General features: G+C 64.1%; 52 protein-coding genes (2 of these 52 only partly in view). 23 read left to right on the top strand and 29 right to left on the bottom strand.

All coding sequences use genetic code 11. From position 1 onward, the window contains the following. From VRZ08_RS08735 to VRZ08_RS08715, 5 genes are all read right to left on the bottom strand, one after another. A protein-coding gene (locus VRZ08_RS08735) for an ABC transporter ATP-binding protein (RefSeq protein WP_107345717.1) crosses the window boundary here: on the bottom strand, positions 1–99 show its 5' end (the start). The gene continues 651 nt to the left of window position 1, outside the view; the window shows 99 of its 750 coding nt (coding positions 1–99); its start codon is at positions 97–99; the stop codon falls past the left edge of the window. After that, the gene (locus VRZ08_RS08730) at positions 96–1,397 is read right to left on the bottom strand and encodes a branched-chain amino acid ABC transporter permease (RefSeq protein WP_414532311.1); all 1,302 of its coding nucleotides are present in this window, start codon (positions 1,395–1,397) and stop codon (positions 96–98) included. The genes VRZ08_RS08735 and VRZ08_RS08730 overlap by 4 nt, the downstream gene beginning before the upstream one ends. Continuing rightward, complete coding sequence (locus VRZ08_RS08725) at positions 1,394–2,341, bottom strand: branched-chain amino acid ABC transporter permease (RefSeq protein WP_107345715.1); 948 nt, start codon at positions 2,339–2,341, stop codon at positions 1,394–1,396. The genes VRZ08_RS08730 and VRZ08_RS08725 overlap by 4 nt, the downstream gene beginning before the upstream one ends. 128 nt (positions 2,342–2,469) lie before the next feature. Continuing rightward, a complete protein-coding gene (locus tag VRZ08_RS08720; RefSeq protein WP_414532310.1) occupies positions 2,470–3,702 on the bottom strand; it encodes a branched-chain amino acid ABC transporter substrate-binding protein in 1,233 nt (410 codons plus the stop codon). 242 nt (positions 3,703–3,944) lie between these two features. Continuing rightward, the gene (locus VRZ08_RS08715) at positions 3,945–4,790 is read right to left on the bottom strand and encodes a uroporphyrinogen-III synthase (protein WP_414532309.1); all 846 of its coding nucleotides are present in this window, start codon (positions 4,788–4,790) and stop codon (positions 3,945–3,947) included. Positions 4,791–4,921: 131 nt separating this feature from the next. Between VRZ08_RS08715 and purU the strand changes: the two genes are divergently transcribed. After that, positions 4,922–5,785, top strand: a complete 864-nt coding sequence (gene purU, locus VRZ08_RS08710) for a formyltetrahydrofolate deformylase (RefSeq protein ID WP_107346704.1) — start codon at positions 4,922–4,924, stop codon at positions 5,783–5,785. A 3-nt stretch (positions 5,786–5,788) separates the two neighbouring features. On the opposite strand, the gene VRZ08_RS08705 is transcribed toward purU, so the two are convergent. After that, positions 5,789–6,376 carry a DUF2939 domain-containing protein gene (locus tag VRZ08_RS08705; RefSeq protein ID WP_414532308.1) on the bottom strand — a complete coding sequence of 196 codons (588 nt, stop codon included), beginning with the start codon at positions 6,374–6,376 and terminating at the stop codon, positions 5,789–5,791. 54 nt (positions 6,377–6,430) lie between these two features. Next, positions 6,431–6,727, bottom strand: a complete 297-nt coding sequence (locus tag VRZ08_RS08700; RefSeq protein ID WP_414532449.1) for a hypothetical protein — start codon at positions 6,725–6,727, stop codon at positions 6,431–6,433. Between the two features lie 340 nt (positions 6,728–7,067). Between VRZ08_RS08700 and VRZ08_RS08695 the strand changes: the two genes are divergently transcribed. The 6 genes from VRZ08_RS08695 (at position 7,068) to VRZ08_RS08670 (ending at position 12,932) form a co-directional block, all read left to right on the top strand. After that, a complete protein-coding gene (locus VRZ08_RS08695) occupies positions 7,068–8,246 on the top strand; it encodes an ABC transporter substrate-binding protein (RefSeq protein ID WP_414532307.1) in 1,179 nt (392 codons plus the stop codon). A 150-nt stretch (positions 8,247–8,396) separates the two neighbouring features. Then, positions 8,397–9,263: a branched-chain amino acid ABC transporter permease gene (locus tag VRZ08_RS08690; protein WP_164573241.1), complete on the top strand. Its 867-nt coding sequence runs from the start codon at positions 8,397–8,399 to the stop codon at positions 9,261–9,263. Then, the gene (locus VRZ08_RS08685; RefSeq protein WP_414532306.1) at positions 9,263–10,291 is read left to right on the top strand and encodes a branched-chain amino acid ABC transporter permease; all 1,029 of its coding nucleotides are present in this window, start codon (positions 9,263–9,265) and stop codon (positions 10,289–10,291) included. The genes VRZ08_RS08690 and VRZ08_RS08685 overlap by 1 nt, the downstream gene beginning before the upstream one ends. Then, on the top strand, positions 10,288–11,040 hold the full coding sequence (locus VRZ08_RS08680; RefSeq protein ID WP_414532305.1) for an ABC transporter ATP-binding protein: 753 nt from the start codon (positions 10,288–10,290) through the stop codon (positions 11,038–11,040). The genes VRZ08_RS08685 and VRZ08_RS08680 overlap by 4 nt, the downstream gene beginning before the upstream one ends. A 38-nt stretch (positions 11,041–11,078) precedes the next feature. Further along, on the top strand, positions 11,079–11,795 hold the full coding sequence (locus VRZ08_RS08675) for an ABC transporter ATP-binding protein (RefSeq protein ID WP_264053227.1): 717 nt from the start codon (positions 11,079–11,081) through the stop codon (positions 11,793–11,795). Between the two features lie 15 nt (positions 11,796–11,810). After that, positions 11,811–12,932, top strand: coding sequence for a cobalamin-independent methionine synthase II family protein (locus VRZ08_RS08670; RefSeq protein WP_414532304.1), 1,122 nt, complete (start codon positions 11,811–11,813; stop codon positions 12,930–12,932). Between the two features lie 227 nt (positions 12,933–13,159). Here VRZ08_RS08670 and VRZ08_RS08665 read toward each other — a convergent pair whose 3' ends face one another. From VRZ08_RS08665 to VRZ08_RS08640, 6 genes are all read right to left on the bottom strand, one after another. Continuing rightward, positions 13,160–13,864, bottom strand: coding sequence for an ABC transporter ATP-binding protein (locus VRZ08_RS08665; protein ID WP_414532303.1), 705 nt, complete (start codon positions 13,862–13,864; stop codon positions 13,160–13,162). Further along, a complete protein-coding gene (locus VRZ08_RS08660; protein ID WP_414532302.1) occupies positions 13,857–14,648 on the bottom strand; it encodes an ABC transporter ATP-binding protein in 792 nt (263 codons plus the stop codon). Before VRZ08_RS08660 ends, VRZ08_RS08665 begins: the two co-directional genes overlap by 8 nt. Next, positions 14,645–15,589 (bottom strand): branched-chain amino acid ABC transporter permease, encoded by a 945-nt coding sequence (locus VRZ08_RS08655; RefSeq protein ID WP_107356686.1) that lies wholly within the window; start codon positions 15,587–15,589, stop codon positions 14,645–14,647. Before VRZ08_RS08655 ends, VRZ08_RS08660 begins: the two co-directional genes overlap by 4 nt. A 3-nt stretch (positions 15,590–15,592) precedes the next feature. Then, complete coding sequence (locus VRZ08_RS08650) at positions 15,593–16,465, bottom strand: branched-chain amino acid ABC transporter permease (RefSeq protein WP_414532301.1); 873 nt, start codon at positions 16,463–16,465, stop codon at positions 15,593–15,595. Positions 16,466–16,633: 168 nt separating this feature from the next. Continuing rightward, complete coding sequence (locus VRZ08_RS08645; protein WP_414532300.1) at positions 16,634–17,815, bottom strand: ABC transporter substrate-binding protein; 1,182 nt, start codon at positions 17,813–17,815, stop codon at positions 16,634–16,636. Positions 17,816–18,089: 274 nt separating this feature from the next. Then, positions 18,090–19,400, bottom strand: coding sequence for a UDP-glucose dehydrogenase family protein (locus VRZ08_RS08640; protein ID WP_414532299.1), 1,311 nt, complete (start codon positions 19,398–19,400; stop codon positions 18,090–18,092). Positions 19,401–19,610: 210 nt separating this feature from the next. On the opposite strand from VRZ08_RS08640, the gene VRZ08_RS08635 reads away from it, so the two are divergent. The 4 genes from VRZ08_RS08635 (at position 19,611) to VRZ08_RS08620 (ending at position 24,924) form a co-directional block, all read left to right on the top strand. Then, a complete protein-coding gene (locus VRZ08_RS08635; protein ID WP_164573095.1) occupies positions 19,611–20,963 on the top strand; it encodes a hypothetical protein in 1,353 nt (450 codons plus the stop codon). A gap of 64 nt (positions 20,964–21,027) precedes the next feature. Further along, complete coding sequence (gene metK, locus VRZ08_RS08630; RefSeq protein WP_107345697.1) at positions 21,028–22,224, top strand: methionine adenosyltransferase; 1,197 nt, start codon at positions 21,028–21,030, stop codon at positions 22,222–22,224. Positions 22,225–22,462: 238 nt separating this feature from the next. Next, the gene (ahcY, locus tag VRZ08_RS08625) at positions 22,463–23,872 is read left to right on the top strand and encodes an adenosylhomocysteinase (RefSeq protein ID WP_414532298.1); all 1,410 of its coding nucleotides are present in this window, start codon (positions 22,463–22,465) and stop codon (positions 23,870–23,872) included. A gap of 290 nt (positions 23,873–24,162) precedes the next feature. After that, positions 24,163–24,924, top strand: a complete 762-nt coding sequence (locus VRZ08_RS08620; protein WP_414532297.1) for a sce7726 family protein — start codon at positions 24,163–24,165, stop codon at positions 24,922–24,924. Here VRZ08_RS08620 and VRZ08_RS08615 read toward each other — a convergent pair. The 4 genes from VRZ08_RS08615 to VRZ08_RS08600 form a co-directional block, all read right to left on the bottom strand. Further along, on the bottom strand, positions 24,921–25,979 hold the full coding sequence (locus VRZ08_RS08615; RefSeq protein ID WP_414532296.1) for a beta family protein: 1,059 nt from the start codon (positions 25,977–25,979) through the stop codon (positions 24,921–24,923). The genes VRZ08_RS08620 and VRZ08_RS08615 overlap by 4 nt on opposite strands. A gap of 671 nt (positions 25,980–26,650) precedes the next feature. Further along, on the bottom strand, positions 26,651–26,887 hold the full coding sequence (locus VRZ08_RS08610) for a type II toxin-antitoxin system Phd/YefM family antitoxin (RefSeq protein ID WP_414532295.1): 237 nt from the start codon (positions 26,885–26,887) through the stop codon (positions 26,651–26,653). A 518-nt stretch (positions 26,888–27,405) separates the two neighbouring features. After that, positions 27,406–27,792 carry a hypothetical protein gene (locus VRZ08_RS08605; protein ID WP_414532294.1) on the bottom strand — a complete coding sequence of 129 codons (387 nt, stop codon included), beginning with the start codon at positions 27,790–27,792 and terminating at the stop codon, positions 27,406–27,408. A 154-nt stretch (positions 27,793–27,946) separates the two neighbouring features. Further along, positions 27,947–28,492 (bottom strand): DUF6790 family protein, encoded by a 546-nt coding sequence (locus tag VRZ08_RS08600; RefSeq protein WP_414532293.1) that lies wholly within the window; start codon positions 28,490–28,492, stop codon positions 27,947–27,949. A 338-nt stretch (positions 28,493–28,830) separates the two neighbouring features. On the opposite strand from VRZ08_RS08600, the gene VRZ08_RS08595 reads away from it, so the two are divergent. Then, entirely contained in the window at positions 28,831–30,102 is a 1,272-nt protein-coding gene (locus VRZ08_RS08595) for an acyl-CoA dehydrogenase family protein (protein ID WP_414532292.1), read from the top strand. Between the two features lie 104 nt (positions 30,103–30,206). Here the strand turns inward: VRZ08_RS08595 and VRZ08_RS08590 are convergent, their stop codons facing one another. Both VRZ08_RS08590 and VRZ08_RS08585 read right to left on the bottom strand, forming a co-directional pair. Beyond that, positions 30,207–32,297: a DEAD/DEAH box helicase gene (locus VRZ08_RS08590; RefSeq protein ID WP_414532291.1), complete on the bottom strand. Its 2,091-nt coding sequence runs from the start codon at positions 32,295–32,297 to the stop codon at positions 30,207–30,209. Positions 32,298–32,514: 217 nt separating this feature from the next. Further along, on the bottom strand, positions 32,515–35,832 hold the full coding sequence (locus tag VRZ08_RS08585) for an AAA family ATPase (protein ID WP_414532290.1): 3,318 nt from the start codon (positions 35,830–35,832) through the stop codon (positions 32,515–32,517). Between the two features lie 122 nt (positions 35,833–35,954). Between VRZ08_RS08585 and VRZ08_RS08580 the strand changes: the two genes are divergently transcribed. From VRZ08_RS08580 to VRZ08_RS08565, 4 genes are all read left to right on the top strand, one after another. Then, a complete protein-coding gene (locus VRZ08_RS08580; protein WP_414532289.1) occupies positions 35,955–36,998 on the top strand; it encodes a radical SAM/SPASM domain-containing protein in 1,044 nt (347 codons plus the stop codon). Between the two features lie 4 nt (positions 36,999–37,002). After that, the gene (locus VRZ08_RS08575; RefSeq protein WP_414532288.1) at positions 37,003–37,236 is read left to right on the top strand and encodes a PqqD family protein; all 234 of its coding nucleotides are present in this window, start codon (positions 37,003–37,005) and stop codon (positions 37,234–37,236) included. A gap of 2 nt (positions 37,237–37,238) precedes the next feature. Beyond that, on the top strand, positions 37,239–37,775 hold the full coding sequence (locus VRZ08_RS08570; protein ID WP_414532287.1) for a hypothetical protein: 537 nt from the start codon (positions 37,239–37,241) through the stop codon (positions 37,773–37,775). 141 nt (positions 37,776–37,916) lie between these two features. Next, positions 37,917–38,627: a Crp/Fnr family transcriptional regulator gene (locus VRZ08_RS08565; protein ID WP_414532286.1), complete on the top strand. Its 711-nt coding sequence runs from the start codon at positions 37,917–37,919 to the stop codon at positions 38,625–38,627. Positions 38,628–38,666: 39 nt separating this feature from the next. Here the strand turns inward: VRZ08_RS08565 and VRZ08_RS08560 are convergent, their stop codons facing one another. Continuing rightward, positions 38,667–39,107, bottom strand: a complete 441-nt coding sequence (locus VRZ08_RS08560; RefSeq protein ID WP_414532285.1) for a hypothetical protein — start codon at positions 39,105–39,107, stop codon at positions 38,667–38,669. A gap of 333 nt (positions 39,108–39,440) precedes the next feature. Between VRZ08_RS08560 and VRZ08_RS08555 the strand changes: the two genes are divergently transcribed. Then, on the top strand, positions 39,441–40,478 hold the full coding sequence (locus VRZ08_RS08555) for a diguanylate cyclase (protein ID WP_414532284.1): 1,038 nt from the start codon (positions 39,441–39,443) through the stop codon (positions 40,476–40,478). A gap of 114 nt (positions 40,479–40,592) precedes the next feature. After that, positions 40,593–41,450, top strand: coding sequence for an NAD-dependent epimerase/dehydratase family protein (locus VRZ08_RS08550; protein WP_414532283.1), 858 nt, complete (start codon positions 40,593–40,595; stop codon positions 41,448–41,450). Here VRZ08_RS08550 and VRZ08_RS08545 read toward each other — a convergent pair whose 3' ends face one another. From VRZ08_RS08545 to galE, 4 genes are all read right to left on the bottom strand, one after another. Next, positions 41,451–41,579, bottom strand: a complete 129-nt coding sequence (locus tag VRZ08_RS08545; RefSeq protein WP_263989448.1) for a hypothetical protein — start codon at positions 41,577–41,579, stop codon at positions 41,451–41,453. Between the two features lie 82 nt (positions 41,580–41,661). Further along, positions 41,662–42,363 carry a fumarylacetoacetate hydrolase family protein gene (locus VRZ08_RS08540; protein ID WP_414532282.1) on the bottom strand — a complete coding sequence of 234 codons (702 nt, stop codon included), beginning with the start codon at positions 42,361–42,363 and terminating at the stop codon, positions 41,662–41,664. A 60-nt stretch (positions 42,364–42,423) separates the two neighbouring features. Next, on the bottom strand, positions 42,424–44,226 hold the full coding sequence (locus VRZ08_RS08535) for an ABC transporter ATP-binding protein (RefSeq protein WP_414532281.1): 1,803 nt from the start codon (positions 44,224–44,226) through the stop codon (positions 42,424–42,426). Positions 44,227–44,347: 121 nt separating this feature from the next. Then, positions 44,348–45,361 carry a UDP-glucose 4-epimerase GalE gene (gene galE, locus VRZ08_RS08530; protein WP_414532280.1) on the bottom strand — a complete coding sequence of 338 codons (1,014 nt, stop codon included), beginning with the start codon at positions 45,359–45,361 and terminating at the stop codon, positions 44,348–44,350. Between the two features lie 182 nt (positions 45,362–45,543). Between galE and waaC the strand changes: the two genes are divergently transcribed. Further along, entirely contained in the window at positions 45,544–46,488 is a 945-nt protein-coding gene (gene waaC / locus VRZ08_RS08525) for a lipopolysaccharide heptosyltransferase I (protein WP_414532279.1), read from the top strand. On the opposite strand, the gene VRZ08_RS08520 is transcribed toward waaC, so the two are convergent. From VRZ08_RS08520 to waaF, 3 genes are all read right to left on the bottom strand, one after another. Then, positions 46,485–47,027, bottom strand: a complete 543-nt coding sequence (locus VRZ08_RS08520; protein WP_414532278.1) for an HAD family hydrolase — start codon at positions 47,025–47,027, stop codon at positions 46,485–46,487. The two genes, waaC and VRZ08_RS08520, sit on opposite strands and share 4 nt — an antisense overlap. Then, complete coding sequence (locus VRZ08_RS08515) at positions 47,024–47,611, bottom strand: D-sedoheptulose 7-phosphate isomerase (RefSeq protein WP_414532277.1); 588 nt, start codon at positions 47,609–47,611, stop codon at positions 47,024–47,026. The genes VRZ08_RS08520 and VRZ08_RS08515 overlap by 4 nt, the downstream gene beginning before the upstream one ends. 69 nt (positions 47,612–47,680) lie before the next feature. Further along, complete coding sequence (waaF, locus tag VRZ08_RS08510) at positions 47,681–48,757, bottom strand: lipopolysaccharide heptosyltransferase II (protein ID WP_414532276.1); 1,077 nt, start codon at positions 48,755–48,757, stop codon at positions 47,681–47,683. A gap of 183 nt (positions 48,758–48,940) precedes the next feature. Here waaF and rfaD point away from each other — a divergent pair, with 183 nt between their 5' ends. Genes rfaD through VRZ08_RS08495 form a run of 3 tightly spaced genes read left to right on the top strand, consistent with a single transcriptional unit; the run spans position 48,941 to position 53,373 of the window. Beyond that, the gene (rfaD, locus tag VRZ08_RS08505; RefSeq protein ID WP_408016866.1) at positions 48,941–49,921 is read left to right on the top strand and encodes an ADP-glyceromanno-heptose 6-epimerase; all 981 of its coding nucleotides are present in this window, start codon (positions 48,941–48,943) and stop codon (positions 49,919–49,921) included. Positions 49,922–49,945: 24 nt separating this feature from the next. Next, on the top strand, positions 49,946–51,415 hold the full coding sequence (rfaE1, locus tag VRZ08_RS08500) for a D-glycero-beta-D-manno-heptose-7-phosphate kinase (RefSeq protein WP_414532275.1): 1,470 nt from the start codon (positions 49,946–49,948) through the stop codon (positions 51,413–51,415). Between the two features lie 32 nt (positions 51,416–51,447). Further along, complete coding sequence (locus VRZ08_RS08495) at positions 51,448–53,373, top strand: polysaccharide biosynthesis protein (RefSeq protein ID WP_414532274.1); 1,926 nt, start codon at positions 51,448–51,450, stop codon at positions 53,371–53,373. A 20-nt stretch (positions 53,374–53,393) separates the two neighbouring features. Here the strand turns inward: VRZ08_RS08495 and VRZ08_RS08490 are convergent, their stop codons facing one another. Both VRZ08_RS08490 and VRZ08_RS08485 read right to left on the bottom strand, forming a co-directional pair. Continuing rightward, entirely contained in the window at positions 53,394–54,401 is a 1,008-nt protein-coding gene (locus VRZ08_RS08490) for a glycosyl transferase (RefSeq protein WP_414532273.1), read from the bottom strand. A 57-nt stretch (positions 54,402–54,458) separates the two neighbouring features. Further along, positions 54,459–55,418 carry a lysylphosphatidylglycerol synthase transmembrane domain-containing protein gene (locus VRZ08_RS08485; RefSeq protein ID WP_408016869.1) on the bottom strand — a complete coding sequence of 320 codons (960 nt, stop codon included), beginning with the start codon at positions 55,416–55,418 and terminating at the stop codon, positions 54,459–54,461. Positions 55,419–55,601: 183 nt separating this feature from the next. Here VRZ08_RS08485 and VRZ08_RS08480 point away from each other — a divergent pair, with 183 nt between their 5' ends. Then, positions 55,602–56,440, top strand: partial view of an NAD-dependent epimerase gene (locus VRZ08_RS08480; protein WP_414532272.1) — the 5' portion only. It continues 154 nt past the right edge of the window; 839 of the gene's 993 nt are visible here — the first part of the coding sequence; it begins with the start codon at positions 55,602–55,604; its stop codon lies off the right edge, out of view.

Raw genomic sequence — 56,440 nt, 5'->3', positions numbered from 1 at the left:
GTGGCGTTCGCCCTGGGCGATCGTCAGGTTGATGTTCTGGATCACTTTGGTGACGCCGAAGCTCTTTTCGACGCCGCGGAGTTCGATCGCGGTGCTCATAGGGCATGAACCTTGGCGCGGGCGGCGGTCAGCGTGGTGTCCCAGGTCTGTGTGACCCGGCTCCACGCCATCTTGGCGAGGATGAAGCCGCCGATGATCAGCACGGCCGAAGCCGCCCAGGTCAGCGGGCTTGCGGCATTGAACGGAATGCCGAACGCCACCCGGTTCGGATCTTCGTGCGGATTGACGGTGTAGTGCACGGTGGTCTCGATCATCAGCATCAGCCCGATGCACAGCGCCAGCGTCGGCAGGGCGGCCATCACATAGCTCGGCAGCATCCGCGTCAGCATGCCGGCGCGCAGCAGCGGCCGATGCATCATCAGGACGCCGGTGATGCCGCCCGGTGCGAACAGCACCACGATGATGAAGAACAGGCCGAAATACAGCTGCCAGACCTGGGTCAGGTCGCTCAGCACCAGCGACAGCACGGTGACGAAGATCGCGCCGACGATCGGGCCGATGAAGAAGCCGATGCCGCCGATATAGGCCGCGAACAGCACGGTGCCGGATTGGACCGCGCCGAGATAGGCCGAGTTGGCGATCTCGAAATTGATCGCAGCGAGCGCGCCGGCGATGCCGGCAAAGAAGCCCGAGAAGCAGAACGCCAGATAGCGCACCACGTGGGGATCATAGCCGACGAACTGCACACGCTCCGGATTGTCCCGGACGGCGTTGCACATCCGGCCCAACGGCGTCCGGGTCAGCGCGTACATCGCGATGATGGCGATCAGAGTCCAGGCGGCTACCAGATAATAGATCTGGATCTGCGGACCGAACGACAGGCCGAATACCTTGAACAGCTTGGTACGGTTGGCCGAGATACCAGCCTCGCCGCCGAAGAAGCTGCGCAGGATCAGCGCCGAGGAGGCGACCAGCTCGGCGAGGCCGAGCGAAATCATCGCGAACGCGGTGCCGGAGCGCTGGGTCATCACCCAGCCGATCAGAGCGGCGAAGAACAAGCCGGCGAACCCGCCGATCAGCGGCACAAATGGCAGCGGGATCGGCCATTTGTTGAAGCCGAGGATATTGATGGTGTGGATCGCGAGGAATCCGCCGAGGCCGTAATACACCGCGTGGCCGAACGACAGCATCCCGGTCTGGCCGAGCAGGATGTTGTAGGACAGCGCGAAGATGATCGAGATGCCGACCAGGCTGAAGGTCGTCAGCGAGCCGCCGGAAGCGAACAGCTTCGGCAGCAGCAGCAGCACCAAAGCGGTGGCGATCCAGAGTCCGTAGAACTTGGCACGTTCGGACAGCGTCGGCCGGGGCGGCGCGGCGCTGGAGGCGAGGTCGGTCATGTTTCGCGGGTTCCCAACAGCCCCATCGGCCGGAAGATCAGGATGAGCACGAGCAGCAGATACGGCATGATCGGCGCGATCTGAGCGATGGTCACATTCCAGATGTCGTTGAGCCAGGAGGCCGCGAGATCAGGACCGAGCGGACCGAACAGCGAGGCAGGCGAGGCATTGATCGACACCGCAAAGGTCTGCAGCAGCCCGATCAGCAGCGAGGCGATGAACGCGCCGGGCAGCGAGCCGAGGCCGCCGACCACCACGACGACGAACAGGATCGGACCGAGCAGCGCCGCCATGTTGGATTGCGTCACCAGCGACGGGCCGGCGATCACGCCGGCAACGGCGGCAAGCGCGGTGCCGACGCCAAACACCAGCATGAAGATGCGTTCGACGTTGTGGCCGAGATGCGCGACCATGTGCGGGTGGGTCAGCGCCGCCTGAACGATCAGGCCGATCCGGGTCTTTTTCAGCGCGACCAGGAGGCCGACGAAGATCACCACCGACACCGCCAGCATAAACATCTTGTAGGCGGGATAGTTGGTCGAGAAGATCGTGAAGGCCGGAAAATCCAGCAGCGCCGGGGTGCGGTAGTCGACCGGGACCTTGCCCCAGATGATCGAGACCACTTCCTCGATCGCGAAGGCGAGCCCGAAGGTGAACAGCAGTTCGGCGACATGGCCGTTGCGGTGGACGCGGCGCAGGCCAAAGCGTTCGACCGCGGCGCCGATCGCGCCAGCGAGCAGCGGCGCGATCAGCAGCGCCGGCCAGAATCCGGTCCAGCGGCTGATCTGATAGCCGAAGAACGCGCCGAGCATATAGAAGCTGGCATGAGCGAAGTTCAGCACGCCGAGCATGCTGAAGATGACGGTGAGCCCGCTCGCCATCAAGAACAGCAGCATTCCGTACAGAACGCCATTGAGGGTGGAAATGACGATCAGTTCGAGCATGATGGGGTTAGGCCGCCTGACGATGTGAGGTCGTCATGGCCGGGCTTGTCCCGGCCATCCACGTCTGTTGTGAGTCCACGCCGAAGGCGTGAATGCCCGGCACGAGGCCGGGCATGACGGGGTGAGGCTTACGGCCGGTCCATCTTGCAGGTGGTCGGCAGCATGGTCTGAGCGGTGTCGATCTTGGCGACCTGCTTCCAGCCCCAGCCGGTCTTTTCTTCATCGAACTGGCCGGCCGGAATGTCACCGAACGACGAGATGTAGATCGGCTGGAAGAACTGGTGGTCGTCCTTCCGCATGATGCCTTCGCCGCCGTCCAGCACTTCGAACTTCATGTCTTCGAGAGCCTGGGCGACCTTCACCGGATCCAGCGACTTGGCCTTTTCGGCCGCGGCCGCGAACATCCGCATCTCGTTCACGGCGCGCGGATACCACAGGCTCAGGTCGACCTTGGCGCGGAACGCCTTTTCGAAGTCCTGCGACGGCTTGTGCTCGACGTTGGCGAAGCCTTCGGTGATCTGGAACACCTGATGGTTGAGGCCGGTCTGCTTGATCGCGGTCGGGCCACCGGCGCCGCCGGCGTAGTAGGTGTACCAGCTCACCTTGAGGCCGGCGTCGGCGGCCGCCTTCAGCAGCAGCGCGATGTCCTGGCCCCAGTTGCCGGTGACGACGGTGTCGGCGCCGGACGCCTTGATCTTGGCGACGTAGGGCGCAAAGTCGGAGATCTTGAGCAGCGGATGCAGTTCGTCTCCGACGATCTGGATGTCCGGACGCTTCTTGGCCAGCATCGCCCGGGCCTGGGTCCGTACCGACTGACCGAAGGAGTAATCCTGGTTGATCAAATAGACCTTTTTGATCGCCGGGACGTCCTTCATGTAGTTGGTGAGCGCTTCCATCTTGATGTCGGAGTTGGCGTCCCAGCGGAAGTGCCAGAAGCTGCACTTTTCGTTGGTCAGTACCGGATCGACCGCGGCGTAATTGAAGTACAGAACTTCCTTGCCGGGGTTGCGCTCATTGTACTTGGTGAGGAAGTCGGACAGCGCGCCGGCGACCGACGAGCCGTTGCCCTGGGTCACGTAGCGCACGCCGGCGTCGATCGCCTTCTGCGCCTGGATCAGACTTTCCTGCGGATTGGTCTTGTTGTCGAGCGGAACGATCTCGACCTTCTTGCCGAGGATGCCGCCCTTGGCGTTGAGCTCGTCGGCGAGATATTGGAAGGTCTTGAGGCCGCCTTCGCCGACGCTGGCGCCGCCGCCGGACAACGGATCGATGTAACCGATCTTGACGGTCTCTTGCGCCATCGCAACCGATCCGAACATCGGCAGCGCGATAGCGACGGCTGCAAGCAGAGCTTTACGCATTTAGCAGTCCTCCCTGAAAACTTTGTTCGTTAGATCGTTGTTTCGGTGTTAGCCCAGATCAGTCGTGCGTTTCAACCGCCCTTTGCTGACGATTAGTTAATAAACACCGGCTCAGTCTTTGGTCGGTAGCTAGTTGCCGAGCGCCGCATCATGCCGTCCAAAAGATGGACGACGCCTCCGGTCCAAATTCCGTGCAGTGGAACCGGACGATCGAGTGGGCCGAGTGTGGAAGACGTGGCGCATCAACCTGTCGCGGTGTTGCGAGGCTTGCATCCACCAAGTGCGACGATCATCGCGCTGATCAGCGGTTTCATGAAGAACGCCTCATTGGCAGGGGTGATGGTCGGCGCGAAGCCGTGCGCGGCGAGTTCCTCCGTGACCACCGGGCCGACCGAGGCGATCGGCGTACGGCTCAATCCCTCGCGCAGGCGGTCTTCGCAGGCGTGTGCGCGGGCGACGTCGAACAGCCGCCGCACCTGACCGGAACTGGTCAGCGCCAGCGCGTTGACGCGGCCTTGCGCCATCTCCTCGACGGCCGTGACGACGGTCTGTTCGGCCGCGCGCGCGTCGTAGGCATAAGGCAGCACCGCATCGATGGTCGCCCCTTGCGCCGTGATGGCATCGAGCAGCGCGTCGTGGTCACGTTCGGGATAGAGCTGAACGCCGATCCGGTGGCCCGCGAGATCATAGCGTTTCAGGGTGGCAGCGACGCCTTCGGAGGTCGGCGCTTCGGCGGTCACCTGCGGCTCCAGCCCGATCTCGCGTAGGGCGCGGCCCGGCTTCGGTCCGCGGATGAAGGTTCGCGTCCGGCCCACGGCAGCGACGAAAGACTGTTCGCGGTCGGTCGCGCGGGCAAGCTTGGTCAGGCGCCGCAGCCCTTCGCCGGTCAGCAGCACCAGATCGTCGAACGGCGCGGCGATCATCCGGTCGATCCAGGCCGAGACCGGGGCCGGGTCGGGCGCATCGCGGATTTCGAACATCGGGCACTGCAGGACGTCGGCGCCCTGTTCAGCCAGCAGCCGGGCGAACTGAGCCTCCTCGCGCGTCTCCAGGATCAGGATACGGGTGCCTTGGAGCCGTTCGGCCATGCAGTCTCGCCCTTCGCCCATTGTCGGGGCATCTTGCGCCGGTCTCCGGGATTGGCGCAAGCGATGCGGCGATGCTACAGCAGGGCACCGCAACGAGTTCCAGCGCCGTCGGCGCTGCCGCCCAGATCGCCATGCCCCATCATCAGTATGTCCTGACTCTGTCGTGCCCGGATCGCGCCGGGATCGTCTCCGCGGTGAGCACGTTTCTGTTCGAGAACGGGCAGAACATTCTCGACGCGCAGCAATACAACGATACCGAGAGCGGCCACTTCTTCATGCGGGTGGTGTTCAACGCCGCCGAGAAGGTGATTCCGCTCGCGTCGCTGCGGACCGGCTTCGGCGTGATCGCTGCCAAGTTCACGATGGGCTGGCACATGCGGGACCGGGAGACCCGGCGCAAGGTGATGCTGCTGGTGTCGCAGTCCGACCACTGTCTGGCGGACATTCTGTATCGCTGGCGGGTCGGCGACCTGCACATGATCCCGACCGCGATCGTCTCCAACCACCCGCGCGAGACCTTCAGCGGATTCGATTTCGGCGACATCCCATTCTACCACTTCCCGGTGAACAAGGAGACGCGGCGGCAGCAGGAGGCGGCGATTACCGCGCTGATCGCCCAGACTCACACCGATCTGGTGGTGCTGGCGCGCTACATGCAGATCCTGTCGGACGAGATGTCGGCGCGGCTCGCCGGCCGCTGCATCAACATCCACCACTCGTTCCTGCCCGGCTTCAAGGGTGCGAAGCCGTACCACCAGGCGTTCGACCGCGGCGTCAAGCTGATCGGCGCCACCGCTCATTACGTCACCAGCGCGCTCGACGAGGGCCCGATCATCGATCAGGACGTCGAACGCATCAGCCATCGCGACACCCCGGCCGATCTGGTGCGCAAGGGCCGCGATATCGAGCGCCGGGTGCTGTCCCGAGCATTGCACTACCACCTCGACGACCGTGTGATCCTGAACGGTCGCAAGACGGTGGTGTTCACCGACTGAGGCCTACTTCACCGGCAGCGTCGCGGCGAGCTCGCGGGCGACGCGGCTCGGCAGCACCAGGCCGGCGAGCTGCCAGCCCGAGCCGGCGAAGTGCAGCCGGATTTCGCTGTAGCTATCGGCATCGGTGGTGTCGCTGATCCGTACCGCGAACTCGACCGGCTCGACGAAGCGGAACCGGCCGAGCGTCGCCAGCACGTTCTTGGTGTCGATGGTGCCGAGCTGCGGAAGGCCGGCGATCGGCGGCAGGTCCTGAACGCCGTCCAGCTTTCCGGTCTTCAGCAGCTGCGTCAGATGGTCGGGCGTCAGCATCTTGGCGATCATCGCGTCGGCGATGCCGAGGCCGGCGGCGCGCACCAGCATGCGCTCGGAGGGACGGATCTCGCGGGTCTGCCCGATCCGTTCGAGATAGGCCGCGACGATCTGGTCGGCCAATGACTGCGTCAGCGATTTGACGTCGGTGCGGGCGATCACGCCGGCGCCGTCGCCGCTGCGCACCGCGTCTGCAAGGTTGCCGAGCGAGGCGACTGCGGAGCCGACATAGACGATGACCAGGATGATGAGCGCGGCGAGGCCGCCGAACAACCAGCGCATGATGGTCCAAACTCCGAGAGACGCGGGAGTCGAGGACGACCGCTGGCGTTCGTCCTATCGGGCCGGCGCGCCCGCGGGCGGTTGTCCGGTTTCGGCGGCCTTTGCCGCTTCGAGCTTTTCCCGCTCGGCCGCCGGCATTTTCCGGAGCCGTTCCTGCTCCTTCATATAGGCGTCGTACCTGGCGGTACCAGGGCGCGGCGGGGCGTCCGCCGGCAGTCCGCCGGCCCACTGCGGCACATAGTCCGCCATTCCGGTGGTGAGCGCGCTGTTGATCGAGCCGCAGCCCGTCAGCGCGCCCAGCATCAACACGGCGCACGCTAAGCGCAGTCCCCGAACCAACCCAACTCGCATCGATACATCTCGCTTCGTCGTCACCGGCAGAAGGCGCCGGCCCGGCTGTCTACCGCGTTCGGACGATCGCTCCAAACCCGCACCGCTATTGGATAACAGCATACCTGATATCGCACCATCATTTCAGTTTCCGTGGCAATGATATGGCCAAGCCTGCGGCGGAACCGTGGACGTCGGATCGTCGGCAATCTCGCTGTCGTCGGCCGGTGGGACATCATCCGGCGCCTCGACGTGTCGCCCGCCGACCATCGCGCGCTTCGTGAGACAGCGCGGCGCCGCGTCGGCTAAGGTGGGATGGGCCATAAGCCTCGACAAAGAGGCAAGGGAAAAGGAAACACTCATGCGGATGGGCAGACGAACGCTGTTGCAGGCAGCTTGCATCGCACTGGCAGGCGCCGCGCCGATCGCGGTGGCGCACGCCGAGGACACCGTGAAGATCGGCCTGATCGTGCCGATGACCAGCGGCCAAGCGTCGACCGGCAAGCAGATCGACAACGCCATCAAGCTGTATATCAAGCAGAATGGCGACACCGTCGCCGGCAAGAAGATCGAAGTGATCCTGAAGGACGACGCCGCGGTGCCGGACAACACCAAGCGGCTCGCGCAGGAACTGATCGTCAATGACAAGGTCCACGTCATCGCCGGCTTCGGCATCACCCCCGCTGCATTGGCCGCGGCGCCACTCGCCACTCAGGCGAAGGTGCCCGAAGTGGTGATGGCGGCCGGCACCTCGATCATTACCGAGCGTTCGCCCTACATCGTCCGCACCTCGTTCACGCTGCCGCAGTCCTCGACTGTGATCGGCGACTGGGCGGTGAAGAACGGCATAAAGAAGGTGGTGACGCTGACGTCCGATTACGCGCCCGGCAACGACGCGCTGGCTGCGTTCAAGGAGCGCTTCACCGCCGGCGGCGGCCAGATCGTTGAAGAGGTCAAGGTGCCGCTCGCCAATCCGGACTTCGCGCCGTTCCTGCAGCGCGCCAAGGACTCAAAACCGGACGCGATGTTCGTGTTCGTGCCGGCCGGGCAGGGCGGCAACTTCATGAAGCAGTTCGCCGAGCGCGGCCTCGACAAGTCGGGCATCAAGGTGATCGGTCCCGGCGACGTTATGGATGACGACCTGTTGAACAGCATGGGCGATGCCGCGATCGGCGTGGTCACCGCCCACATCTACTCGGCGGCGCATCCGTCGGAGAAGAACAAGGCGTTCGTCGCGGCTTACAAGAAGGAATTCGGCCAGCGGCCGGGCTTCATGGCGGTCGGCGGCTACGATGGCATCCACTTGATCTACGAAGCGCTGAAGAAGACCGGCGGCAAGGCCGACGGCGACTCGCTGATCGCCGCGATGAAGGGCATGGCCTGGGAGAGCCCGCGCGGCCCGATCTCGATCGATCCCGACACCCGCGACATCGTCCAGAACGTCTACATCCGCAAGGTCGAGAAGGTCGACGGCGAGCTCTACAACGTCGAGTTCGACAAGGTCGACGCGGTCAAGGACCCGGGCAAGACGAAGAAGTAAGCGACCGCGCGCTCCGGATTGAATGTTGTCATTCCGGGGCGCGCGAAGCGCGAACCCGGAATCCATAACCCCTGCAGGGAGTATGGATTCCGGGCCTGCGCCCCAAGAGGGGCGCATCCCGGAATGACGAACGCTGATGATTGAATCGCGATGACCCTGCTCACCATCCTGTTCGACGGCGTTGCTTACGGCATGCTGCTGTTCGTGCTCGCGTGCGGGCTGGCGGTGACGCTGGGCCTCATGAATTTCGTCAATCTCGCGCACGGTGCCTTCGCGATGGCCGGTGGCTATGTCTGCGCGGTGCTGGTCAATCGCGCCGGTTGGCCGTTCTTCGCTGCGCTGCCGCTCGCCTTCCTCGCCAGCGCCGCGATCGGCGCGGTGCTGGAGCGGCTGCTGTACCGGCATCTCTACACCCGCTCCCATCTCGATCAGGTGCTGTTCAGCGTCGGGCTGGTGTTTATGTCGGTCGCCGCAGTCGACTACATCATGGGCTCGTCGCGGGTGTTCATGCAGCTGCCGGAGGCACTGCAGGGGCAGATCGACCTGTTCGGCGTCGGCATCGGCCGCTACCGGCTGATGATCATCGTGATCTGCGGCCTTCTGACCGTCGGCCTGCAACTGACCCTAGCGAAGACACGGTTCGGCAGTCGGCTGCGCGCCGCGGTCGATGATCCGCGCGTCGCATCCGGCCTCGGCATCAACGTGCCGCAGGTGTTCGCGCTGACCTTTGCGTTCGGCTGCGGGCTGGCCGGCTTCGGCGGTGCGCTGAGCGCCGAGATCCTCGGGCTCGATCCGTATTTCCCGCTGAAGTTCATGATCTACTTCCTGATCGTCGTCACCGTCGGCGGCTCCTCTTCGATCACCGGGCCTTTCCTTGCCTCGCTGCTGCTCGGCATCGGCGACGTCGCCGGCAAATACTATCTGCCCAAGCTCGGCCCGTTCGTGATCTACACCATCATGATCGTGATCCTGATCTGGCGTCCCAATGGCCTGTTCGGCCGCACCGCGGCGCGCTGATGAGCATGTCGACTCCTCCCGAAATTGTCGGCTTCCACGCCCGCCGTACCGCGCGATGGCACTGGTCTGAATTGGCGTTCTGGGCCGTGTTGATCGGCTGCGGCCTGCTGTTTCCGTCGCGCTATCTGATCATGACCGAGATTGTGCGGCTCGGCCTGTTCGCACTGTCGTTGGATCTGATCCTCGGCTATGCCGGCATCGTGTCGCTCGGCCACGCAGCATTCTTCGGTGTCGGCGCCTATAGCGCAGGCCTGCTGGCGCTGCACGGCATCGTCGGCGAGCCGGTGCTGGCGCTGCTGGTCGCAGGCCTCGCCGCCGCTGTGCTCGGCTTCGCCACTAGCTTCCTGGTTATTCGCGGCGTCGATCTCACCCGGCTGATGGTGACGCTCGGCATCGCGCTGCTGCTCGAAGCGCTGGCGGAGCGGTTCTCCAACATCACCGGCGGCACCGACGGCCTGCAGGGGATCGTGATGCAGCCGCTGCTCGGCATCTTCGAGTTCGACATCTTCGGCAAGGTCGGGTTCTGGTACACCGTTGCAGTCCTGTTTGTGCTGTTCCTGCTGGCGCGCCGGGTGGTGCATTCGCCTTTCGGCTTGAGCTTGCGCGCGATCCGCAACAACCCGCTGCGCGCCTCGGCGGTGGGCATCCCGGTCAACAGCCGGCTGGTCGCGATCTACACTTTCGCGGCGTTCTACGCGGGGATCGCCGGCGCGCTGTTTACCCAGACCACCCAGCTCGCCTCGCTCGACGTGTTCTCGTTCGAGCGTTCGGCTGATCTGATCCTGGTGCTGGTGCTCGGCGGCACAGGTTATCTGTATGGCGGACTGATCGGCGCGGTGGTGTTCAAGCTACTGCAGGAGACCTTCTCGATCCTTACGCCGCAATACTGGCTGTTCTGGATCGGCCTGGTGCTGGTGGTGATCGTGCTGATCGGCCGCGAGCGGCTGCATCGCTGGGTGCTGTTCCTGCCGCGTGCGATTGCGCGCGCGGTGCGCGGCGGTAAGCCGGCGGCGGGAGGCGCGAAATGACCCTGGCGCTGCAAACCATCGGGCTGGAGAAGCACTTCGGCGGGCTCAACGTCACCCGCAACCTGTCGCTCAGTGTCGAAGCCGGCGCGCGCCATGCCCTGATCGGTCCCAACGGCGCCGGAAAGACCACGGTGATCAATCAGCTCACCGGCGTGCTCAAGCCCAACGGCGGGCGCATCCTGCTCGAGGGCCACGACATCACCCATATGCCCGTACATAAGCGGGTGCTGCGCGGGCTGTCGCGCACCTTCCAGATCAACCAGCTCTATGCCGACCTGACGCCGCTCGAGACCATCGGGCTTGCCGTGTCGGAGCGCTCCGGCCATGGCGGCGACTGGTGGCGGCGGATGGGCACGCGCACCGATATCAACGGCGAGATCGCCGAGAACCTCGAGCGCTTCAAGCTGCTCGACGTGATGAACGAGCCGACCGGCACGCTGCCCTATGGCAAGCAGCGGCTGCTTGAGATCGCGGTAGCGATCGCTACCAAGCCGCGGGTGCTGCTGCTCGACGAGCCTGCCGCGGGTGTGCCGGAGAGCGAGCGCCACGACATTCTCGCCGTGGTCGCCGGCCTGCCGCGCGAGGTGACGGTGCTGCTCATCGAGCACGACATGGACCTGGTGTTTTCCTTCGCCGACCGCATCTCCGTGCTGGTCTCCGGTGCGCTGCTGACCGAAGGCACGCCTGAAGAGGTTGCGCGCGATCCGCAGGTCAAGGCGGTGTATCTCGGCGAGGATGCCCATGTCTGAGCTCGTAATGTCTGGACGCGAAATGCCTGAGCTGGCCAATGTCTGACCTGCTCGCGATCGACAAGCTCCGCGCCGGCTACGGCGAGGCGGTGGTGCTGCCGTCGATGTCGCTGCGTCTTGCCGAAGGCGAAGTGCTCGCGCTGCTCGGCCGCAACGGTACCGGCAAGACCACGCTGATCAACTCCATCGTCGGCGTCACCCGCCGCTTCTCCGGCACCATTGCGGTCGGCGGCGTCGATGTCACCGCGCTGCGCCCGGATCAGCGGGCGCGCGCCGGCATTGGGTGGGTGCCGCAGGAGCGCAACATCTTCAAGTCCCTCACCGTCGAGGAGAACCTCACCGCGGTGGCGCAGCCGGGGCCGTGGACGGTGGCGCGGGTGTACGAGATGTTTCCGCGGCTGGAGGAGCGCCGCAGCAATTTCGGCAATCAGCTCTCGGGCGGCGAACAGCAGATGCTGGCGATCGGCCGTGCGCTGACGCTCAATCCTAAGGTGCTGCTGCTGGACGAGCCGACCGAGGGCCTCGCGCCGATCATCGTTGACGAATTGCTAACCGCGCTCGGCACCATCACCCGCTCCGGCGGCATCTGCTCGATCATCGTCGAGCAGAACGCGCGAAAAATCCTCCAGCTCGCGGATCGGGTTGTGATATTGGAACGCGGCGCGATCGTGCATGATGCGGCGAGCGCGGCGCTGAAGGATGATGCCGCAACGCTGGAACGCTATCTGGGCGTCTCCGGCGGAGCCAAGAGCTGACTTTGGGGAGTGACAATGACGCAAAGAACAAAGCCACCGTTCCGCGCCGACGAGGTCGGCAGCCTGCTGCGGCCGCAGAAGATCAAGGAAGCCCGCGCCAAGCTGGAGAAGGGCGAGATCACCGCCGCCAATCTGCGCGAGATCGAGGATATGGAGATCGAGAAGGTCGTCCATAAGCAGTCGGCGATCGGGCTGAAGCTCGCGACCGACGGCGAGTTCCGCCGCTCATGGTGGCACTTCGACTTCCTGAGCCATCTCACCGGCTGTGAGCTCTACCATCCCGACACCGGCATTCAGTTCGCCGGCGTGCAGACCCGCAACGATTCGATCCGCGTCATCGGCAAGCTCGACTTCCCCGATGACCATCCGATGCTCGATCACTTCCGCTTCCTCAAGAAGCACGCCGACATCGCGCATGTGACGCCGAAGATGACCATTCCGTCGCCGGCCGTGCTGCACTTCCGCGGCGGCCGCAAGGCGATCTCCAGCGAGGTCTATCCGGATCTCGACGGCTTTTTCCAGGATCTCGCCAAGACCTATCGCAAGGCGGTGAAGGCGTTCTACGACGCCGGCTGCCGCTATCTGCAATTCGACGACACCGTGTGGGCGTATCTGTGCTCACAGGACGAATTGCAGAAGGCGCGTGCCCGCGGCGACAATCCGGACAATCTGCAGCAGATCTATGCGCGGGTGATCAACTACGCGATCGCCGATCGGCCGGCCGACATGGTGATCACCACCCACGTTTGCCGCGGCAATTTCCGTTCGACCTGGATTTCGTCCGGCGGCTACGAGCCGGTGGCGGAGACGCTGCTCGGCGGCATCAACTGCGATGGCTACTTCCTGGAATACGATTCCGAGCGCGCCGGCGGGTTCGAGCCGCTGCGTTTCCTGCCCAAGGGCAACAAGGTCGTGGTGGTCGGCGTCATCACCTCGAAGTTCGGCGAGCTGGAGAGCAAGGACGCGATCAAGCGCCGGCTTGAAGAGGCGTCGAAATTCGTGCCGCTCGACCAGCTCGCGCTGTCGCCGCAATGCGGCTTCGCCTCGACCGAAGAGGGCAACATCCTGTCCGAGCAGGAGCAGTGGGACAAGCTCCGCCTCGCGGTGGAAGTGTCCTGGGACGTCTGGGGCAAGTAAGCGTCTCGTTCCAACCTTTGGATCTGCTTGATGGCCGGGCTTGTCCCGGCCATTTGCGTATCTAGGAGACACCGTCATTCCGGGGCGCTCGCGAAGCGAGCGAACCCGGAATCCAGGAGTTATGGTGATGTCGGGGCTCGACAGCTCCAGATTCCGGGTTCGCGCTCCGCGCGCCCCGGAATGACGGTGTGGGGGAGGGAGACTGACGACGCGCCTATCGCCTGCCGTCAATCAATCCCCAGATACGCCGCCTTCACCTTCGGATCGGTGAGCAGCTCCGCGGCGGGGCCGGCGTGAACGATGCGGCCGGTTTCGATCACGTAGCCGCGGTCGGCGATTTCGAGGGCGGCCGCGGCGTTCTGTTCGACCAGCAGGATGGTGATGCCACTGTTGCGCATCGCAACCACGGCGTCGAGGATCTGGTCGACCAGGATCGGCGAAAGCCCGAGCGAGGGCTCATCGAGGAGCAGCAGCTTCGGCTGGCCCATCAGGGCGCGGCCGATCGCCAGCATCTGCTGCTGGCCGCCGGACAGGCCGCTGGCTTGCTGGTCGCGCTTGTCCTTCAGGATCGGAAACATCGAATAGACGCGCTCGCGGTCGGCCTCGATGCCGTCGTCCTTGCGCAAATAAGCGCCGAGCCTGAGATTGTCGGCGACACTGAGCGGGCCGAAGATCTGGCGCCCCTCCGGCGACTGCGTGATGCCGAGGCCGACGCGCTTGTGCGGCGCCAGCTTATCGATGCGTTGGCCGAGAAACCGGATTTCTCCGCCGGACACCGGCTGCACGCCGGACAGCGCCCGCAGCAGCGTTGTCTTGCCGGCGCCGTTGGAGCCGATCAGCGCGACGACTTCGCCGGCACGCACCTCGAGGCCGATGCCTTTGAGGACGTCGATCCGGCCGTAGCCGCTGTGCAGGTCCTTTACCTCAAGCACGCGCCGCCTCCCGCGCCCCGTGGCGTCCGAGATAGGCTTCCGCCACCAGCGGATTGTGCCGCACCTCGTCGGGCGTGCCCTCGACCAGCATCCGGCCCTGATTGAGCACCAGGATGCGATGCGAGATCTTCATCACCAGCTTCATGTCGTGTTCGACCAGCACCACCGCGATGCCCTGGTCGGCGACGCGGCAGATCAGGCGGTCGATTTCCTCGGTCTCGACCGAATTGCACCCGGCTGCCGGCTCGTCGAGCAGCAGCACTCGCGGTTCGGCGGCGAGCGCGCGGGCGATTTCCAGCCGCTTGCTGGCGCCGTAGGACAGCGATCCGGCGGCGACGTCGGCGACGTCGGCGACGTCGCGTAGGCCGACCTGATCGAGGAGCATCAGCGCTGCCGCGCGGGTGGCGCGGTTCTGCCGCGTCACCGAGGGCAGGCGCAGTAGATCGGCAAACAGGCTGCAGCGCTCCTGCAGATGCCGACCGACCATCACGTTTTCGGCGGCGGTCATGCGGTGGAAGATCTGCAGGTTCTGGAAGGTGCGCGATAGCCCGCGGGTGGCGAGTTCGTCCGGCGGCAAGCCGGTGACGTCGCGGCCGTCCAGCTCGATCCGGCCGTGATCGGCGGCGTACATGCCGGAGACGACATTGAACAGCGTGGTCTTGCCGGCGCCGTTCGGGCCGATGATCGACAGGATTTCGCCGGGCGCCACCGTGAAGCCGACGCCGTCGATCGCTTTGACGCCGCCGAATGCGATGCCGACATCGCTGACCTTCAGAAGCGTCATCGCCGCGCCCTCATGGTCAGCTTTGCCAGCATCGGCACCATGCCGTCGCGCATGAAGATCATCGACACGATGATGATCAGGCCGAGCAGGAAATGCTCATAATCCTGAAACACCGTCAGCAGTTGCGGCAGCACCACCAGCACCGCGGCGCCGACGATACTGCCGACGATCGAGCCGAGGCCGCCGAGCACCACCATCGTCACCAGCTCGACCGAATGCAGGAAGCCCGCCTGATCCGGATTGACGAAGCCGTTCATCATCGCCAGCGCCGAGCCGGCGATCGAGGCGTACACCGCCGCGATGACGAAGGCCTGCAGCTTGAAGCGCTCGACGTGCACGCCGGCGGTGCGCGCGGCGATCTCGCTGTCATGCAGCGCCCGGAAGGCACGTCCGGTGGGTGTGTCGTCGAGGTTGAGCGCGAACCAGGTGCCGATCAGCAGCAGCCCCGCCGTGATCCAGTACCAGGTGTTCGAGCCGGAGACGCGCCAGCCGAACAGACTGAGCTTCGGCACCGGCATGCCGTCAGGCCCCCCGGTCCAACCGCTCTCGGTGGTGATCACCATCGCCACCAGCACGCCGAGCCCGAGCGTGGCGATGGCGAGGTAATGCCCCTTCAGCCGCAGGATGGGGCGGCCGACCAGAAAGGCGAGCAGGGCGGAGAGCAGGGCGCCGACCAGCACCGCGAGCAGCGCGTTGAGGCCTAAATGCGCCGGTCCGATCGCCACCGCATAAGCGCCGATGCCGAAGAACCCGGCATGGCCGAGGCTGACTTGGCCGGCCTTGCCCATCAGAATGTTGAGCCCGATCGCCGCAAGCGCCGACACCCAGACCAGCGAGGCGACCCGAAAGTAATAGCTCGATGGAAACAGCAGCGGCAGCACCGCCATCACGACGGCGAGCGTGACCAGAATGACGGACCGGCGTCCGAACAGGTTCAGCATCACTCAAACCCGCTCGACGGTGCGACGGCCGACCAGCCCCTGCGGCGCGACGAACAGCACGGCGAGGATGACGATGAAGGCGATGGCGTCCTTATAGGTCGACGACACGTAGCCGGCGCCGAACGATTCCAACAGGCCCAGCAACAGGCCGCCGATCACGGCGCCGAGCGGATTGCCCATGCCGCCGAGCATCGCGGCGGCAAAGCCTTTCAGCGCCAGCAGCGTGCCGACGTCGTAGCTGGTCAGGGTGATCGGGGTGATCAGGATTCCGGCGATGGCGCCGATCGCGGCCGAGCCGCCGAAGGCGAGCGCCATCACGGTGGCAACGTTGACGCCGACCAGCCGCGCCGCGAGCCGGTTGGCGGCGGTGGCGACCACCGCCTTGCCGATCAGCGTCCGCTCCATCACGTAGTACAGCGTCACCACCACCAGCGCCGCGCCGCCGAGCACCCACAGGCTCTGCGGCTGAATCACCGCGCCGAGCAGGTGGATCGGCATGTCGCCGGAGAAGGCCGGCAGCTTGTGGAATTGCTTGTCGAACACGATCTGGGCCGCGCCGCGCAGCAGGATCGAGGCGCCGATGGTGATGATAATCAGCGATACCGCGGAGGCGCCGCGCGCCGGCGCGATCGCCAGCCAATACAGCAGCAGCCCGACCACCACGGCGACGATCACCGCGACCAGGGCTGCCAGCGGTAGCGGCACGCCAGCCGCGTACGCAAACACGGTGACCATACCGCCGAGCATGACGAATTCGCCCTGGGCGAAATTGACGACATCGGAGGCGTGATAGACCAGCGTGAAGCCGAGCGCGACCAGCGCATACACCGCTCCGACCGTCAGCCCCGAGATCAAGAATTGCAGCAGTTCGGACATGGCGCCGGAGTGACTTTCAGATCGATTGAACGCGCGGCAGATCGCCCAGAGCTCTCGTCATTCCGGGGCGCGCGTGAAACGCGCGAACCCGGAATCCAGAAGTTGTTAGCTCGAGATTCCGGGTTCGCGGGCTGGCGCCCGCGCCCCGGAATGACATCCGAGTTTTGATCAGCTTCCCGGCTGCACCAGCATCCAATCGCCGTTCTTGACCTCGAGCATCCGGAACGCCGACAGGTCGAGGCCGAGGTGGTCGGTCGGCGACATGGTGACGATGCCGCCGGTGCCGACGAAGCCCTTGGTGGCTTCGATCTCGTCGCGCACCTTCTTCGGATCGGTCGACTTCGCCCGCTTCATCGCATCCACCAGGATGTAAAGGCCATCGTAAGCGTGGCCGCCGAAGGTCGAGACCGGCTGCTTGGTGGTGTCTTCGTAGGTCGCCTTGTACTCGGTGACGACCTTCTTCTGAGGATCGTTATCCGGCAGCTTGTCGGCGACGAGCAGCGCGGCAGCAGGCAGCCGCACGCCTTCCGCCGCCGGGCCGGCGAGCTCGATGAAGCTCTTCGAGGCGACGCCGTGGCTCTGGTAGAACGGCGTCGACGACATGCCGAGCTGCGCGTAGTTGCGGGTGACGATCGCTGGGCCCTGGCCGAAGCCGGGATTGACCACCGCCTCGACGCCCGGAGCGGCCTTGATCTTGGTGAGCTGCGCCGTCATGTCGCTGTCGCGCGGGCCGTAGGTTTCTTCGGCCACGATGCTGACGCCGTAGTTCGGCGCGACTTTGAGGCACTGCGCCCGCATTGACGAGCCGAAGCCGTCGGTGCCAGAGATCATCGCCACCTTGGTGAATTTACGCGCCTTGATGTTCTCGAAGATTTTCTCGCACGCCATCTTATCGGTGTGCGGGGTCTTGAACACGTATTTGCGGACCGGATCGATGATTTCGACCGCGCCGGCAAACGAGATGAACGGGATCTGCGCTTCCTCGAACACCGGGATCATCGCCATCGTGGTGCCGGTGGTCGAGCCGCCGATCATCGCCACCACCTTGTCGTCCTCGACCAGGCGGGTGGCGAAAGTGCGCGCCTTGTTGGCGTCGCCGCCGTCGTCATAGACGACGAGTTCGATCTTCTTGCCGTCGACGCCGCCCGCGGCGTTGATCTTTTCGACATACATCTTCAGCGTCTTGTCCTCGGGATCGCCGAGGAACGACGCGGGGCCTGTGATCGACAGCACCGAGCCGAGCTTGATGGTGGATTGCGCCAATGCGCCGTGCATCAGCGAGAAGCTGGACAACGCCAGAGCCGTCGCGCCGACGGCGACGCTGCGCAGGACATGCGTGTAGCGAGACATGAATCTGTTTCCTCCGTTGCAGGCTGCGCTTCTTGCGAGCGTCTTTGGCCTGATCCAATCCCGGTGCCTTGTATACGACGCCGACCGCGCCGATCGCACCTTATGCTTTCTGCTGATCGTAAAGCTTAACCGAACGGTCGGTCAATAGTGTTGCGCAAGGGCGCGCGACCGCGACCGCTGGTGCGGCGCGATCAGCAAGCAGGATGGAGATCGGAGAGGCGGGTGCCGTGCCGCCGCGGCCGGCGCTAAGAAATCAGCAGCGCCGGCGGCGTAACTACGCGTCGCCGCGGCCGACGCTGTGATAGTCGAAGCCGTGCTCGGCCATTTCGGCGGGACGGTAGATATTGCGCAGGTCGACGACGATCGGCTGGGCCATTGCGGCTTTCAGCCGCGGCAGATCGAGCGCGCGGAATTGCACCCACTCGGTGACGATCACCAGCGCGTCGGCGCCCTTGGCGCAGTCGTAGGCGTCTTCGCAATAGGTGATATCCGGCAGCTCCGCCTTGGCCTGCGCCATGCCGGCGGGATCGAACGCCTTCACCCGGGCGCCCATGTCGGTCAGCCCGGTGACGAGCGGAATCGACGGCGCTTCGCGCATGTCGTCGGTGTCCGGCTTGAAGGTCAGGCCGAGCACCGCGATGGTCTTGCCGCGCATGTTGCCGCCGAGCGCGTGTGAGACCTTGCGAGCCATTGCACGCTTGCGGTTGTCGTTGACGGCGAGGACCGCTTCGACGATCCGCACTGGCACGTCGTGGTCATGGGCAGTCTGCACCAGCGCGCGGGTGTCCTTGGGAAAGCACGAGCCGCCGAAGCCGGGGCCGGCGTGGAGGAATTTGGAGCCGATCCGGTTGTCCATGCCGATGCCGCGGGCGACGTCCTGGACGTCGGCGCCGACCTTCTCAGCGAGGTCGGCCATCTCGTTGATGAAGGTAATCTTTGTCGCCAGGAACGCGTTGGCGGCGTATTTGATCAGCTCGGCGGTGCGCCGCGCGGTGTACATCAGCGGGCCCTGGTTCAGCGACAGCGGGCGGTAGATCTCGCCCATCACCTTGCGGGCGCGCTCGTCGGCCGTGCCAATCACGATCCGGTCGGGGAACTTGAAGTCGCGGATCGCGGCGCCCTCGCGCAGGAATTCGGGGTTCGAAGCTACCGCCGCGTCGGCCGTGGGATTGGTCTCGCGGATCAGCCGCTCGACCTCGTCGCCGGTGCCGACTGGGACCGTCGACTTGGTCACCACGACAGTGAAGCCCTTTAGGGCAGCGGCGATTTCTTTTGCAGCCGCATACACATAGGACAGGTCGGCATGACCGTCGCCGCGACGCGACGGAGTTCCAACGGCGATGAACACCGCGTCCGCTTCGCCCACCGGGGCGGTCAGATCGGTGGTGAAGTCGAGCCGCCCGGCCTTGACGTTGGCTGCGACCAGCTCGTCAAGTCCCGGTTCGTAAATGGGAATTTCGCCCCGATGGAGGGCCGCGATCTTGCCGGCATCCTTGTCGACGCAGGTCACCTGGTGGCCGAAGTCCGCAAAGCAAGCCCCAGACACCAACCCCACATAACCCGTCCCGATCATCGTGATGCGCATCGCTCAATCCGTTCCGTAGGCTACCGAGCCGTTCCAGGGCTCGCCCGCCTCTTAGCAGATGGGTTGCTGTTTCCCAATGACAGACTATTAGGCGCTTAATCGGATTTGCACCGATTTATCGATGGTACTCATCTCATCGTCGCCCTTCCGGCGGTGGGAAATGCGTGCTAAGGGACTTCACCGAAGTGGAACTGCCCACCCCGCCGTTGCATGAATAACGACCAGCTTCTCAACCGGATATCGGACTATTGCCGTCAGGCCGGGATGGCCGAGACGACGTTCGGCCGGCGTGCGGTCAATGACGGCAAGCTGGTGTACCGGCTGCGCGAGGGTAAACGCATCACACTGGACACTCTGGAGCGGATTGAGGCGTTTGTTGCTGCTGGGCTGGGCGTTGCGCCGCCGCCGCGGGGGCTGGTGGTGCCGCTGGAGCGGCGGGACCCGCGCAGCAACTTCCGGTTCTTCGAGAACCGCCAGAAATATCTATTGTTTGTCCACACTTGCGGGGAAAAGCGGGTGGTGGCGGACCGCGTCGCGCTGGAGCTCGCCAACATCCACCCGCGCCCGCCCGCACTGCGCGTGTTCGATGCGGGGTGCGGCGACGGGACGGTGCTGGCGCGCGTGTTGCGCGCGATGCATGGGCGGTTTCCCCAGATACCGTTCTACGTCTCCGGCAAGGAGCTCAGCGTCGAAGACCTGCGGCTGACGCTCGACAAGGTGCCGGACCGGCTGTTCGAGCACCCGGCCTCGGTGTTCGTGTTCACCAACATGAACTATGCCGAGGCGCCCTGGCTGACGCCGGCGTCCTCCGCGGCCGCCGCCGGGATGATCTGGCACGAGGTGGCGCTGCGCGGCGGCTCTTCGGGCGAATTCGAGACCCAGATCGCCGAGCTGGCGCCGTTCCTGCAGGACAACTGGCGCGCCAATGTCAGCCCCCGCACCGGGATGCCGGTGTACGAGCGCCCGGTCGCGATCGTGCTGTACCGCGAGGACCACCGCTTCCTGCTCGACGCCGTGATCCCGCGCGCCGGCCGCACCGAGGCCAATTTCGACCTGATCATCGCCTCGCAGCCCTACCGGGCGAAATCATCCGTCAACTTCCGGGCCAAGCGGATCATCGCGCCGCTGGCCCGCGCGCTGCGCCCCGGCGGCCGGCTGATCGGCATCCATTCCCACGGCCACGATCCCGGATTGGAAATCGTCCAATCGATCTGGCCGGACGAGAACCCGTTCTCGGTCAGCCGCCACGAATTGTTGCGCGCGGTCAAATACGAGCTCGGCTCGGCTGGTAGAGACCTGAACTTCAATGCCTATGCCGATAACCGCTCGATCTTTCGCTACGATATGGAGGCTTTGCCCAATGAGGTCACCGGACCGATCGGCAATTCGACGGCCTTTGCAGCATGGAATGCCGCGGTGTATGTCGCGCAGATCGAGGACGACCGGCTCACGGAAGTGACCCGGGACGGCCAGTACTTGGAAGCCACCAGAGAAGTTCTGCGCAAGCACAGCGGTCTCTGGTTCAACGACGAATCCTACGTCATCTCGCGCAGGCGCGACTGACATCTCTCAGGATAGGTATCTTTCACGAAAACACCGCCGGGGTCCGGCGGACAAGGGGTTGGTGATGCGCGCGTCTTATATGTTCACGAGTGAGTCCGTGTCCGAAGGCCATCCGGACAAGGTCTGCGACCGGATTTCCGACGAGATCGTCGATCTGTTCTACCGCGAAGGGCCGAAGGCCGGGATCGATCCGTGGGCGATCCGTGCCGCCTGCGAAACGCTGGCGACCACCAATAAGGTGGTGATCGCCGGCGAGACCCGCGGCCCGGCCTCGGTCACCAACGAGCAGATCGAGCACGTGGTCCGCGAAGCCATCAAGGACATCGGCTACGAGCAGGACGGCTTCCACTGGAAGACCTGCGATATCGAGATCCTGCTGCATCCGCAGTCGGCCGACATCGCGCAGGGCGTCGACGCGCTGCAGCCCGGCACCAACAAGGAAGAGGGCGCCGGCGACCAGGGCATCATGTTCGGCTACGCCACCAACGAGACGCCCGACCTGATGCCGGCGCCGATCTTCTACGCCCACAAGATCCTGCGGCTGATCTCGGAAGCCCGCCACTCCGGCAAGGAGAAGGTGCTCGGTCCGGACTCTAAGAGCCAGGTGACCATCCAGTACGAGAACGGCAAGCCGCAATACGTCCGCGAGATCGTGGTGTCGCATCAGCACCTCGTCGAGGATCTGACCTCGAACCAGGTTCGCGACTGCGTCGAGCCGTATGTGCGCCAGGCGCTGCCCGCCGGCTGGATCACCGACAAGACGATCTGGCACATCAACCCGACCGGCAAGTTCTTCATCGGCGGCCCGGATGGTGACTCCGGCCTCACGGGGCGCAAGATCATCGTCGATACTTACGGCGGCGCGGCCCCGCATGGCGGCGGTGCGTTCTCCGGCAAGGACCCGACCAAGGTCGACCGCTCGGCAGCCTATGCGGCGCGCTACCTCGCCAAGAACGTCGTCGCCGCCGGCCTCGCCGACAAGTGCACCCTGCAGCTCGCCTACGCGATCGGCGTGGCGCGCCCGCTGTCGATCTACATCGACACCCACGGCACCGGAAAGGTCGCCGAGGACAAGCTCGAGACCATCGTGGCGGAGGTGATGGACCTGACCCCGCGCGGCATCCGCACCCACCTCGACCTCAACAAGCCGATCTACGCCCGGACCTCGTCCTACGGCCATTTCGGCCGCACCCCGGACGCCGACGGCGGCTTCTCCTGGGAGAAGACCGATCTTGCCGACGCCATGAAGCGTGCGGTGTAACTAGAGCGATACCCGCCCTCTCAACCTCTCCCCGCCTGCGGGGAGAGGTCGACCGCGAAGCGGTCGGGTGAGGGGGCGCTTCAGCGCAGCCGAGCCTCTCGGCCTCGCGGCGACGCGCCCCGCCCCCCCCCCGCCCCCCCCCCCGGGGGAGAGGGAGCGCAAATGCACTGCCTCAAACTGCCCGATTCAGTTCGTAGTGCTCAGTTCGACTGACACAGACATCAGGAAACCCATCCGCATGACCGCCAAGTTCACCGATTACATCGTCAAGGACATCGGCCTCGCCGAGTTCGGCCGCAAGGAGATCTCGCTGGCCGAGACCGAAATGCCGGGCCTGATGGCGACCCGCGAGGAATACGGCCCGAAGCAGCCGCTGAAGGGCGCCAAGATCGCCGGCTCGCTGCACATGACGATCCAGACCGCGGTGCTGATCGAGACGCTGGTGGCGCTCGGCGCCGAGGTGCGCTGGGTGTCGTGCAACATCTATTCGACCCAGGACCACGCCGCCGCCGCGATCGCCGCTGCCGGCATTCCGGTGTTCGCCGTCAAGGGCGAGACGCTGAAGGATTACTGGGACTACACCGCCAAGCTGTTCGACTGGTCGGACGGCGGCACCCCGAACATGATCTTGGACGACGGCGGCGACGCCACCATGTTCGTGCATCAGGGCCTGCGCGCCGAGAACGGCGACACCATGTTCCTCGATCAGCACAATTCGGAAGAAGAAGAGATCTTCTTCGCGCTGATCAAGCGCATCCTGAAAGAAAAGCCGAAGGGCTACTTCGCCACGCTCGCCAAGAACATCAAGGGCGTGTCGGAAGAGACCACCACGGGCGTGCATCGTCTGTACGACATGGAGAAGGCCGGCAAGCTGCTGTTCCCGGCGATCAACGTCAACGACTCGGTCACCAAGTCGAAGTTCGACAACCTCTATGGCTGCCGTGAATCGCTGGTCGACGGCATCCGCCGCGGCACCGACGTGATGCTGTCGGGCAAGGTCGCGATGGTCGCCGGCTTCGGCGACGTCGGCAAGGGCTCGGCTGCTTCGCTGCGCCAGGCCGGCTGCCGCGTGATGGTGTCGGAAGTCGATCCGATCTGCGCCCTGCAGGCGGCGATGGAAGGCTATCAGGTGGTGACCATGGAAGACGCGGCGCCGATCGCCGACATCTTCGTCACCGCCACCGGCAACAAGGACATCATCACCATCGACCACATGCGCGCGATGAAGGATCGCGCCATCGTCTGCAACATCGGCCACTTCGACAACGAGATTCAGGTCGCGCACCTGAAGAACCTGAAGTGGGACAACATCAAGCCGCAGGTCGACGAGATCACCTTCCCGGACGGCAAGCGGATGATCCTGCTGTCGGAAGGGCGCCTGGTGAACCTCGGCAACGCGATGGGTCACCCGAGCTTCGTGATGTCGGCGTCGTTCACCAACCAGACGCTGGCGCAGATCGAGCTGTTCCAGAACCAGGGCAAGTACGACAAGAAGGTCTACGTGCTGCCGAAGACGCTGGACGAAAAGGTCGCCCGCCTGCACCTCGCCAAGATCGGCGTCAAGCTCACCGAGCTGCGCAAGGACCAGGCCGACTACATCGGCGTCAAGGTCGAGGGCCCGTTCAAGGCGGATCACTACCGGTATTGATAGGGGTAGGCGGCGGTCGTGCGTTGCGCGGCCGCTGCTACTCCTCAGAGCGTCATGGCCGGGCCTGATCCGACCATCCATCGAGAAACAAAGCCCCAGAGTAACCTTTCCGGTGCGTTTTACTGAATAGACAAGTGCTAATCCGATACTCAGGATGGGCATAGCCTCGCTGGCACGGCACTCCATGATTCGTCATGGACTGTACTTATCGGCGTTGAAAACCTCGCTGCAAGCCTTTAGATGCGAGCGAGTCTAAGGCGCGGTCAACCGAAAGCCCTTTGAGTTCCTGTATGGTCAGCGCAGTCCAGGCCGAGAAAAGGATGAAGGCGGCGGTGATTGATCGCCTGCTCGAAGGGCAGCGCGTGGACGATGACTCGGTTCTAATTTCGGAGATGACTGTAGCCAACTGGACGAGACGCGCTGACATAGTTTTAGCGAATGGAAGACTCTGGGCATTCGAGATTAAGTCTGAAGCCGATAGGCTCGTTCGGTTGCCTGGACAGGTTAATACGTTTGCGGCTCATTTCGAGAAGCTAACAATTGTGGTGGCCCCTCGCTTTGAGGCGCAAGTCCGGGAAATGTTACCCGATGGTGTTGGCCTTTGGGTCGAAGAGAGTGACGGGTGTCTCAAGGAGCGTGTCCGTTCTAGAGCTCTTCCATTGAAATTGGACGCGGCGTTATCATTGATGACTGCCGCAGACTTGAGGGGATTTTTGAGTTGCAACGGAGTGAGGTACATCAAAGGCGCACCACGTGCGATCCTTGAGGAGATGGCGAACGAGTTTCCGGTGGTTGACCTTGCAAATGCAGCGCGGGAGGCCGTCAAGCAGAGATTTCGTAGGAGCCATCGTGCATTTGTTGAGCGTCGGGCCAGTGTAGGTACTCTGGCAGCAATCGACGCATTACGTCGATTTGATCAAAAGAAAGCCAAGCAGAATGACGCTGTGCTTCCTCTTTTCCCTTTGCCAGAGTTAGAGTTGGCGAACGATCATCCTCTGTTGTTCGAGGCACCTGCCGGTCGAGTTCTCAAGCGCCGTCTTAGTCGGGCTTAGTTGTCGTCATCAAATTCGTCTTCGGCCAAGTGTTCGGCGGCTTCATTTTGTCGCTCAATGTGCATATTCACCCGCGCAGCGATCCAATTTGAAGGCGCTCTAAATCCAGCAGGTGTCGTGCAGGCATCGGCCGTTTGTCTGATAATACTGGCTCCCCACGCCATGTCGCAGAATGCCTCATCCCAGTCAGGGGAGGTTACGATACTATCGGCACACGCTACGTACCCACCATTGTCTGTCCGGCGTCTTTCGTAGAGCCATGCTCCCTCGAGGCAATAGTCGATGCGGGGAACAAAACGGCTTATGGAGGGTTCAAAGGGCTCAGGGTAAATTGCGGCGTGGTCGCCGTATATTGCGACTTCATCGCCTCCAATGCGGGCATGAAAATCTCTTTCAAGTATTTCCAGTGTACCGCGCTGGTCGCCAAATGCGGAGACGGCTTTCGGAAAACTGGAGGCCATTACAACAATACGAGCGCTTTCGTCGATGGTCCGCAGGGCTGAGATAACTCGAAGCGCTTCTTGCTCCTTTATGGCGAAGGACGGACGCACATAGCCAAAATCTAAGACGATCATCACGTTGTTTACGTCATCGACCGCAGATAGAGCCGCCTGCAGCAACGGCAAGTCCTGAGCAGGGCGTTTCGCTCGGATAGCAACAACCTGATGGTCGTTTTCAATTTGAAGAACTTGCCGGACAAATGGCCGTTCAGCGACGTTGTCTCTGAGGAGGGCGGCCGGGGTCAGTTGCTTGTCGCCCGTAAACAGGTTGCGCCAAGCGGCATAATTGCCCGCAGGATCGCGAAGTGCGTCGAAACCGCTGCACTGTTGCCCTGGGTTAGAATTCAAATCGACGAAGCCCTCTCCTCCGATGGTGTTCCGGATTGTTTCGAGGATCCGCTCCGGTTGGTCTAATTGTCCGAGTTTGCCGAGAGACACTAACGGCCGGATGCGTTGCTTAGTGGAGGTTCTCAGATGCTGGTAACCCTTCAATTCGGCTTGACGAGATCGGATCGTCGGAAAGTAATTAATTGTATCCAAATCGTCTGGAGTCATGCTGTGTTCCCTAGTCAGGTTTAGGGCGGGGACGTCTGCGAGGCGCCCCGGGCGCTGAGCTAACTAATTCAAGTACGGCTCGGAAAGAGGTGGCGACGTTATTGGCTGACGCGCTCCACTCTGCAGCTTGGCTGCGTGATGCCGCCAACTCGGTCTCAAGAGCTCGTATTGCTGTCCGCTGAGACGAATAGAGCGCCGCAAACGCAATGCTCAGAGCCCAGCCCGCTCCAGCAGCAATCCCAAGTAGTATAATCGGGCTACTCCAGATGATCGCTGCAACGCTCACGATGCCACAAAGAAGCCCTCCTACTGCAATGGTAGCTCCTAGCCATGTACCTTCGCTCAAATCGGGTGGCTTGGAGGGCATTGCATCGAAGCTCATAAGTCTGCCGTCGAATAAGCTAACCTGTCGCAGGCACGAAATGCAATCATGGATTGTGCATTTTTGAGATAATGCTACTATTGGATGCGTATTAGTGGCGAGGCTGATTTATCGTTTCCGAGCATTCTGCGCCAAGCAGCCCGTAGGGCGGATTAGCGTAGCGTAATCCGCCATCGCGCCGAGATCGCGCCTGTGACTGTTCGGCGGGTTACGCCTTTGGCTAACCCGCCCTACGATAGTGCAGCTGCTTTTGTCGTCTGAGACAGCGTGACGGCACCGATCAGGAACGTCACTGCTCGACGTCGCGCATCCGCACGGCGTCGCGCGAAAAGTCGCCGTCGTCTTGCGGCATCGCCAGCAGCGCTTCGGCGAACGATGGCGCTTGCGCGCGTTCGAACCGCCGCAGGCGTTCGTACTCGGCCACGTCGATGACGACGACGGCGGGCTTACCGTGCTTGGTCACCGTCTGCGGGCTGCGCCGTGCGGCCTCGACGACTTCGCTGAATCGGTTCTTGGCGTCCTGCACCGACCAACTCCGCTCGGCCATTTTGCGGTTCTTTCTGGCTGGAAAATCTAGCTAGAATATTTAGAGCGCAGGCATCACGGTCAAGCCGTAGGCGGAAGGCGGTTCGATGGGGGAGGGCGGTTCGGCGCGCGCAGTGCTCCCCGGATTTCGCTGCGCTTCATCCAGGCTACAGGCCCACGGCGCTGACTGTCGCCGCCGCTGCACCGCGTTACGATTGAATTGTCAGTCGGTAGCTTAGATCTGGGATTCAGGCTGGTCGAAGACATGTTGTCCCATTTGATTGCCGTGATGGTTTTGATCCTTGTTTTCTGCGGGGCGATGGCCTTGGCTTGGCCGCTTCGGAAGAAAGGAAGAGATCCATTCGGCGCCGACGTGAGTGGTCCGGGCTCCGCGATAAGCGGAGGCCATTGCCACTCGGATGGGGATAGCTGTCGGGCGGGGACGGGGACTAGATAGGCAGGCTCACATTGGTCAGCTGGACTTGATGATCGCTGCGCTCGCTTTATCCAAGCCGCCGCTCACCGCCATCTGTTGACCACCCAGATCGCCCCCCACGCTCCCGCCAGCGTCACGATCATCGCGCCCGCGAGCGCGGCGGCCATCACCGGGCCGCCGGCGGCGGCGAGGGAGGATGAGCCATGCACGAACGGGGCGAGCAGCATGGTCACGGCCATGCCGCCGAGCGGGGCGGAGAGGAAGGCGCCGGTGAGGGCGACGGCGATGCTGACGAACCAGCCGAGCGGGCCGCGGCGGCTGGTTCGGGCGTCGTGGATGCCGACCGCTAACGCGCCGAGCAGGAAGGCCAGCGCGATCAGCATCGGCCCGCCGACGCTGCCTGCGGGGATCGCGCCGGTCGCTTGCAGAAACAGGATGCCGATCACGGCACTCAGCATGATGATGGGCATGCGGCGCGTCCTCGCTGCTCGGGCGCCGAGAAGCTCGCGGCGGCCCATCGGCATGATCGAGATGGGGGCGCAGAGCAGCCTGCTGCGGCGTCGGTCGACTTCCCTTTTGTCCGGGAAGCGCGCTTGCAAGTTCAACGCGCTGCGTTCGGGATGATCACCCGGCCGACGGCCGGTTTGTCACGCGATCGGCTCGGCTGCGATGCTGCAGCCACAGTAGCGTCGCGCCGAACAGCGGGATGAGGATGTCGGTGTAGAACACCACGCCGGCGTTGCCCGGGGCGAAATTGTGCTGCGTCACCATCTGATTGATGTGGCCGACGGCGGCGCCGAGCGTGAACAGGCCGGGGCCGACGATCGCGGCGAGGCGAAGATCGAAGCTGCGGAACGCGGCGAGGAAGCCGACGACCGAGTACCCGAGGCTCGCGGTGGCGACTTCGAACTGGAACGGGCTGTCGGCCCAGCCGATGAACGCCGCCGACATCCTGCCGAAGAAGCCGTGCATCACGAAGTTGTAGAAGTAGCAGACGCCGATCGACCAGAACAGGTGCCAGGCCAGCAACCGGTCGATCACGTTCGGGAATCGCAGCGGCTTCGGCGCGCGCGCGATCGCGACCAGCCCGAACAGCAGGCCGATGACGAAGAAGCTCAGGGAAAAGTTCGACAGCACGAACACGATCGTCGCCTTGATCACTTCCGCCATACCTCGTGCTCCGTTCGGTGATGATCTCCGCAGCGATGGAGCTGAAGCGGCGGGATCGGGTCGATGGTAACACTCATTCGGCCCCCGGCAATCAAGCGCAACGCCGTTGGATGATCACGGGGCGAGTGCGTTGCTACGCGGGGAACCGTTCGACGTGGAGTTCGGCGGAGACGATTTTTCGCAATGCGGGATTAGGTTCACACGCTGTTTTAAACGCAGTTCGATCAAGACAACCCGGCGGGTTCGTGTCTATAACCGATGCGCGGCCGTCCGCCCGGGACGGCCCGCCAACGACGCCAAGAAACGCAACCAAGAAAAGCCACGAGGAGCACGCCCGCATGCAGACGGCCTACGTCCCCCGCCAGACCCCTTACACGCTCACGCCCGAAGACGCGCTCAACGATCTGCGGATGAGCGAGGCCGTCCGGCCGCTCTACGACCATGTGAAGAAGTTCATCGCCGAGACCGTCGAGCCGATGCAGCAGGAGTTCGATATCGCGGAAGCGAAGAATCCGAACCGCTGGTCGTTCTCGCAGGAACAGCTCGATCTGCTCGGCAAGGCCAAGGCCAAGGCCAAGGAAGAGGGCCTCTGGAACTTCTTCTTGCCCGACGCCGAAACCGGCGAAGGCCTCAGCAATCTCGACTACGCCTATATCGCGGTCGAACTCGGCAAGGCGCCGCTCGCCTCCGAAGTGATGAACTGCTCGGCGCCCGACACCGGCAACATGGAAGTGCTGGAGCGCGTCGGCACCCCTGAGCAGAAAGAGAAGTGGCTCAAGCCGCTGCTCAACGGCGAGATCCGTTCGGCCTATGTGATGACCGAGCCGAACGTCGCTTCGTCCGACGCCAAGAACGTCTCGACCTCGGCCGTGCTCGACGGCAACGAGTGGGTGATCAACGGCGAGAAGTACTACATCTCCGGTCTCGGCGATCCGCGCTGCAAGATCATGATCGTGATGGTCAAGACCGATCCGACCGCCGCGCCGAGCAAGCAGCAGTCGCAGATCCTGGTGCCGGTCGACACCCCCGGCGTCGAAGTGCTCGGCCCGATGCACGTGTTCGGCCACGACCACTCGCCGCGCGGCCACATGCACATGCGCTTCAACAATGTGCGGGTGCCGAAGGAGAACATCCTGCTCGGCGAAGGCCGCGGCTTCGAGATCTCGCAGCTGCGCCTCGGCCCCGGCCGCATCCATCACTGCATGCGCACCATCGGCAAGGCCGAGAAGGCGCTCGACCTGATGGTGGCGCGCGGCCTGACCCGCGAGGCGTTCGGCAAGAAGCTGGCGCATCTCGGCGGCAACCTGCAGATCATCGCGCAGGCGCGCTGCGAGATCGAAGCGATGCGGCTGATGGTGCTGAAGGCAGCCAAGGCGATGGACGTGCTCGGCAACAAGGAAGCACGCGTCTGGGTCAGCATGGTCAAGGCGATGGTGCCGGAGCGCGCCTGCAAGATCATCGACCAGGCGATCCAGATGCACGGCGCCACCGGCATCTCGCAGTGGACCCCGCTCGCCGAGATGTACACCGACGTTCGCCACCTCCGCTTCGCCGACGGTCCGGACGAAGTGCACTGGATGGTGGTCGGCCGCCACGAGCTGACGCTGTAAGCGACCGCTGTCAGTGTGACGACATCAGGGCCGGGGGCATTGTCCCCGGCCTTGTTATTTGTGGGATGCGCGGCGCGAGGCCGGCCTCACGTTGAACTCACGCCTCAGCGAAACTTCTTCTTCGCCTTCTTCTTGAACGGTGGGTTCTTGGCCGATGGATCAGCGCGGCGGGCCTTGCTGACATAGGCCGGCTTGTCGCCCTTCGCCTTGCTCGCCTTGAAGCCGTCTTTCTTGAACGGCTTGGCTTTGAAATCGCCCTCGAACGACTCCTCGCCGCGCGCCTTGAAGCCCTTATCCTTGAAGCTCTTGTCCTTGAACCGCGCCGGCTTGCCGCCGCGTGGAGCGTCGTCGTGCGGCGCGCGCTTGCCGGGGCGCGGCGCGTCCTGCTCGCGCGGATCGGGCAGCGGTTCGCCGGACAGCGGCGACCACGAGTCGGGGCGCTTGGCACGTCTCGCGTCGCGATCCGGCTTGCGGTCCGCATCCGGCCGCGGCGGACGCTTGTCCTCGCGCGGCGGGATCGGCTTGGCGCCGATCAGCGGCTCGATCCGGATGTTGTCGTCGTGATCCGGCCGCTTGATCTGCGCCGTGAACGCGTCCGCGGCGGCGGGCGAGATCTCGAACTCAGTGGTGGTATCGAGGATGCGGATCGCGCCGATGTCCTGCCGGGTGATGCCGCCGCGGCGGCAGATCATCGGCAGCAGCCAGCGCGCCTCGGCGTTCTTGCGCTTGCCGATCGCGGCGCGAAACCACACGCCGCCCGCCATCGCGTGCTTCTCGCCGGCCTTGGCCGAGCGTGTCCGCGGCGCCTTGTCGCGCGCCTCGTGATCGCGCGGCTCGCGCGCGGCCTTGCCGCTACGTTCGTCGCGGCCGCGGGCCGGGCGTTCGCCGGGATCGAGAATGTCCTCCGGCGCCGGCATCCGCGCCCGCACGACCCTCGCCAGCGCCACTGCGATCTGCTCGGGCGAGCGCTCGGCGAGCAGCGCCTGCGCCAGTGCCTGATCTTCGGCGGTCGGCTCCTCGGTGAACAACGGGTCCTGCAGCATGCGCTGCTGATCGAGGCTGCGGATTTCGTCGGCCTGCGGCGCGGTGCCCCAGTTCGCCTCGATGCCGGCGAGCTGCAGCAGCAGCTCGGCGCGCCGCCGCCGCGCCGGCGGAACTAACAAGACGCTGATGCCCTTGTTGCCGGCCCGCCCGGTGCGGCCGGAGCGATGCTGCATCACTTCGGCGTCGTTCGGCAGCTCGGCGTGAATGACGAGGCCGAGGTTCGGCAGATCGATGCCGCGCGCCGCGACGTCGGTGGCGACGCAGACCCGGGCCCGGCCGTCGCGCAGCGCGTTGAGCGCACCGGTGCGTTCGTTCTGGGTGAGTTCGCCGGACAGCGCCACCACGGCGAAGCCGCGTTCCAGCAGCGCGGTCTGCAGATGCGTCACCGCGCTGCGGGTGTTGCAGAACACGATCGCGGTCGGGGATTCGACGTAGCGCAGCACGTTGACCACGGCGTGCTCGACGTCGCTCGGCGCGATGCGGATGGCGCGATACTCGATGTCGGCGTGGCCGCCCTCGGCGCCTTCGACCTCGATCCGCATCGCGTCGTGCTGATAGGTCTTGGCCAGCGCGATGATGCCGCGCGGCAGCGTCGCCGAGAACAATAGGGTGCGGCGGGTCTCGGGCGTGGTTTCGAGGATGAACTCCATGTCCTCGCGGAAGCCGAGATCGAGCATCTCGTCGGCCTCGTCGAGCACCACGGCCTTGAGCTGCGAGACGTCGAGCCGGTTGCGGCGCAGATGGTCGCACAGCCGCCCCGGCGTGCCGACCACGATGTGGGCGCCGTCTGCCAGCTCGCGCTGCTCGCGCCGCGGGTCCATGCCGCCGACGCAGGAGACGATGCGGGCGCCGGCGTGGCGATACAGCCAGCTCAGCTCACGGTGCACCTGCAGCGCCAATTCGCGGGTCGGCGCCACGATCAGCGCCAGCGGTGCGGCGCCGGGCTCGAACTGCTCGGCGTCGCCGAGCACGTCGCGTGCGATCGCCAGCCCGTAGGCGACGGTCTTGCCGGAGCCGGTCTGCGCCGACACCAACAGGTCGCGGCCGACCGTGTCGGGCGCCAGCACCGCGCTTTGCACCGGCGTCGCCTGGAGATAATTACGCTCCGCCAAAGCTCGCGCGAGCGGCGGGGGACTGGTCGGAAATGTCACGAACGACAACCTTCTGGGCGATCACGCCGAATGGGAAATCCCGGGACCGGATCGGTCGACCGGCGGGCCTTGGACGATGCACGTCGCAACAAGCCGCCGATGATGGGAGGTTGCGCTCTTTTAGGCTAATCCTGGTCCCGGCGCCATTGGTTCCTCACCCAGGTCCGATGAGCGGCCCCAAAAGCCCCCGGTAATGGCTGTGGCGCCCCACGTTCGCCTAGCGGCGACGCGTGGCCGCGAGTTCGATGACGCGCGCGGCCTCGGCAAGGTCGGCGGTGGCGAAGCCTTCGGTCATGGCGGCGCGCAGCCGCTCGAGACGCTCAAGCGGAGCCGAACTGTCCCGATGCGGGGAAGCCGAGACGAGACTGACGAGGGCCCGCAATTCCAGCATCGGCGAGCCGAGCGCGTGCGCCAGATCGGCCGCTTTCTCGAGGTCGTGGCCGCCCGCATCATCCTGCGGGTCCGCCGCCAGCAGCAGCGATCCGCGAAGCCGGTACAGTTCCGGCCCGCAAAACAGCGTCTTGTTGATCTCGGTGATGTCGAGCGCTTCGTTCAGCAAAGCCAACGCATCCTCGACCGCGCCTTCGGCACCAAGTGTCTCGGCGAGCAGCATCAGGCCGTAGGGCCGGATCAGCTCGGCGCCCGTGGCGCGATAATCGTCCAGCCCAGCTTTAATTTCGACTACGCCCGCTGCCGGGCGGACCAGCCTGCCGGTGGCCCAGCCGCGCAATATCCGCCCCCAGGCACTCCAATAGGGGAAGCGATAGCTCTGGCCGATCTGAATCGCCTGCTCGGCGGCCTGGAGCGCTTCGTTCGGCTCGCCACGGCTCTGCCTGATCGAGGCCTCAAAGCTGAGCGCGAAGCCGAGGCTGTGGGGATGATTGAGCTGGATCGCCCGCGCCATCGCCTCTGCGCTGTCCGCGACGGCAGTATCCGGCAAACCGACGAACCACTCGGTCCAGGCGAGATTGCATTGCGCCAGAACCGCCGGATCGGAGCCATATTCGAACCGATGGTGATGATGCCGATCGGGATCGTACAGCTGCAGCGCCTGCTTCAAAGTCTCCTTCGCGCTACTGAATTGGCCGAGATAGAACTGGGTCAGTCCAAGCGGCCGCTTGGACTGCAACTGAAGGCCGTCGTCGCCGGCGCGCTCTGCCTGTTCGATCAATCGCACGCCGCATTGATGCGCCTTTTCGAGCTGACCTCGCACGATGAAGAACATCATGAGCCCATAAAGGGCCCTGAACAGCAGCCGGTGCTCGCCCAGTCTCCAGCTGAGCTGATAGGCGCGGGTGAAGACTTCCTCCACCTGCGGCGCGGCATTCCCCTTGATGGCGAGAAGTTGCGAGCCGCGCTCCAATTCGAGCGATAGTTCTCGCCGTGCCCGCTCGGTCGTGTCGGGTAATCGGCGAAGGATCGCAAGAGCGCTGGCAAAGTGGCTGGCAGCCTCGACATTGGCCGAACGCTCGGCGGCCTTGTTGCCGGCCGCCTCCCAATGCGCGATCGCCGCTTCCGCAAGATCCGCGGCTGCATAATGCTCGGCCAGGACCTCGGGAGTGGCCGCGACGACATCAGCGAATTGGGTGGAGATGACTTCCGCGATTCTGCGGTGCATCGATCGTCGCTCGCTTTTGAGCAGCGAGTCGTAGGCAGCCTCCTGGATCAGGGCGTGCTTGAACGAGTATTTGGCCTGAACCTGCGTTCCGTGCTGATGGATGAAGCCCTGGCGCAACAGTTCGTCGAGCTGCGCGCGGAGCGCTTGCTGACTCTCTCCGGTGACGGCCGCCAACACTTCGCTGTCGAACGTCCGGCCCAGCGTCGCGGCGACCTGCGCCAGCGGCTTTGCGATCTGAAGGCGGTCGAGCCTTGCCGCCAACGAGCCACGGAGCGTGGATGGAATGCTATCGACGAGCGCCGTCAATCGCACCGGATCATGATCTGCAGAAGAAGCCCCAGCGAGAACCGCTTTGGTGAGCTCTTCGATGAACAACGGAATTCCGCCGGTCTTGGCGACGATCGACGCGATGATGTCTTCCGGGACGGTCGAGGTCTCGGCAATCTGTGCGGTCAGCGCTCTTGCTTCGTTCTTGGAGAGGCGGCGCAGGCCCAGCCGGGTCACCTGCGGTCCCAGCAGCCAATCGGCCGTCAATTCCGGCCGGAACGTAAGGATGGCCATCACCCGCCAGTTCGAGAGCCGTTCCACGATGTGCCGGAGCAGGGTGGTGGTGGACGCATCTGCCCAATGCAGATCCTCGATGACGAGGACGACAGGAACGTGCTCGGATTGTTTGAGGACCCACTGCGTCAGCACTTCCAGCAGCAGTTCGCGCCGCCGGGCCGGCGGGATGTCCTTGATCGCGGCGGAAATCGGCAACTCGAGTAGCTCGGCAACCAGCGCCGTGGCCTCCGGGGTGATCGTCTCCAAGCCGACGAAGGCGCGCTGCAGATTCGCCGCCAATTCGTCGGCATCCGCCTCGCCGTCGGGTCTCACGACGCGACGGATCATCTCGATGATCGGATAGAATGCGCTGGAGCGGCTGTATGCCGAGCAGTAACAGGTCATCGGCAGAAACGTCGCCGGATCGAGGCGGGCCTTGAATTCCCGCACCAGCCTGGTCTTGCCGGCGCCGGCTTCGGCGGTGATCTGCACGACCTGGCCTTCACCATCCTGTGCGCGGAAGAAGCGGTCCTGTAGCAGCGCCAGTTCCTGTTGGCGCCCGATCATCTTGTGGCTGGCGGCAGGCCGTTCCCGGACCGCCTCAGTCCGCTCGCCGGCAACCTCAAACAGATGCAGCAGTTCATCGAGGCCGCGGACCTGCTGCAATCCGAGATCGATGAGATCAAATCGTTCGCCGAGGAGTTGCGCGGTCTGATTGGTGATTATCAAACGATCAGGAGCGGCGAGGCTCTGCACCCTCGAGGCAATATTAGGCGTTTCGCCGAGGATACCCATTGCCTCGAAACTGTCCGAGGATCTGAGGTCGCCTGCGATGACGATTCCGGTGTGCATGCCCATCCGCACGTGGATCGCCTTCATCTCCTCTTCGGCATTGAAGCGCTGCAGATTGTCGAGAAGTGCAAGGCCGGCGCGCGTGGCCCGGATCGGATCGTCCTCATGGGCGAAGGGAAAACCGAAACATATAAGGATGCCGTCGCCGATATAGCGGACGATGCAGCCATCGAATTGACGTACCGCGCTCGCGCAGATGTCGCGGTAGCAATAGATGACCTCCTTGAAGTCTTCTTCGTCGAGACGGACCGACATTTCGGTCGAGCCGATCATATCGACGAACAAAATCGTGACCTGGCGCCGCTCCGGTCGCTGATCGCGAACGGGCGCAAAGCCGCTCGACGCACCGGTGACGGCCGTCTCTGAAGCCTCGATGAGGGAGGCGCCGCAGCCGCCGCAGAAGTGCGACCCGAGCGGGCTCCGAAATCCGCAACTCTGGCAATGCAGGCTGAGCTTTGCGCCACAACGTGGGCAGAAGCTCGCCTCCGTCGGGGCCGAGAAGCCGCAGGCAGAGCAACGCATACTGATTAGTGTCCGTTGCTATTTAGACGATAGTATGATTAGCTCACTCCCATCTCTAACGATCGAACATTGGACGACAGGGGCTTAGATTCGTTCATCTCACAGCGAAATGGTTCAAGGCCATGGCGCAAATCGAGAATCCGTTCGCCCTCGAGCAGCCACTAAAGCTCTCGATCTGTTTTACTGAGACCTGCAACCTCGCGTGTCAGCACTGCTATTCCGATTGCTCGCCTGACAAGGCGGGAGCGGAATTGAGCAGCGAAGACTGGTCACGCTTTCTCGATGAGATTGCCGAACTCGGCGTGATCTATCTCTACATCGAAGGCGGTGAGCCATTTCACCGGCCGGACTTCCTGCCGTTTTTGGCATCCGCATCCGGCCGGTTTCTCACCGAGGTGCGTACCAATGGCACGCTGATCACGCCGCAGACGGCCCGCTACCTGAAGGACATCCGAGTCGGCATCGTGCTGGTCGATCTATTCAGCGCACGAGCGGAGGTGCATGATGAGATCACGGGCGTATCCGGGAGCCACGCTCGCGCTTGCGACGGGATCAGCTCCATGTTGCAGGCCGGCATCGAGGTGCAGACTCTGTGCATCCTCAGCCGCAAGAACGTTGCCGATCTTCAAGGTTACATCGATCTCGCCGACCGGCTTGGGGTCAAAACTGCTGGGGTTTTGCGCCCTTATCCCCTCGGCCGAATGAAGTATCGCTGGGCGGAGTTCGCGCTGTCTCTGGACGAGATGCACGCGGCGCTCGACGCGCTCCGCCTGCCGCCCGGCATGAAGCTGATGCAGTCATGGCATCCGAATGACGGCAACTCCTGCTGGCAGATGGCGGCAGTGAATGCCTTCGGAGATTCGATCGGCTGCGCTTATCTGCGCGAGTACGTCAACTACGGCAACATCAAGCAGGTCTCCTTCATGGAGACCTGGGAGCATCCGCTCTACCGGGAACTCAGATCCGGGCGCGTCAAGGATAGTTGTCCGAGTTGTGCATCCAGCCAAGGTTCGCACGGAGGGTGCCGTGCGACGGCCTATGCGTTTCACGGGGCTTGGGACGCCCCCGATCCGTTCGATAAGGTGCTGAACAGGGGAGTAGACCTGCGTGTCCTACCCGAATGGCTGTTACAACCACACCCAAAACCTCCGACTGCGACCACTTAAGGAAATGAAGAGCTGCGTGGTGTTTCGGCCTGATCCGCCGAAGTTGTTCATGCTGAATCTGAACGCGTGGTTTATCCTCGAACTCTGCGACGGCGGCACCGCCGAGCAGATCGAGCAGAAATACGTCGAGCAGGTTGCGGCCAAGAACCGGGAGGAGGAGGCGCGAAATCACCTCAGAGCTGGAATTCAGCGATTGCAGGAACAGGGATTGATCGAACTGACACACCAAGGAGATTGATCATGGCCAACATCGAGTCCTCCGGACTTGCCGCCAGTTTGATTGCTGGCGAAACGCTGGTGCCTCCAACCGTTGCGGCAATTGAGCCGGAGGTCCGATCGGGTGGTTTCTTTCCATTCTGCGATCTTCTCAAGCATGGCGAAGGCAAGCAGGAGATCGAGAGTCTCCTGAATGACAGCGTGCTGCTGGGAGCTCTGGTGATCGAGTGGGGCTACGATGTTCCTTTCAACAAGCATGACGAGTTTCGGAAATGGCTGATCGCCAACGAGCAGAAGCTCGATCAGGTAACCCCCGAGGGGGTCACCTATCGCGGGACCTACGCGGTTTCGTCGACGAGTGAAAAGGGCAGTGGCCTCTACCGTACGATCTGGGCATTCCGGACGCTCGCGGCGCTACAGACGTTCAACGATGCGATGCACGCGGGTACTGATTTTGCCCGTCTGATCCACGATCTGTCGAGTTATCGAGATCGCGAGCGCGGTGCCGCAAACAGTCAGCAGATCTATCAACCGGTTCGCTGCGCCGATCGGCTAGGATGATCAAACTGGCATTGTGACCAACCATTCTGGACGGCAGAGCGGAGGCCTCCGCTCTGTGGCTGGCAAGCGGCCCCGGCAAACGTGTCGGGTGAGGAGGAACGGGCTTGAGTCTCGTTGGGGACTTGGCCCGTCGAAACATTGATGACGTCGATGACAACGAACCTGGGTCGCAGGTCGACCAAGATAATTGATGTCGTCCGTGCCCACCGGCTGTTTCAGGATCTTGCGCCCGACGCGCTCGACCAGCTCTGTCGTTCCGCATGCATCGTCCGGTTCAGACGGGGAGAGACGATCTTCCTCAAGGGAGACGCAGCCAACGCTCTCTTCATCGTGGTCGAAGGCGCGATCCGGGTGAGCTCGGGGTCGGCCGATGGACGCACCGCGATGCTCAATCTGATCGGCAATGGCGAGATTTTTGGTGAAGTTGCCGTGTTGGACGGGTTGCCGCGGACGACGGATGCCATCGCGCACTGCGATTCCGTCTTGCTGTCGATCGCGCGGCGCGAACTCCTCGATCTGATCAACATGCAGCCTCATCTGATGATGAAGCTCATTGTTCTGCTCTGCGGGCGGGTTCGCGCGACCAGTCAGCAGGTCGAATGGTTGATGCTGCAGTCGATGCCGGCTCGGCTCGCCGGCACGATCATGCGGTTGGCGGAGCGTGACACCGACCGGGCTCGGCTTCGTATCGAGCTGACCCAGCAGCAGGTCAGTGAGATGGCTGGGATGTCACGTGAGAGCGTCAACAAGCAGCTGGCGCGCTGGGCTTCGCAAGGGTGGATCAGGCTTGGACCGCAGACCTTGGAGATTGTTCAGCCGGACGTCCTTCGTACGGTTGCGGGTGAAGGTTGATTAGCTCTTTGTCTCCTGTTGGTGGATAAGCCGGCCGCCTCAGGCGGCGTCGCGAAGCTGGGCGGGGGCCACCAGGATCGACCGCCGAGGCAGTCGATTGTCACCATAGCGCGCCACGCCGGCGGCCGCGATTTGAAGGACCACGCCGCCGATCCAACTGGCGGCGAGCAGGGAAAGCCAAACGGCCGGAGGGTCTGCGCCGATGACGAGCACACCGACCGATGTCAAAGCCATGACCGAGGTTAGAAACGTGCCGGCGGCGCACAGCAGACAAACCGGATCGAGTCCTGAGCGTTGCGTCTCCCGGTACTGAAGTCCGCTCGCGGCGGGAAAGCCGATCCCGCCTGCCACCACAATGACCAGCGACGCCCATTCGGACTGCAGGACGCCAATGTTGGCATGACCGACCGAAGCCGCGACGAATGTGCCGCAAGCAAGTCCGGCCATTGCAAGACCGATCCGCTCGATGAGTTGCGTCATATGCCTAATCGTATCCATGATGCTCGCTCCCGAACCATCTCCTTTGCTCACTGTAGTTCGAGGTAGCGCGCACCGTTGTGAACTGGTTCACACCGTCGACACTGCCGCTATCAAGGATCGGTGACATGAGCCGATCATCTGGCGGCTGGTAATCGAGTCTGACGTCGAACTTCACGAGGTTCATCTGTGGCCGTCGCTGATGCGCCGCTGCCGCTGTCTTCATTGTGCATTAACCACGCGGCCGAAATGCTGCTGTGCAATTTATCAGTTGTTGTCTGCTGCCGTGCAACTCGTGGTGTAAGTGAGTCACTGGCGCGTCCTGGAGGCGTGACAATGCACAAGAGACGACCTGAGGAAACGCACTACGCCGCGGGATCGCCGGATCAGCCGGAGACCGCGGGGCTGCAGCGCGAGCTGGCCGAGGCCAAGCAGGCGCTGGAGACGCTGTACGCCGCGCTCGACAATGTCGACGCCGGGTTGTTGATTCTGAATGAAGAGCTGCGCGCCGTTTACAGCAATCCGGTGCTGCACGTGATGTTCAGGGCCAACAGCGCCGAAGAGATCCGGCAGAACCGTCCGCTCTATGCCGAGATGCTTGCCGCCTCCGCGCAGGCGGTCGCCGTCAATCTCGACGACTACGTCTCGCGGCGACTGGCCTGGGTGCAATCCGGCGATCCGAAGCCCATGGATCTTGCGATGACCGACGGCACCGCGCTGCGCTGCCATCTCGCCGTTCTGCCCGGCGGCGGCCGGATGCTGATCTACAGCGATGTCACCGACATCGTGCGTAACGCCGAGGAGCTGGAACGGTTGGCGACCACCGACGGCATGACCGGGGTGTACAATCGCCGTCACTTCCTGACGCTGGCCGACCGTGAATGGTCGCGCGCCCGCCGCTATGATCGGCCAATGTCATTCCTGATGATCGACATCGATTACTTCAAGGCGATCAATGACGGCTTCGGGCATCAGGTCGGCGACGAGATGATCGTGCATCTCGCCAGGCTGGCGCGCGACTGCAAGCGGGATTGCGACGTGCTGGCGCGGCTCGGCGGCGAGGAGTTCGCGCTGCTGCTGCCGGAGACCGATCTCGCCCAGGCGGAAGTCGTCGCCGAACGGCTGCGCCGCGAAGTCGCCGGCAACGCTCTGGTGGTCGCCTCGCACGCGATCCCTGCCACGGTGAGCATCGGCGTCGCCACCGCATTGCCGGGCATGAAGGACGTCTCCGATCTGATGAAGGCCGCCGATCAGGCGCTGTACGACGCCAAACACGCCGGCCGCAACCGCGTCATCTGCCGCGCCTGTCACGATCCGGCGCCGCCCCTGGTGCCAGCCCTCACGCCGCGCTGCGAGGCGGCGGCGATGAGGTGAGGTCCAGGCTTTATCGTACCCGCATGAGTACGGCTTTTCCTGCTATTCAACCTCCCTCAATAGCAGCGAATCAAATCCCGGCTCTGTTCGGCTGGGACGAGCCGTGGGGTCGCAATGAGGGAGCCGCAGCCTTTCGTGATCGGGGCCACCGGGATGGTCGGTGGTGCGATCGTTCGTCGGTTGATCGCGGAGGGCGCGCAGCCGGTGGGGCTGTCGCGGCAGGCCCGGCCGCCGGCGGATGGTGTGCGGTGGATCGCGGGGGATCTCAGCGATCTGAGCCGTGTCCCGCTGCCGCCGCTCGATGTGGTGTTCGCGACTGCGCCGGTCGGGCGCGTTGCCGATGCGGTGCCGGTGCTGGCGGCGGCCGGGATGACCCGGCTTGTGGTGTTCACCTCGACCAGCATTGAAACCAAATGGGATACGCCCGATCCCGACGAACGCGCTTTCATTCGCGACTGGGGCGCCGGCGAAGCGCGCGTCATCGAGGCCTGCGCGGCCCACAATGTCGGCTGCACCGTTCTCCGGCCGACCCTGATCTATCTCGAAGGCCGCGACGGCAATGTCAGCCGGATCGCCGGACTGATCCGGCGCTTCCGGTTCTTTCCGCTGATGGCGGGCGGAGAGGGGCTTCGCCAGCCGGTGCATGCCGATGATCTGGCTGCAGCGGCGGTCGCTGCCGCGGCGCGGCCGCATGCGATCGGCAAGACCTACAATTTGCCGGGCGGCGAGACGCTGACCTATCGTGAGATGGTCGGCCGGATTTTCGACGGGCTCGGCCTGCCGCGCATCATCGTGCCGGTGCCGGATTGGGCATGGCGGATGATCCTGCCAGTGGCGGTGAAGGTGTTGCCTGGGCTGTCGGCCACGATGGCGACCCGGATGGCGAAGAATATGACGTTCGACGTCGGCCCGGCTGCGGCCGATCTTGGCTTTCAGCCGCGCCGGTTTCGGCCGCAGTTCAGGTCGAACTGACTACTGATTGGCCGCGATCGCGATCTGAGGTTGGCCGCGCCAGCTCAGGCCGCCGGCAGTCTGGGCCGTGGCCAGAAACGCCACGGTCGCGAGGACAGCCAGAAGATATCTTCCGAAGTCGGACATCATCGCGGCAGCTCCTGGTCAGCCCCCGCCGTGATACTCCCGGTTTATGGTTAATGGCTTGCTAACGCGCCACCAACCGGCCCGGTCAGGCCGGCTTGCCGATCGTCACATTGAGGGTGCCGATGCCGTCGACGCCGCAGGCGATGCTGTCGCCGGGCGACAGCGCCGCGACGCCGGCCGGGGTACCGGTCATGATGATGTCGCCGGCGGCGAGCTCGACCTGCGCCGAAAGCTTGGCGATGATCTCCGGCACGTTCCAGATCATCTCCGACAGATCGCCGGTCTGCCGCTCGGTGCCGTTGACCGACAGCCAGATCTTGCCGGTGGCCGGATGGCCGATTTCGGAGGCCGGGCGCAGCGCGCCGCACGGCGCCGAGGCGTCGAACGACTTGCCGATCTCCCAGGGCTGCTCCTTCTTGCGCGAGGCGATCTGCAGGTCGCGGCGGGTGAGGTCGATGCCGACCGCATAGCCCCAGACGTGATCGAGCGCCTTCTCGACCGGAATGTGCAGCCCGCCGCTCTTCAGCGCGACCACCAGCTCGACCTCGTGGTGCAGATCCTTGGTCAGCGGCGGATACGCGATGGTGGCACCATCGGGCGCGACCATGTCGGCGTGCTTGGCGAAGAAGAATGGCGGCTGGCGCTCGTCATTGCCCATCTCGCGGACGTGTTCGAGATAGTTGCGGCCGACGCACCAGATCCGGCGCACCGGAAAGCGGTCGGCCGAGCCGGCGACGGCGAGGGCGGGCTGCGGCGGCGGGGCGATCACGAAACCAGCATTGCTCATGAGTGTCTTTCGCAAGCCAAGGAGGCGGGGCGGGAGGGCGCGGGATCAGGTCCGGTCAGGTTAGGCGGTGGCGGCGGCCGGCGCCAGCGGCGCGGTGTGGCGCTGCTGCAGCCGGAAGAACGAGGCATAGCGGCCGCCGCGGCGCAGCAGGTCGTCATGGCGGCCCTGCTCGACGATCTCGCCGGCTTCGACCACCAGGATGGAATCGGCATGCATGATGGTGTGCAGCCGGTGCGCGATCACGATGGTGGTGCGGCCGCGGGCGAGATGATCGATCGCCTCCTGCACCAGCTTTTCCGACTCGGAGTCGAGCGCCGCAGTGGCTTCGTCGAGCAGGACGATCGGCGCGTCGCGCAGCAGCGCGCGGGCGACCGCGATGCGCTGGCGCTGACCGCCCGACAGTTGTGCGCCGTGCTCGCCGACCGGAGTGTCGTAGCCGAGCGGGAAGCTCATGATGAAGTCGTGCGCGCAGGCGGCCTTCGCGGCGGCGACGATCTCGTCGTCGGTGGCGCCGAGTTTGCCGAACGCGATGTTGGCGCGGACGGTGTCGCGGAACAGATAGACGTCCTGGCCGACATAGGCGGTCTGCTGCCGCAACGACTCGCGCGAGATGGTTGCGGTCGACTGTCCGTCGATGCGGATCTCGCCGGATTGCACTTCGTACAGCCGCAGCAGCAGCGCCAGCACCGTCGATTTGCCGCCGCCGGAAGGACCGACCAGCGCGGTCGTCTGGCCGGGCTCGGCGACGAAGCTCATCGCGTTCAGCACCGGCTCGTCGGGCCGATAGGCGAATGAGACGTGGTCGAACTCGACCCGCGCCTTGGTGAGTTGCAGGGCCGGCTTGTGGCTATCGTTCGGCTCGCTCGGCGGGCTGTCGATGATCTCGAGCAGCATCCGGGCGCCGACCAGACCACTGTTGAGTTCGATATTGAGCCGCGCCAGCCGCTTAGCCGGCTCGTAGGCGAGCAGGAACGCGGTCAGGAACGAGAAGAACTCGCCGGGCGTGGCGCCGGTCGCGACCACGCGGTAGCCGCCATACATCAGCGACGCCGCCACCGCGAAGCCGCCGAGCGTTTCCATCAGCGGACTGGAGCGGTTCGACACCTTCGCCATCTTGTCGGCGTTGGCCTGCACCGCGGCGATGTTGGCGTCGATCCGGTCGCTCATGGTCTTTTCGAGCGAGAACGCCTTCACGGTGCGGATGCCTTGCAGCGACTCCTGCATCGTCTCGAGAATCTGCGCGTTGCCGGTGAACTGCGTCAGCGCCAGGCCCTTCACGCGCTTCACCAGCTTGCGCACCACAAACGCCGCCGGCGGCGCGACCAATAGGCCGAACAGCGCCATGAACGGATCCTGCACCACCATCACGATCACCAGACCGATCAGGGACAGGAAATCGCGGCCGATCGCGTTGATCAGCAGGTTGAGCACCTCAGTGACGGAGTTGGCGCCGGCGGTGAGGCGCGCGAGGAACTCGGACGAATGCCGCTGCGAGAAGAAGCCGATGCTTTCGCTCATCAGCTTGTGGAACATTCGCCGCTGATTGTTGGCAAGGATCGCGTTCTTGATCTGGGTGAGGATCACCGACTGGCCGTAAGTTGCCGCGCCCTTCAGGCTGAACACCACAAGGGTGACGACCGACCAGAACATGATGCCCTGCAGGTCGCGATCGACATAGGCCTGGTTGATCACCTTGCCGAGCAGGAAGGCCGAGCCGGAGGTCGCGGCCGCAGCGATCGCCATCAGGCCGAAGGCGAGCGCGTAGCGCCGCCAATAGGCGGCGGCCTGTTCCATCACCAGGCGGCGGATCAGCTGCCACGCGCCATACGGGTCGTCAGTGATCTTGCGTGGGGCTTCGGTCATTCCCGCATTCCATCGACGGCGTCGGACAAGGGTCGCGCGCGAGGAAGGCGTGCGTCTTGGCGGAGTCCTTGCCCCCGATGGGCCGGATTTTCAAGCCAAAACGGCGGAACCCGAGGCGTTGTCAGGCCGGAATCGCTTGCAATTCAACCGCTTGGCGTTGGCGCAGCAGCTTTTCCTCCCACGCCAAAGCGTGGGCCGCGATGGTGTCGAGATCGTCGTAACGCGGGGTCCAATCCAGCATGCGGCGGATTCGGCTGGTGTCGGCGACCATCGTCATGATGTCGCCGGGCCGGCGCGGTGCCGCGGCGACGGCGAAGTTGCGGCCTGCGACGCGCTTCACCGCATTGATGGTTTCGAACACCGAATAGCCGTGGCCATAGCCGCAATTCAGCGTCACCGGACCGCCGCCCGCGCGCAAGTAACCGAGCGCGGCGCCGTGCGCTTCAGCAAGATCGGTGACGTGAATGAAGTCGCGAATGCAACTGCCGTCCGGGGTCGGATAGTCGGTGCCGTAGACGTCGATCCGGCTGCGCTGCCCGGTCGCAGCTTCCACAGCAATTTTCAACAGATGCGTGGCGCCCACGGTGGCAAGCCCGATCCGGCCCAGCGGATCGGCACCGGCGACGTTGAAGTAGCGCAGCGCCACGTAGTTGAGGCCGTAGGCTTCCGCCGCGTCATGCAGCATGATCTCGGTCATCAGCTTGGAGCGGCCATACGGCGACAGCGGCCGTGTCGGCGCGTCTTCGCCGACCGGAACCCGGTCCGGGTTGCCGTATACCGCTGCGGTCGAGGAGAAGATGAAGTTCCTGACGCCGCGCCGCGTCGCGGCGGCGAGCAGATTGCGCGACGTCGAGGTGTTGTTGCGATAATAGCCGAGCGGATCGCGCATCGAGTCCGAGACGATCACCGAGCCTGCGAAATGGATGATGGCGTCGACGCGATGCGAGGCGATCACGCCGTCGATCAAGTTTTCGTCGCCGGCATCGCCGATGAACAGCGGAACGCCCTCAGGCACAAACTGCGAAAAGCCGTTGGAGAGGTTGTCGATCACCACCACGCTTTCGCCGGCCTCGACCAGCGCCAGAACCGTGTGGCTTCCGATGTAACCGGCGCCGCCGGTGACGAGTACGGTCATCGTGGTTTCCGTCCAAGGTGCTGGTTCGTCTGGCGCATTTGCCCCAGCCTGTCGACAAACAATGGAATTGCGGTATAGCGGGGCCGCCTCAGCGGCGAATTGCCAGCGTTTTTGCCGGGGATTCGACTCTATGGTTGTCAATCCTGTAACGAAGACCGCGCAATTGCGGGCCTTTTGCGTCAATGTCGGACATCCTCATCATCAAGACCTCTTCCCTCGGCGACGTGGTGCATCAGATGCCCGCGATCACCGACGCTGCGCGCGCGCTGCCGGGCCTGCGCATGAGCTGGGTGGTGGAGGAGGCGTTCGCGCCGCTGGCACGGTTGCATCCCTCCGTGAGCGAGGTGATCCCGGTGGCGACGCGGCGCTGGCGCTCGCATCTGGCGAGCCGCGCCACCTGGCGTGAGATCGGCGATTTCAACACCCGTTTGCGTGAGCCTGAGTTCGACAAGGTGATCGACACCCAGGGCCTGATCCGTTCGGCGATCATCGCCTGGCTCGCGCAAGGCGAGCGCCACGGCTACGACGCGCAGAGCATCCGCGAGCCGCTGGCGTCGCGGTTCTACGACGTCCGCCACAGCGTCAGCCGGTCGCTGCATGCGGTGGCGCGCAACCGCGCGCTTACCGCGCTGTCGCTGGGCTATCAGCCGGCGGACGACATCGACTACGGGCTGATCAAGCCGGCGCGTGGCGCTGATGCGCCTTACGCACTACTGCTGCACGGCACCTCGCGCGTGTCGAAGGAATGGCGCGCGGACGATTGGATCGAGATCGGCCGCTGGCTGCAAGCCCGCGGGTTGCAGCCGGTTCTGCCGTGGGGGACCGACACCGAGCGGCAGACCGCCGAACGGCTGTCGAGCGCGATTCCCGGAAGTCGCGTGCTGCCGCGTCAGCCACTCGATCTCACCGCTGGCGTGATCGCCGGCGCCACGGTGGTGATCGGCGTCGATACCGGCTTGCTGCATCTGGCCGCCAGTTATCGGGTGCCGCTGGTCGGGATCTATGTTGCGACCGATCCGGGACTGACAGGCCCGGTCGGCAGCGGTCCGCTGCGGGTGCTCGGCGGCAAGAGCGGCGGCCCCTCGGCGCGGCAGGCGATCGAGGCAGCGGAGCAGCTGCTCGGTTAGTTGGATGCAGCGGCGCGCTTCATCTCGATCAGCACCTGTTTGACGAAGCCGTCGATGTCTTTGCCTTCGAAGCGAAACCCTGGAATGCCGGCAGCCTGCGCGGCTTCGACATCACTTGCGCTGTCACCGATCACGAAGCTGCGGGTCATGTCGACCGGCCAAGCCTTGGCGAGATCCAGGATCATGCCGGGGCCCGGCTTGCGATGCTCGCAGGCGACACGATAGGCGTCGATCGTTCCTTCGACATGATGCGGGCAGAACCGGATATCGTCGATCTGCGCGCCTTGTGCCTGCAATTCATCCTGCATCCAGCGATGCAAGGCACGGACGTCGTCCTCGCTGAACATGCCGCGGGCGACGCCGGACTGGTTGGTGATGATGAAGACGTAGTAGCCGGCGGCGTTGAGCTGCCGGATCGCCGCGGCGATGCCCGGCATCCAGCGCAAGCGTTCACGCGTGCCGACATAGTGATCATTGTAGTTGATGACGCCGTCGCGATCGAGGAAGGCGGCAGGACGGCGCGGCGCGGACGCGGTCATGGCGACGGCTTGCCCAGCGCGACTTCAATCTCGTCGCAGATCGCATGCGCGGCCATCAGATGAATCTGCTGAACCAGCGCAGTTTCGGGGGCAGGCGCAATCAGAAGATGATCGCACAGCGTGCCCATCGATCCGCCGCTCGGGCCGGTCATGCCGACGGTGACGAGGCCGCGTTGACGCGCGACTTCGAGGGCCGCGAGGATGTTCGGCGAGCGGCCGGAGGTGGTGATGCCGATGAAGACGTCGCCGGGTTGCCCGAGTCCTTCGACCTGCCGGGCGAACACCCGCTCGAAGCCATAGTCGTTGGCGATCGCCGTGAGCGCCGAAGTGTCGGTGGTCAGCGCCACTGCCGGCCAGGCGGCGCGGTCACGCTTGTAGCGACCGATGATCTCCGCGGCGATGTGCTGGGCGTCGGCGGCACTGCCGCCATTGCCGGCGAGCAGAATCTTGCGGCCCTGCTGCAGTGCCTTGATTGATGCCGCAGCGATCGCCCGCGATGCGGACAGCAGCGTTGCATCGCCGGCGGCAGCAGTCATCGCGGCAAGCGAGAGCTGGAAATGGGCGGCGATCTTGTCCTGGCTCACGTCACACCTGAAAGCTGAAACTGAAGGTTTTGGTAAAGCCCAGGGCCGGGGCCGGCGCAACCCAAGGGCTCAGACCTCCGGTGCGATGCCGGCGGCCTCCAGCGCGTGCAGCGCCGCGGTGGTCACGTCCTCGACCGCGATGTCCCGCATACAGCGGTGATGCTCCATCCGGCAGACCGGTTTGTGACAGGGCCGGCAGGGGATATCCCCGGGCGCCTGGATCACCGTCTCGATCGGGTTGAGCGGGGCATAATGCCAGGGGCTGGTCGGGCCAAAGATGCCGATGGTCCGGCTGCCGATCGCGGCAGAGACGTGGAGCAGGCCGGAATCGTTGGAGATCACCAGATCGGCCGCCGCCAGCGCCAGGATGCCGTTGCGCAGGTCTGTGCCGGTGAGATCGCGGACATGCGGGCCGCCGGCCGCGACGATCTCCTGCGCCTTGGCGGTTTCGCCCGGGCCGCCGACCACCCAGACCTCAAAACCACGCTCGGCCAGCGCCTTGCCGGCCTCGACGTAGTAGCTCCAGCGCTTCGCCGGCCCGACAGCGCCGGGCGCGAGCGCCACCACGGTCCGGCCGTGCAGACCGTTCGCCTGCCGCCAGGCCACAATCTCGGCTTCCGGCACCTGAAGCTGCGGCTCGGGCCAGTCCAGCGGCAGTTCCGGCAGCGGCGGCAGCGCCAGCGCGGCGCAGCGGTCGATCATCCGCGGCAACGCCTTCTCGCCGCGTCGCCAGTCATTGAGCAGGCCGAACCGGACCTCGCCAATGAAGCCGGTGCGTTTCGGAATACCGGCAAGCCAGGGCGCGATGGTGGATTTGAAGGTGCGCGGCATCACCACCGAGGCGCCGTAGCCCTGCTGCCGCAGCTTCGCTGCCAGCGCCCGCTCTTCAGACAGCGAGATCTTGCTGCGCGGCAGGTCCCAGACGATGCCCTGGCGCACCCCGGGCATGTAGTCGACCAGCGGCGCGCACAGCGTGGTGGTGAGGACGTCGACCGGCCGGTTCGGCCAGCGGTCCTTCAGGACCCGCACCACGGTGTGGCAGCGCACGAAGTCACCGATCCACATATACGGGACCAGCAGCACCGGGCTGGTCTCGTTGCGGTCCGGCGCGGTCGCCAGGCTGGCTTTGAGTGATTCGTAATTCATCGCTTGTTCTGTTGCCCTGCCTAGCAGGGGCTGATCGGCCCAGCCGGTTAGCGCCTGCGGCGGCCCGCGTCCAGCCGGCATTTCGCGCCGAGCCCATTCCGCATTCACAGCAATTCAGAGTTGAAGTTGCCTGCCCGGGCGGAGTGGGGCAAAGGTGGCCGCGCAAATCGAGGCGGAGAAGTCATGCTGCTGGTCACCGGGGGCGCCGGGTTCATCGGATCGAATCTGGTCGCGGCTCTGAACGACGCCGGGCGGGCCGACGTCGCTGTGTCCGACTTTCTCGGCCATGACGGCAAGTGGAAGAACCTCGCCAAGCGGCAGCTGGCAGATTTCGTGCCGCCGGCGGAACTCGCCGACTGGCTGAAAGGCCGCAAGCTCGACGCGGTCTTCCATATGGGGGCGATCTCCGCGACCACCGCCACCGATGGCGACATGGTGATGGAGAACAATTTCCGCCTGTCGCTGCGGCTGCTCGACTGGTGCACCGAGACCGGCACGCCGCTGATCTACGCCTCGTCGGCGGCGACCTATGGCGACGGCGAACACGGGTTCGACGATGATTTCTCGCTGGCCGCGCTGAAACAGCTGCGGCCGATGAACCTATATGGCTGGAGCAAGCATCTGTTCGACCTGGTGGTCGCCGAGCGCGCCGCCAAGGGCCACAAGCTGCCGCCGCAATGGGCCGGCCTGAAGTTCTTCAATGTGTTCGGCCCGAACGAATATCACAAGGACACCATGGCCAGCGTGCTGGCGCGGCGGTTCGACGACATCAAGTCCGGCCGGGTGGTCCAGCTGTTCAAGTCGCACCGCGAAGGTATTGCCGACGGCGACCAGCGCCGCGACTTCATCTATGTCGACGACGTAGTGCGGGTGATGATGTGGCTGTTCGCTTCGCCTAGCGTCAGCGGCATCTTCAACGTCGGCACCAGCCATGCCCGGAGCTTCCGCGACCTGATCCTGGCCGCCTATGCGGCGCTCGGCACGGCGCCGCAGATCGAGTACATCGACATGCCGGAACAGATTCGCGGCAGCTATCAATACTTCACCCAGAGCGAGGGCGACCGGCTGCGTGCCGCTGGCTACAATGGCGGATTCACCCCGCTCGAAGAGGCGGTCACGTCTTACGTCACTGGTTACCTCGACCGCAGCGATCGCTTCCGCTGATCGCACGCAACCGTTTGGATTCGGATGTTCAGCTTCGACGCCTTGCTGCAAGCGATCGCTCGTCAGACCGTCCTGTGTGTCGGCGACCTGATGCTCGACGAGTTCGTCTATGGCGAGGTGTCGCGGATTTCTCCGGAAGCTCCGGCACCGGTGATCGCGGTTCAACGCAGCGAGACCAATATCGGCGGCGCCGGCAACGTAGCTCGCAATATCGCGGCGATCGGCGCGCGCTGTATCTTCGTTGGCTTGATCGGTGATGACGCTACCGGGCGTTTTTTGGAATCTGAGCTAGGCAGCGAGCCGCGGATCGAGCCGGTGCTAGTCCGTGATGCCTCGCGGCCGACGACCCGGAAAGTGCGATTCGTCTCCGAGCACTTTTCGACCCACATGCTGCGGGCCGATTGGGAGACGGCGGCGCCGGCCGCTACGGACGTCGAGCAGCGCCTGCTCGATGCGATCCTGCCGCAGCTTGCCCGTGCCGACATCGTGCTGCTGTCCGACTATGCCAAAGGCGTGCTGACGGCGAGGGTCATTCGCGACACGATCGATGCCGCCAAAAAACTCGGCAAGCGGGTGATCGTCGATCCGAAAAGCGCCAACTTCGCGATCTATCGCGGCGCCACGCTGCTGACGCCGAACCGCAAGGAATTCACCGCGGCGACGCGAAGCGCAGCAGCGACCGATGACGAGATTGCCACGGCGGCTCAGGACGCGATGGCGCTCGCCGAATGCGAGGCGATGCTGGTGACCAAGAGCGAGCACGGCATGACGCTTGTGCCGCGCGGAGGCGAACCGATCCATGTGCCGGCGCTGCCGGTAAAGGTGCGCGACGTCTCCGGCGCCGGCGATACGGTGGCGGCTGTGCTGGCCGTGGTGTTGGCTTCCGGGGCGAACTGGGCAACCGCGATGCGGGCGGCGAGTGCGGCAGCGGCGGTGGCGGTGAGCAAGAACGGCACCGCAGTGGTGACGCCGGCCGAACTACGCCGGCGAATCCTGCCGCATGCCTCGCTGGCGGCGGAAGAGAAGATCATCGGCAGCGATGCCGAGCTCGACGAGCGGCTGAAGCAGTGGCGCCGCGAAGGCCTTCGGGTCGGGTTCACCAACGGCTGCTTTGACATTCTGCACCCGGGCCACGTCAAGGTGTTGACCGCAGCGCGCGGTGCTTGCGATCGGCTGATCGTCGGGCTGAACAGCGACGCCTCGGTGCGGCGGCTGAAGGGCGAAAGCCGGCCGGTGCAGCACGAACGCGCCCGCGCCGAGGTGCTCGCCGCGCTCGAAGCGGTCGACCTGGTGGCTATCTTTGAAGAAGATACCCCGCTGCGGCTGATCACGCGGATCGAGCCGAGCGTGCTGGTCAAAGGCGGCGACTACACCCGCGAGCAGGTGGTCGGCCACGAGATCGTTGCGGCCAAGGGCGGCGACGTGCTGCTGGTCGACGTGCTGCCGGGTTTCAGCACCACCTCGCTGGTAGCGCGGGCGCGCGAGGGGCGCTAAGTATTTAACACCATCTAATTGCAGGGCGGGCGATGTTGACACCCATTTCTTCGTTTTCTTATCGGAATTGGCTGATCGCTGCCCACGATGCGTTGGCTACCACGGTGGCAGTCCTTCTGAGTTTCTATCTTCGGTTCGATGGTGATAACCTGTTGGATCGCCTGCCGTTGTTGCTGAAGATCCTTCCCTATTTTGTCTTCTTCAGTTTTCTTGTCTGCTACGTTTTTCAACTTACGACCACGAAGTGGCGCTTCATCTCAATTCCCGACCTGCTCAACATTCTGAGGGCGGCAACCACTTTAACAATCGCGCTTTTGGTGCTTGATTACATTTTTCTTGCGCCGAATATCTACGGTGCGTTTTTCCTCGGGAAAACCACGATCGTCTTGTATTGGTTTCTTGAGGTGTTCTTCCTTGCAGGTTCCCGCCTCGCTTATCGTTATTTCCGCTACACCCGCACACGGAACAAGGCCCGCCGGACGGATGCTGCGCCGACGCTATTGGTTGGCCGGGCTGCTGATGCCGAGGTGTTCCTACGAGGTATCGAAAGTGGAGCAGTCAACAGGCTTTGGGCGGTCGGCATTTTGTCACCCGCATCATCTGATCGTGGGCAGTCGATCCGCAGCATTCCCGTGCTCGGTGGTCTCGACGATTTGGCAGATGTTGTGCAGGATTTCGCTGGTCGAAATAAACCGATCCGCCATGTGGTGATGACGCCGTCAGCGTTTGAGAAAGACGCTGAGCCCGAGGCGATTTTGATAAAGGCTCGCAAGCTGGGACTCACAGTCAGTCGGTTGCCTTCGCTCGAAGAAAGCCGCGATGCGCCGCGCTTGGCGCCGGTTGCTGTCGAGGATCTTCTGCTGAGGCCCAGCGTGAATATCGACTACACCAGACTGGAGGAATTGCTTCGCGGAAAAGCTATCGCTGTCACGGGCGGCGGTGGTTCGATTGGGCACGAAATGTGCGACCGCGTCGCCACCTTTGGTGCCGCTAGGCTGCTCGTAATCGAGCATTCGGAGCCCGCGCTTTACGCTGCAACAGAAGCTCTAGGTGCTCGGGCCAGTAGCACAAAAATCGAGGGCCGGATCGCAGACATCCGTGATCGCGCGCGTATATTTCAGCTTTTTAACGACTTTAAACCTGATCTCGTATTCCACGCCGCGGCGCTGAAGCATGTGCCGATCCTCGAGCGCGACTGGGGCGAGGGCGTCAAGACCAACATTTTTGGCTCGGTCAACGTTGCCGACGCGGCTCGTGCCGCTGGTGCCGAGGCGATGGTGATGATTTCGACCGACAAGGCGATTGAGCCGGTGTCGATGCTTGGCCTCACCAAGCGGTTCGCCGAACTGTATTGCCAAGCACTCGACCGGGAACTCGCCACTTCTTCCGGTGACAAGCGGGCAATGCGGCTGATCTCGGTGCGGTTCGGCAACGTGCTGGCGTCCAACGGTTCGGTAGTGCCGAAGTTCAAGGCGCAGATCGAGGCTGGCGGACCGGTGACGGTGACGCACCCGGATATGGTCCGCTACTTCATGACCATCCGTGAGGCCTGCGACCTGGTGATCACCGCCGCGACCCATGCGTTGAAGTCACAACACACGGATGCGTCGGTATTCGTGCTCAGCATGGGACAGCCGGTGAAGATCGTTGAGCTGGCGGAACGGATGATTCGGTTGTCCGGTCTGCAGCCCGGTTACGACATCGAGATCGTGTTTAGCGGCGTTCGACCGGGCGAACGGTTGCACGAAATTCTGTTTGCCGAGCACGAGCCCACCACCGAGATCGGCGTTCCCGGCGTCATGGCCGCGTGTCCGAACGAGTTGCCCCTCCCTACGCTGCAACAAGGTCTCGCTGCACTCGAAACCGCTATAGCAGCAGGGCGCCAAGAGGACGTCGTGGCGATCTTGAAGGGGGCGGTGCCCGAATTCCGGACCGAGCCAACGGCGCCTGCGCCGTAGCTGCGCCCGTGGCTGACGCGTCACGCTTTACGACGCGCAAACCGCATTAATAGGGCCGCGACCACCGCGGTGCCGACGGCAAGCAGCGCGCCATCGGCGGCGATGGACTTCAGCGCGATCGATAATCCGGCCAGCAACGCCAACGCTAGGTTTGTCAGGAAGACAAGTCTCGTGACTTCGCGTACTGAAAAGCCGTTGTCGGTGGCTCGCTGATAAAAATGGGACCGGTGCGCCAGCCAAAACGGTTCGCGCCGTAGCATTCGCCGCAACAACGTCAGGGTACTGTCGGCGAGATAGTATAGCGGCAGGAGCAGCGCCGCGGTGACATGCCCTTGCAAGGCGAGCTGCAGCAGGCACCAGCCGAGCAGAAGCCCGATCGGCAGGCTGCCGACGTCACCGAGAAAGACCTTGGCGGCGCCTGGCCGGTTGAATGGAGCAAAACCAAGGAGCGCTCCACCGAGCGCCGCCGCAATCAGCATCGGCGACTGCGTCAGCGCTCCGAGCAAGCCGAACACCGCCAGGGCGGCCGTGACCGGCACGCCTTCGGCAGCCGTCATCCAGTCGAGACCATCCATAAAGTTGACGAGATTGACGAACCACAAGCCGCCGATCAGCAGCGCGGTGCGTTCGAGCCACAGCGGTAGGGTGGGAATGATCTGCTCGTCGAACGGCAGCGTGAGCACGACCGCCCCGACACACAGCGCTTGCAGCGCAAAGCGCGGTAGCACAGGAATCGGTCTGATATCATCGACCGCACCAACGATGGCAATGACGACGGTTGCAGCAAATAACGGTAGGAGCGCCAGTAGCGTGGGAGCCGTCAGGCCGAGAGCCAATGCCGTGACTACCAAAGTGGCGACGATGACGGCAATTCCGGCACCCTGCGGCGTTGGGATCTTGTGCGACGAGCGCGCGTTCGGGCGGGCCAGCGCGTAGCGGGCCAACAGCGGCATCAGTGCCCACGTGAGCGCCGCACATCCGACTGCTGCGGACACGAACACGAACAGCGTGACCAAGCTCGTCCCCATCAGTCGTTGAGCCTGACGTTTAAAGACATCCTGTCGCCCGTGGCGCTGCGCATCGCGCTACTCCGGAACTTCGATCGGCGCATCGCCCTTGGCGGCTTTTTCAGCGCTCATGATCCAGATCAGGCCACCGATTCCGCCGACGACGAAGTAAACGGCACCGAACAGCAATGACACCGCGACGCCGTCACTGGGGTTGAGGCCGGCATAGCCGAACGCCAATCCCATGCTGGCTTCGCGTACGCCCCAGCCGGCGATCGAGATCGGGATCATGGTGATCAGCATGATCGGCGGGACGAGCTCGAACAACTGCACGAAGCTGCTCGGCGATTCGATCGCCCGCGCCACGCACCAGGCGATCACCACTGCGAGAACCGGGATGATCAACGAGGTGGCGATGAGGATCGCTGCGCTTTTCGGAGTCGACAGAACCTTCAGGGCGACTTCGGAGCAGCCGCGCATATGGCGGGTGGCCCAGATCCGGTCGAGCAGACCGAACCGCAGAAACGGCAAAGCCAGGAACACGATGCCGGCGCCGAGCGCGGCAAAATCGAGCAGCATCAATCCGAGCCGACCGTCCGCGTTGTCGATCAATCGCAGCGTCCACGGCAGCGTCACGAAGATGATCGCCGACAAGGCGATCAATCCGGTCGCCCGATCGACGAACACCGAATAGGTGGCGGCACGCCAGCCGGCACCGGCCCGCGCCAGCAGCCAGACCCGCACCGCGTCACCTCCGATTGCGGACGGCAACGTCTGATTGAAGAACGAGCCGATCATTGCGTAGCGCATCGAGCGTCCGGCGGTCAGCGGCGCTTCGCAGCACGCACCGATCGCGCGCCAGCGCACCGCGTTGACGAACAGCTGGAAGATCGTTGCAGCGACGGCAGCCGCCAGCCAGCCCAAGCTGGTCGCATCGATCCGTGCGGCGAGGGCGGCAAAATCGGTCTTTCGGAGCGCCAGATACAAGAGCGCCACTGAAACCAGGATCTTGGCTGCTGAAAGCAGAAACCGGCGCATGAGAGATCGCTGGGGTCGGAAGTTAACAGGTCGTCAAGAGCGAGCGGCGCCCGGCCATTGCGAAAGTCGCCGCCTTGGTAGGGACTTGCGTCCGATCTGGCAATAGCGCCCCGGTTCCCCTTGCCGCTTTGGTGGCCGGCTGGCTAAACAGGCGCGCATTGGATCGCGAGGGGCGGAAACGAGATGGCAGAGACACCGGTCCTGGTCACGGGCGCAGCAGGCTTCATCGGCTATCACATCGCCCGGGAGCTGTTGCAGGCGGGGCATGCGGTCGTCGGCCTGGACAGCCTCAACGCCTATTATGACCCGGCGTTGAAGCAGGCGCGGCTCGATCTGCTGACGCCTTATCCGCATTTCAGCTTTGTTCACGCCGATCTGTCCGACCGGAGGACGATCGCAGAGTTGTTTGCAAAACACCGTTTTCCGGTGGTGATCCACCTCGCCGCGCAGGCCGGGGTGCGACATTCGCTCAGCCATCCGCACGATTATGCGGACTCTAATCTGGAAGGCTTCCTCAACGTGTTGGAAGGCTGCCGCCACAATGGCTGCGGCCACCTGATCTATGCCTCCTCGTCGTCGGTCTACGGCGCCAATACGAAGCTGCCGTTCTCGGTGGATGATCCGACCGACCACCCGATCAGCCTGTATGCGGCGACGAAAAAGGCCAATGAGCTGATGGCGCATTGCTACAGCCATCTTTACCGGCTGCCGACCACGGGCCTGCGGTTCTTCACGATCTACGGACCATGGTACCGACCTGATATGGCCCTTTACCTGTTCGCCAAGGCCATCACCGAAGGGCGCCCGATCAAGCTGTTCAACCACGGCCAGATGCGGCGCGACTTTACGTTCATTGACGACGTCACGCGCGTCGTGACCCGGCTGATGGAGCTGGTGCCGACAGCCCAGCCCGGCCAAAATGGCGGCGCACCCGCGCGAGTCTACAATGTCGGCAACCATAGCCCCGAAGAGCTGATGCACGTGGTGGCGTTGCTCGAGGACGCACTCGGCCGGCCTGCCGT

Origin of the sequence: Rhodopseudomonas sp. G2_2311 (genome assembly GCF_047501505.1) — a bacterium.
Classification (GTDB): Bacteria; Pseudomonadota; Alphaproteobacteria; order Rhizobiales; family Xanthobacteraceae; genus Rhodopseudomonas; species Rhodopseudomonas palustris_H.
Note: the sequence above shows the minus strand (reverse complement) of the source record. Positions and strands in the feature narration are given on the sequence as shown.

What these genes read in the sequence shown, in the direction of transcription:
- VRZ08_RS08535 (WP_414532281.1), bottom strand. Translation starts at nt 44,226, where the DNA reads ATGACCGAAGCCCCACGCAAGATCACTGACGACCCGTATGGCGCGTGG.
- VRZ08_RS08715 (WP_414532309.1), bottom strand. Translation starts at nt 4,790, where the DNA reads ATGGCCGAACGGCTCCAAGGCACCCGTATCCTGATCCTGGAGACGCGC.
- VRZ08_RS08550 (WP_414532283.1), top strand. Translation starts at nt 40,593, where the DNA reads ATGAGGGAGCCGCAGCCTTTCGTGATCGGGGCCACCGGGATGGTCGGT.
- VRZ08_RS08540 (WP_414532282.1), bottom strand. Translation starts at nt 42,363, where the DNA reads ATGAGCAATGCTGGTTTCGTGATCGCCCCGCCGCCGCAGCCCGCCCTC.
- VRZ08_RS08730 (WP_414532311.1), bottom strand. Translation starts at nt 1,397, where the DNA reads ATGACCGACCTCGCCTCCAGCGCCGCGCCGCCCCGGCCGACGCTGTCC.
- VRZ08_RS08720 (WP_414532310.1), bottom strand. Translation starts at nt 3,702, where the DNA reads ATGCGTAAAGCTCTGCTTGCAGCCGTCGCTATCGCGCTGCCGATGTTC.
- VRZ08_RS08645 (WP_414532300.1), bottom strand. Translation starts at nt 17,815, where the DNA reads ATGTCTCGCTACACGCATGTCCTGCGCAGCGTCGCCGTCGGCGCGACG.
- VRZ08_RS08565 (WP_414532286.1), top strand. Translation starts at nt 37,917, where the DNA reads ATGACGTCGATGACAACGAACCTGGGTCGCAGGTCGACCAAGATAATT.
- waaC (WP_414532279.1), top strand. Translation starts at nt 45,544, where the DNA reads ATGTCGGACATCCTCATCATCAAGACCTCTTCCCTCGGCGACGTGGTG.
- VRZ08_RS08725 (WP_107345715.1), bottom strand. Translation starts at nt 2,341, where the DNA reads ATGCTCGAACTGATCGTCATTTCCACCCTCAATGGCGTTCTGTACGGA.
- purU (WP_107346704.1), top strand. Translation starts at nt 4,922, where the DNA reads ATGCCCCATCATCAGTATGTCCTGACTCTGTCGTGCCCGGATCGCGCC.
- rfaD (WP_408016866.1), top strand. Translation starts at nt 48,941, where the DNA reads ATGCTGCTGGTCACCGGGGGCGCCGGGTTCATCGGATCGAATCTGGTC.
- VRZ08_RS08635 (WP_164573095.1), top strand. Translation starts at nt 19,611, where the DNA reads ATGAATAACGACCAGCTTCTCAACCGGATATCGGACTATTGCCGTCAG.
- galE (WP_414532280.1), bottom strand. Translation starts at nt 45,361, where the DNA reads ATGACCGTACTCGTCACCGGCGGCGCCGGTTACATCGGAAGCCACACG.
- VRZ08_RS08695 (WP_414532307.1), top strand. Translation starts at nt 7,068, where the DNA reads ATGCGGATGGGCAGACGAACGCTGTTGCAGGCAGCTTGCATCGCACTG.
- VRZ08_RS08620 (WP_414532297.1), top strand. Translation starts at nt 24,163, where the DNA reads ATGGTCAGCGCAGTCCAGGCCGAGAAAAGGATGAAGGCGGCGGTGATT.
- VRZ08_RS08490 (WP_414532273.1), bottom strand. Translation starts at nt 54,401, where the DNA reads ATGGGGACGAGCTTGGTCACGCTGTTCGTGTTCGTGTCCGCAGCAGTC.
- waaF (WP_414532276.1), bottom strand. Translation starts at nt 48,757, where the DNA reads ATGAATTACGAATCACTCAAAGCCAGCCTGGCGACCGCGCCGGACCGC.
- rfaE1 (WP_414532275.1), top strand. Translation starts at nt 49,946, where the DNA reads ATGTTCAGCTTCGACGCCTTGCTGCAAGCGATCGCTCGTCAGACCGTC.
- VRZ08_RS08545 (WP_263989448.1), bottom strand. Translation starts at nt 41,579, where the DNA reads ATGATGTCCGACTTCGGAAGATATCTTCTGGCTGTCCTCGCGACCGTG.
- VRZ08_RS08655 (WP_107356686.1), bottom strand. Translation starts at nt 15,589, where the DNA reads ATGCTGAACCTGTTCGGACGCCGGTCCGTCATTCTGGTCACGCTCGCC.
- VRZ08_RS08575 (WP_414532288.1), top strand. Translation starts at nt 37,003, where the DNA reads ATGAAGAGCTGCGTGGTGTTTCGGCCTGATCCGCCGAAGTTGTTCATG.
- metK (WP_107345697.1), top strand. Translation starts at nt 21,028, where the DNA reads ATGCGCGCGTCTTATATGTTCACGAGTGAGTCCGTGTCCGAAGGCCAT.
- VRZ08_RS08595 (WP_414532292.1), top strand. Translation starts at nt 28,831, where the DNA reads ATGCAGACGGCCTACGTCCCCCGCCAGACCCCTTACACGCTCACGCCC.
- VRZ08_RS08495 (WP_414532274.1), top strand. Translation starts at nt 51,448, where the DNA reads ATGTTGACACCCATTTCTTCGTTTTCTTATCGGAATTGGCTGATCGCT.
- VRZ08_RS08685 (WP_414532306.1), top strand. Translation starts at nt 9,263, where the DNA reads ATGAGCATGTCGACTCCTCCCGAAATTGTCGGCTTCCACGCCCGCCGT.
- VRZ08_RS08605 (WP_414532294.1), bottom strand. Translation starts at nt 27,792, where the DNA reads ATGCCCATCATCATGCTGAGTGCCGTGATCGGCATCCTGTTTCTGCAA.
- VRZ08_RS08690 (WP_164573241.1), top strand. Translation starts at nt 8,397, where the DNA reads ATGACCCTGCTCACCATCCTGTTCGACGGCGTTGCTTACGGCATGCTG.
- VRZ08_RS08640 (WP_414532299.1), bottom strand. Translation starts at nt 19,400, where the DNA reads ATGCGCATCACGATGATCGGGACGGGTTATGTGGGGTTGGTGTCTGGG.
- VRZ08_RS08570 (WP_414532287.1), top strand. Translation starts at nt 37,239, where the DNA reads ATGGCCAACATCGAGTCCTCCGGACTTGCCGCCAGTTTGATTGCTGGC.
- ahcY (WP_414532298.1), top strand. Translation starts at nt 22,463, where the DNA reads ATGACCGCCAAGTTCACCGATTACATCGTCAAGGACATCGGCCTCGCC.
- VRZ08_RS08520 (WP_414532278.1), bottom strand. Translation starts at nt 47,027, where the DNA reads ATGACCGCGTCCGCGCCGCGCCGTCCTGCCGCCTTCCTCGATCGCGAC.
- VRZ08_RS08560 (WP_414532285.1), bottom strand. Translation starts at nt 39,107, where the DNA reads ATGACGCAACTCATCGAGCGGATCGGTCTTGCAATGGCCGGACTTGCT.
- VRZ08_RS08660 (WP_414532302.1), bottom strand. Translation starts at nt 14,648, where the DNA reads ATGACGCTTCTGAAGGTCAGCGATGTCGGCATCGCATTCGGCGGCGTC.
- VRZ08_RS08675 (WP_264053227.1), top strand. Translation starts at nt 11,079, where the DNA reads ATGTCTGACCTGCTCGCGATCGACAAGCTCCGCGCCGGCTACGGCGAG.
- VRZ08_RS08615 (WP_414532296.1), bottom strand. Translation starts at nt 25,979, where the DNA reads ATGACTCCAGACGATTTGGATACAATTAATTACTTTCCGACGATCCGA.
- VRZ08_RS08580 (WP_414532289.1), top strand. Translation starts at nt 35,955, where the DNA reads ATGGCGCAAATCGAGAATCCGTTCGCCCTCGAGCAGCCACTAAAGCTC.
- VRZ08_RS08555 (WP_414532284.1), top strand. Translation starts at nt 39,441, where the DNA reads ATGCACAAGAGACGACCTGAGGAAACGCACTACGCCGCGGGATCGCCG.
- VRZ08_RS08705 (WP_414532308.1), bottom strand. Translation starts at nt 6,376, where the DNA reads ATGCGCTGGTTGTTCGGCGGCCTCGCCGCGCTCATCATCCTGGTCATC.
- VRZ08_RS08670 (WP_414532304.1), top strand. Translation starts at nt 11,811, where the DNA reads ATGACGCAAAGAACAAAGCCACCGTTCCGCGCCGACGAGGTCGGCAGC.
- VRZ08_RS08585 (WP_414532290.1), bottom strand. Translation starts at nt 35,832, where the DNA reads ATGCGTTGCTCTGCCTGCGGCTTCTCGGCCCCGACGGAGGCGAGCTTC.
- VRZ08_RS08600 (WP_414532293.1), bottom strand. Translation starts at nt 28,492, where the DNA reads ATGGCGGAAGTGATCAAGGCGACGATCGTGTTCGTGCTGTCGAACTTT.
- VRZ08_RS08700 (WP_414532449.1), bottom strand. Translation starts at nt 6,727, where the DNA reads ATGCGAGTTGGGTTGGTTCGGGGACTGCGCTTAGCGTGCGCCGTGTTG.
- VRZ08_RS08650 (WP_414532301.1), bottom strand. Translation starts at nt 16,465, where the DNA reads ATGTCCGAACTGCTGCAATTCTTGATCTCGGGGCTGACGGTCGGAGCG.
- VRZ08_RS08485 (WP_408016869.1), bottom strand. Translation starts at nt 55,418, where the DNA reads ATGCGCCGGTTTCTGCTTTCAGCAGCCAAGATCCTGGTTTCAGTGGCG.
- VRZ08_RS08680 (WP_414532305.1), top strand. Translation starts at nt 10,288, where the DNA reads ATGACCCTGGCGCTGCAAACCATCGGGCTGGAGAAGCACTTCGGCGGG.